Source organism: Nonomuraea cypriaca, from assembly GCF_015645445.1.
In the GTDB taxonomy this organism is placed as follows: domain Bacteria; phylum Actinomycetota; class Actinomycetes; order Streptosporangiales; family Streptosporangiaceae; genus Nonomuraea; species Nonomuraea cypriaca.
In genome coordinates this window covers 1-54,449 of the sequence record NZ_JADOGI010000043.1, presented here as the reverse complement: position 1 = coordinate 54,449, position 54,449 = coordinate 1, and the positions used below count along the sequence as shown (strand labels likewise).

66 protein-coding genes and 1 tRNA gene (1 of these 67 running past the window's edge) are annotated in these 54,449 nt (G+C 68.4%); 33 read left to right on the top strand and 34 right to left on the bottom strand.

Features of this window, described 5'->3' with window-relative positions; genetic code table 11:
• The 14 genes from ITP53_RS16775 to ITP53_RS16710 form a co-directional block, all read right to left on the bottom strand.
• Positions 1-892, bottom strand: the start of a protein-coding gene (locus ITP53_RS16775; protein ID WP_195896322.1) for a UvrD-helicase domain-containing protein. Its footprint begins 986 nt before the window's first position; the window shows 892 of its 1,878 coding nt (coding positions 1-892); its start codon is at positions 890-892; its stop codon lies off the left edge, out of view.
• Positions 892-1,257, bottom strand: coding sequence for a hypothetical protein (locus tag ITP53_RS16770; protein ID WP_195896321.1), 366 nt, complete (start codon positions 1,255-1,257; stop codon positions 892-894). The genes ITP53_RS16775 and ITP53_RS16770 overlap by 1 nt, the downstream gene beginning before the upstream one ends.
• Positions 1,258-1,396: 139 nt before the next feature.
• Positions 1,397-1,726 carry a hypothetical protein gene (locus ITP53_RS16765; protein WP_195896320.1) on the bottom strand — a complete coding sequence of 110 codons (330 nt, stop codon included), beginning with the start codon at positions 1,724-1,726 and terminating at the stop codon, positions 1,397-1,399.
• Between the two features lie 173 nt (positions 1,727-1,899).
• On the bottom strand, positions 1,900-3,012 hold the full coding sequence (gene dnaN, locus ITP53_RS16760; RefSeq protein ID WP_195896319.1) for a DNA polymerase III subunit beta: 1,113 nt from the start codon (positions 3,010-3,012) through the stop codon (positions 1,900-1,902).
• Positions 3,013-3,023: 11 nt separating this feature from the next.
• Positions 3,024-3,380: a hypothetical protein gene (locus ITP53_RS16755; protein ID WP_195896318.1), complete on the bottom strand. Its 357-nt coding sequence runs from the start codon at positions 3,378-3,380 to the stop codon at positions 3,024-3,026.
• Complete coding sequence (locus ITP53_RS16750) at positions 3,377-3,667, bottom strand: helix-turn-helix domain-containing protein (protein ID WP_195896317.1); 291 nt, start codon at positions 3,665-3,667, stop codon at positions 3,377-3,379. Before ITP53_RS16750 ends, ITP53_RS16755 begins: the two co-directional genes overlap by 4 nt.
• Positions 3,664-4,065, bottom strand: coding sequence for a hypothetical protein (locus ITP53_RS16745; RefSeq protein WP_195896316.1), 402 nt, complete (start codon positions 4,063-4,065; stop codon positions 3,664-3,666). The genes ITP53_RS16750 and ITP53_RS16745 overlap by 4 nt, the downstream gene beginning before the upstream one ends.
• The gene (locus tag ITP53_RS16740) at positions 4,062-4,334 is read right to left on the bottom strand and encodes a hypothetical protein (protein WP_195896315.1); all 273 of its coding nucleotides are present in this window, start codon (positions 4,332-4,334) and stop codon (positions 4,062-4,064) included. The genes ITP53_RS16745 and ITP53_RS16740 overlap by 4 nt, the downstream gene beginning before the upstream one ends.
• Entirely contained in the window at positions 4,331-4,714 is a 384-nt protein-coding gene (locus tag ITP53_RS16735) for a hypothetical protein (RefSeq protein WP_195896314.1), read from the bottom strand. The genes ITP53_RS16740 and ITP53_RS16735 overlap by 4 nt, the downstream gene beginning before the upstream one ends.
• Entirely contained in the window at positions 4,699-5,100 is a 402-nt protein-coding gene (locus ITP53_RS16730; protein WP_195896313.1) for a hypothetical protein, read from the bottom strand. Before ITP53_RS16730 ends, ITP53_RS16735 begins: the two co-directional genes overlap by 16 nt.
• Positions 5,101-5,110: 10 nt before the next feature.
• The gene (locus tag ITP53_RS16725; protein ID WP_195896312.1) at positions 5,111-5,338 is read right to left on the bottom strand and encodes a hypothetical protein; all 228 of its coding nucleotides are present in this window, start codon (positions 5,336-5,338) and stop codon (positions 5,111-5,113) included.
• Positions 5,335-5,523 carry a BldC family transcriptional regulator gene (locus ITP53_RS16720; protein WP_195896311.1) on the bottom strand — a complete coding sequence of 63 codons (189 nt, stop codon included), beginning with the start codon at positions 5,521-5,523 and terminating at the stop codon, positions 5,335-5,337. Before ITP53_RS16720 ends, ITP53_RS16725 begins: the two co-directional genes overlap by 4 nt.
• Positions 5,524-5,546: 23 nt before the next feature.
• Positions 5,547-5,843 carry a hypothetical protein gene (locus tag ITP53_RS16715; RefSeq protein ID WP_195896310.1) on the bottom strand — a complete coding sequence of 99 codons (297 nt, stop codon included), beginning with the start codon at positions 5,841-5,843 and terminating at the stop codon, positions 5,547-5,549.
• Positions 5,843-6,037, bottom strand: coding sequence for a helix-turn-helix domain-containing protein (locus ITP53_RS16710; RefSeq protein WP_195896309.1), 195 nt, complete (start codon positions 6,035-6,037; stop codon positions 5,843-5,845). Before ITP53_RS16710 ends, ITP53_RS16715 begins: the two co-directional genes overlap by 1 nt.
• A 159-nt stretch (positions 6,038-6,196) precedes the next feature.
• Between ITP53_RS16710 and ITP53_RS16705 the strand changes: the two genes are divergently transcribed.
• Positions 6,197-6,751: a hypothetical protein gene (locus ITP53_RS16705; protein ID WP_195896308.1), complete on the top strand. Its 555-nt coding sequence runs from the start codon at positions 6,197-6,199 to the stop codon at positions 6,749-6,751.
• Here the strand turns inward: ITP53_RS16705 and ITP53_RS16700 are convergent.
• Entirely contained in the window at positions 6,748-7,278 is a 531-nt protein-coding gene (locus tag ITP53_RS16700) for a hypothetical protein (protein ID WP_195896307.1), read from the bottom strand. The genes ITP53_RS16705 and ITP53_RS16700 overlap by 4 nt on opposite strands.
• 635 nt (positions 7,279-7,913) lie before the next feature.
• The gene (locus ITP53_RS16695; protein ID WP_195896306.1) at positions 7,914-8,936 is read right to left on the bottom strand and encodes a tyrosine-type recombinase/integrase; all 1,023 of its coding nucleotides are present in this window, start codon (positions 8,934-8,936) and stop codon (positions 7,914-7,916) included.
• 189 nt (positions 8,937-9,125) lie between these two features.
• On the opposite strand from ITP53_RS16695, the gene ITP53_RS16690 reads away from it, so the two are divergent.
• Positions 9,126-9,198: transfer RNA gene (locus tag ITP53_RS16690), tRNA-Arg, on the top strand.
• Positions 9,199-9,817: 619 nt separating this feature from the next.
• Here the strand turns inward: ITP53_RS16690 and ITP53_RS16685 are convergent.
• Entirely contained in the window at positions 9,818-10,255 is a 438-nt protein-coding gene (locus ITP53_RS16685; RefSeq protein ID WP_195896305.1) for a pyridoxamine 5'-phosphate oxidase family protein, read from the bottom strand.
• Between the two features lie 144 nt (positions 10,256-10,399).
• Here ITP53_RS16685 and ITP53_RS16680 point away from each other — a divergent pair, with 144 nt between their 5' ends.
• Positions 10,400-10,876: a type II toxin-antitoxin system RelE/ParE family toxin gene (locus tag ITP53_RS16680; RefSeq protein ID WP_195896304.1), complete on the top strand. Its 477-nt coding sequence runs from the start codon at positions 10,400-10,402 to the stop codon at positions 10,874-10,876.
• A 1,448-nt stretch (positions 10,877-12,324) separates the two neighbouring features.
• Here ITP53_RS16680 and ITP53_RS16675 read toward each other — a convergent pair.
• From ITP53_RS16675 to ITP53_RS16665, 3 genes are all read right to left on the bottom strand, one after another.
• Positions 12,325-14,145 (bottom strand): ABC transporter ATP-binding protein/permease, encoded by a 1,821-nt coding sequence (locus ITP53_RS16675; protein ID WP_195896303.1) that lies wholly within the window; start codon positions 14,143-14,145, stop codon positions 12,325-12,327.
• Positions 14,146-14,253: 108 nt separating this feature from the next.
• Positions 14,254-14,664 carry a type II toxin-antitoxin system VapC family toxin gene (locus ITP53_RS16670; RefSeq protein ID WP_195896302.1) on the bottom strand — a complete coding sequence of 137 codons (411 nt, stop codon included), beginning with the start codon at positions 14,662-14,664 and terminating at the stop codon, positions 14,254-14,256.
• Positions 14,661-14,981 (bottom strand): type II toxin-antitoxin system Phd/YefM family antitoxin, encoded by a 321-nt coding sequence (locus ITP53_RS16665; protein WP_195896301.1) that lies wholly within the window; start codon positions 14,979-14,981, stop codon positions 14,661-14,663. Before ITP53_RS16665 ends, ITP53_RS16670 begins: the two co-directional genes overlap by 4 nt.
• Before the next feature lie 107 nt (positions 14,982-15,088).
• Between ITP53_RS16665 and ITP53_RS16660 the strand changes: the two genes are divergently transcribed.
• Positions 15,089-16,006 (top strand): NAD(P)H-binding protein, encoded by a 918-nt coding sequence (locus ITP53_RS16660; RefSeq protein WP_195896300.1) that lies wholly within the window; start codon positions 15,089-15,091, stop codon positions 16,004-16,006.
• A gap of 12 nt (positions 16,007-16,018) precedes the next feature.
• Here the strand turns inward: ITP53_RS16660 and ITP53_RS16655 are convergent, their stop codons facing one another.
• Positions 16,019-17,857 carry a glycoside hydrolase family 35 protein gene (locus ITP53_RS16655; RefSeq protein WP_207756035.1) on the bottom strand — a complete coding sequence of 613 codons (1,839 nt, stop codon included), beginning with the start codon at positions 17,855-17,857 and terminating at the stop codon, positions 16,019-16,021.
• A gap of 92 nt (positions 17,858-17,949) precedes the next feature.
• Here ITP53_RS16655 and ITP53_RS16650 point away from each other — a divergent pair, with 92 nt between their 5' ends.
• From ITP53_RS16650 to ITP53_RS16600, 11 genes are all read left to right on the top strand, one after another.
• Positions 17,950-18,969, top strand: a complete 1,020-nt coding sequence (locus ITP53_RS16650) for a LacI family DNA-binding transcriptional regulator (RefSeq protein ID WP_195896299.1) — start codon at positions 17,950-17,952, stop codon at positions 18,967-18,969.
• A gap of 192 nt (positions 18,970-19,161) precedes the next feature.
• On the top strand, positions 19,162-20,484 hold the full coding sequence (locus ITP53_RS16645; RefSeq protein ID WP_195896298.1) for a carbohydrate ABC transporter substrate-binding protein: 1,323 nt from the start codon (positions 19,162-19,164) through the stop codon (positions 20,482-20,484).
• Between the two features lies 1 nt (position 20,485).
• Complete coding sequence (locus ITP53_RS16640; protein ID WP_328814732.1) at positions 20,486-21,400, top strand: carbohydrate ABC transporter permease; 915 nt, start codon at positions 20,486-20,488, stop codon at positions 21,398-21,400.
• Between the two features lie 10 nt (positions 21,401-21,410).
• Positions 21,411-22,304 carry a carbohydrate ABC transporter permease gene (locus ITP53_RS16635; RefSeq protein ID WP_195896297.1) on the top strand — a complete coding sequence of 298 codons (894 nt, stop codon included), beginning with the start codon at positions 21,411-21,413 and terminating at the stop codon, positions 22,302-22,304.
• 13 nt (positions 22,305-22,317) lie between these two features.
• A complete protein-coding gene (locus ITP53_RS16630; RefSeq protein ID WP_195896296.1) occupies positions 22,318-22,509 on the top strand; it encodes a DUF6903 family protein in 192 nt (63 codons plus the stop codon).
• Positions 22,506-23,912: an alpha-L-fucosidase gene (locus ITP53_RS16625; protein ID WP_195896295.1), complete on the top strand. Its 1,407-nt coding sequence runs from the start codon at positions 22,506-22,508 to the stop codon at positions 23,910-23,912. Before ITP53_RS16630 ends, ITP53_RS16625 begins: the two co-directional genes overlap by 4 nt.
• A complete protein-coding gene (locus tag ITP53_RS16620) occupies positions 23,909-25,030 on the top strand; it encodes a peptidylprolyl isomerase (protein ID WP_195896294.1) in 1,122 nt (373 codons plus the stop codon). Before ITP53_RS16625 ends, ITP53_RS16620 begins: the two co-directional genes overlap by 4 nt.
• 65 nt (positions 25,031-25,095) lie before the next feature.
• Entirely contained in the window at positions 25,096-27,363 is a 2,268-nt protein-coding gene (locus ITP53_RS16615) for a discoidin domain-containing protein (protein WP_195896293.1), read from the top strand.
• Between the two features lie 148 nt (positions 27,364-27,511).
• Positions 27,512-27,904 carry an LppU/SCO3897 family protein gene (locus ITP53_RS16610; protein WP_195896292.1) on the top strand — a complete coding sequence of 131 codons (393 nt, stop codon included), beginning with the start codon at positions 27,512-27,514 and terminating at the stop codon, positions 27,902-27,904.
• Positions 27,905-28,125: 221 nt separating this feature from the next.
• Positions 28,126-29,202, top strand: coding sequence for a DUF6745 domain-containing protein (locus ITP53_RS16605; RefSeq protein ID WP_195896291.1), 1,077 nt, complete (start codon positions 28,126-28,128; stop codon positions 29,200-29,202).
• 9 nt (positions 29,203-29,211) lie between these two features.
• The gene (locus tag ITP53_RS16600; RefSeq protein ID WP_195896290.1) at positions 29,212-29,649 is read left to right on the top strand and encodes a hypothetical protein; all 438 of its coding nucleotides are present in this window, start codon (positions 29,212-29,214) and stop codon (positions 29,647-29,649) included.
• A 25-nt stretch (positions 29,650-29,674) separates the two neighbouring features.
• Here the strand turns inward: ITP53_RS16600 and ITP53_RS16595 are convergent, their stop codons facing one another.
• From ITP53_RS16595 to ITP53_RS16585, 3 genes are all read right to left on the bottom strand, one after another.
• Positions 29,675-30,655, bottom strand: coding sequence for an LLM class flavin-dependent oxidoreductase (locus tag ITP53_RS16595; RefSeq protein WP_195896289.1), 981 nt, complete (start codon positions 30,653-30,655; stop codon positions 29,675-29,677).
• Between the two features lie 110 nt (positions 30,656-30,765).
• Positions 30,766-32,130 carry a glycoside hydrolase family 6 protein gene (locus tag ITP53_RS16590; protein WP_195896288.1) on the bottom strand — a complete coding sequence of 455 codons (1,365 nt, stop codon included), beginning with the start codon at positions 32,128-32,130 and terminating at the stop codon, positions 30,766-30,768.
• Between the two features lie 140 nt (positions 32,131-32,270).
• On the bottom strand, positions 32,271-32,831 hold the full coding sequence (locus ITP53_RS16585; protein ID WP_195896287.1) for a TetR/AcrR family transcriptional regulator: 561 nt from the start codon (positions 32,829-32,831) through the stop codon (positions 32,271-32,273).
• Between the two features lie 93 nt (positions 32,832-32,924).
• Here ITP53_RS16585 and ITP53_RS16580 point away from each other — a divergent pair, with 93 nt between their 5' ends.
• Genes ITP53_RS16580 through ITP53_RS16560 form a run of 5 tightly spaced genes read left to right on the top strand, consistent with a single transcriptional unit; the run spans position 32,925 to position 36,637 of the window.
• The gene (locus ITP53_RS16580) at positions 32,925-34,730 is read left to right on the top strand and encodes an MDR family MFS transporter (protein ID WP_195896286.1); all 1,806 of its coding nucleotides are present in this window, start codon (positions 32,925-32,927) and stop codon (positions 34,728-34,730) included.
• Positions 34,730-35,149 carry a hypothetical protein gene (locus ITP53_RS16575; RefSeq protein ID WP_195896285.1) on the top strand — a complete coding sequence of 140 codons (420 nt, stop codon included), beginning with the start codon at positions 34,730-34,732 and terminating at the stop codon, positions 35,147-35,149. The genes ITP53_RS16580 and ITP53_RS16575 overlap by 1 nt, the downstream gene beginning before the upstream one ends.
• The gene (locus ITP53_RS16570; protein ID WP_195896284.1) at positions 35,146-35,382 is read left to right on the top strand and encodes an SPW repeat protein; all 237 of its coding nucleotides are present in this window, start codon (positions 35,146-35,148) and stop codon (positions 35,380-35,382) included. The genes ITP53_RS16575 and ITP53_RS16570 overlap by 4 nt, the downstream gene beginning before the upstream one ends.
• A gap of 49 nt (positions 35,383-35,431) precedes the next feature.
• A complete protein-coding gene (locus ITP53_RS16565; protein ID WP_195896283.1) occupies positions 35,432-35,872 on the top strand; it encodes a universal stress protein in 441 nt (146 codons plus the stop codon).
• Positions 35,873-35,902: 30 nt separating this feature from the next.
• The gene (locus tag ITP53_RS16560; RefSeq protein ID WP_236050870.1) at positions 35,903-36,637 is read left to right on the top strand and encodes a M15 family metallopeptidase; all 735 of its coding nucleotides are present in this window, start codon (positions 35,903-35,905) and stop codon (positions 36,635-36,637) included.
• Between the two features lie 15 nt (positions 36,638-36,652).
• Here ITP53_RS16560 and ITP53_RS16555 read toward each other — a convergent pair whose 3' ends face one another.
• Together ITP53_RS16555 and ITP53_RS16550 are read right to left on the bottom strand one after the other, a co-directional pair.
• Positions 36,653-37,927, bottom strand: coding sequence for a site-specific integrase (locus ITP53_RS16555; protein ID WP_195896282.1), 1,275 nt, complete (start codon positions 37,925-37,927; stop codon positions 36,653-36,655).
• Between the two features lie 27 nt (positions 37,928-37,954).
• Positions 37,955-38,656, bottom strand: a complete 702-nt coding sequence (locus ITP53_RS16550; protein WP_195896281.1) for a helix-turn-helix domain-containing protein — start codon at positions 38,654-38,656, stop codon at positions 37,955-37,957.
• A 209-nt stretch (positions 38,657-38,865) separates the two neighbouring features.
• On the opposite strand from ITP53_RS16550, the gene ITP53_RS16545 reads away from it, so the two are divergent.
• The 12 genes from ITP53_RS16545 to ITP53_RS16490 all read left to right on the top strand — a co-directional run bounded on the left by ITP53_RS16545 (position 38,866) and on the right by ITP53_RS16490 (position 48,648).
• Positions 38,866-39,120 carry a helix-turn-helix transcriptional regulator gene (locus ITP53_RS16545; protein WP_195896280.1) on the top strand — a complete coding sequence of 85 codons (255 nt, stop codon included), beginning with the start codon at positions 38,866-38,868 and terminating at the stop codon, positions 39,118-39,120.
• Between the two features lie 134 nt (positions 39,121-39,254).
• Positions 39,255-41,723, top strand: a complete 2,469-nt coding sequence (locus ITP53_RS16540) for a phage/plasmid primase, P4 family (RefSeq protein ID WP_195896279.1) — start codon at positions 39,255-39,257, stop codon at positions 41,721-41,723.
• Between the two features lie 175 nt (positions 41,724-41,898).
• Entirely contained in the window at positions 41,899-42,255 is a 357-nt protein-coding gene (locus ITP53_RS16535; RefSeq protein WP_195896278.1) for a zinc finger domain-containing protein, read from the top strand.
• 11 nt (positions 42,256-42,266) lie between these two features.
• Positions 42,267-42,506: a hypothetical protein gene (locus tag ITP53_RS16530; RefSeq protein ID WP_195896277.1), complete on the top strand. Its 240-nt coding sequence runs from the start codon at positions 42,267-42,269 to the stop codon at positions 42,504-42,506.
• Positions 42,503-42,832 carry a helix-turn-helix domain-containing protein gene (locus tag ITP53_RS16525; protein WP_195896276.1) on the top strand — a complete coding sequence of 110 codons (330 nt, stop codon included), beginning with the start codon at positions 42,503-42,505 and terminating at the stop codon, positions 42,830-42,832. Before ITP53_RS16530 ends, ITP53_RS16525 begins: the two co-directional genes overlap by 4 nt.
• Before the next feature lie 123 nt (positions 42,833-42,955).
• Complete coding sequence (locus ITP53_RS16520; protein WP_195896275.1) at positions 42,956-43,615, top strand: helix-turn-helix domain-containing protein; 660 nt, start codon at positions 42,956-42,958, stop codon at positions 43,613-43,615.
• A 4-nt stretch (positions 43,616-43,619) separates the two neighbouring features.
• Positions 43,620-43,805: a hypothetical protein gene (locus ITP53_RS16515; RefSeq protein ID WP_195896274.1), complete on the top strand. Its 186-nt coding sequence runs from the start codon at positions 43,620-43,622 to the stop codon at positions 43,803-43,805.
• Positions 43,806-43,975: 170 nt separating this feature from the next.
• Complete coding sequence (locus ITP53_RS16510) at positions 43,976-44,365, top strand: hypothetical protein (RefSeq protein WP_195896273.1); 390 nt, start codon at positions 43,976-43,978, stop codon at positions 44,363-44,365.
• Between the two features lie 8 nt (positions 44,366-44,373).
• Positions 44,374-45,222 (top strand): hypothetical protein, encoded by an 849-nt coding sequence (locus ITP53_RS16505; RefSeq protein ID WP_195896272.1) that lies wholly within the window; start codon positions 44,374-44,376, stop codon positions 45,220-45,222.
• Between the two features lie 26 nt (positions 45,223-45,248).
• A complete protein-coding gene (locus tag ITP53_RS16500; protein ID WP_195896271.1) occupies positions 45,249-45,533 on the top strand; it encodes a hypothetical protein in 285 nt (94 codons plus the stop codon).
• Positions 45,534-45,631: 98 nt separating this feature from the next.
• Positions 45,632-45,820 carry a hypothetical protein gene (locus tag ITP53_RS16495; RefSeq protein WP_195896270.1) on the top strand — a complete coding sequence of 63 codons (189 nt, stop codon included), beginning with the start codon at positions 45,632-45,634 and terminating at the stop codon, positions 45,818-45,820.
• Positions 45,821-45,918: 98 nt separating this feature from the next.
• Entirely contained in the window at positions 45,919-48,648 is a 2,730-nt protein-coding gene (locus ITP53_RS16490) for a hypothetical protein (protein ID WP_195896269.1), read from the top strand.
• Between the two features lie 57 nt (positions 48,649-48,705).
• On the opposite strand, the gene ITP53_RS16485 is transcribed toward ITP53_RS16490, so the two are convergent.
• Entirely contained in the window at positions 48,706-48,984 is a 279-nt protein-coding gene (locus ITP53_RS16485; protein ID WP_195896268.1) for a hypothetical protein, read from the bottom strand.
• Between the two features lie 32 nt (positions 48,985-49,016).
• Positions 49,017-49,274, bottom strand: coding sequence for a hypothetical protein (locus ITP53_RS16480; protein WP_195896267.1), 258 nt, complete (start codon positions 49,272-49,274; stop codon positions 49,017-49,019).
• Between the two features lie 176 nt (positions 49,275-49,450).
• On the opposite strand from ITP53_RS16480, the gene ITP53_RS16475 reads away from it, so the two are divergent.
• On the top strand, positions 49,451-49,723 hold the full coding sequence (locus ITP53_RS16475; protein WP_328814715.1) for a winged helix-turn-helix domain-containing protein: 273 nt from the start codon (positions 49,451-49,453) through the stop codon (positions 49,721-49,723).
• Positions 49,724-49,886: 163 nt separating this feature from the next.
• Here the strand turns inward: ITP53_RS16475 and ITP53_RS16470 are convergent, their stop codons facing one another.
• The 6 genes from ITP53_RS16470 to ITP53_RS16445 all read right to left on the bottom strand — a co-directional run bounded on the left by ITP53_RS16470 (position 49,887) and on the right by ITP53_RS16445 (position 54,356).
• Positions 49,887-51,896, bottom strand: a complete 2,010-nt coding sequence (locus ITP53_RS16470; protein WP_195896266.1) for a hypothetical protein — start codon at positions 51,894-51,896, stop codon at positions 49,887-49,889.
• Positions 51,896-52,282, bottom strand: a complete 387-nt coding sequence (locus tag ITP53_RS16465; protein WP_195896265.1) for a hypothetical protein — start codon at positions 52,280-52,282, stop codon at positions 51,896-51,898. Before ITP53_RS16465 ends, ITP53_RS16470 begins: the two co-directional genes overlap by 1 nt.
• A complete protein-coding gene (locus ITP53_RS16460; protein WP_195896264.1) occupies positions 52,279-52,509 on the bottom strand; it encodes a hypothetical protein in 231 nt (76 codons plus the stop codon). Before ITP53_RS16460 ends, ITP53_RS16465 begins: the two co-directional genes overlap by 4 nt.
• Positions 52,506-53,570, bottom strand: a complete 1,065-nt coding sequence (locus ITP53_RS16455) for a hypothetical protein (protein ID WP_195896263.1) — start codon at positions 53,568-53,570, stop codon at positions 52,506-52,508. Before ITP53_RS16455 ends, ITP53_RS16460 begins: the two co-directional genes overlap by 4 nt.
• The gene (locus ITP53_RS16450) at positions 53,564-53,905 is read right to left on the bottom strand and encodes a hypothetical protein (protein WP_195896262.1); all 342 of its coding nucleotides are present in this window, start codon (positions 53,903-53,905) and stop codon (positions 53,564-53,566) included. The genes ITP53_RS16455 and ITP53_RS16450 overlap by 7 nt, the downstream gene beginning before the upstream one ends.
• A 79-nt stretch (positions 53,906-53,984) precedes the next feature.
• Positions 53,985-54,356: a DUF6907 domain-containing protein gene (locus ITP53_RS16445; RefSeq protein WP_195896261.1), complete on the bottom strand. Its 372-nt coding sequence runs from the start codon at positions 54,354-54,356 to the stop codon at positions 53,985-53,987.
• Positions 54,357-54,449 lie beyond the last annotated feature (93 nt).

Sequence of the window (54,449 nt, the reverse complement as noted above, 5' to 3'; positions counted from 1 at the left end):
ATTCGTTGGCCTGGTCGGCGATGCGCTGCCCGAACCGGAACGACTGGGAGAGCTGGAAACGCTCCCCCGCGAAATCCTCCATGGCGTCGACGGCGCCTCTCCACCCGTAGATGGCTTGCGCCTGGTCGCCGACCAGGATTTGCTGCGCCTGCTGGGCTTCGACGATGCGGGCGATCACCGGGTTGGCGTCCTGGGCCTCATCGAGCAGCACCGTGCCGTATGGCAGGACCGGCCGAGTGAGCGCCCAAATTTTGAGGTAGTGGTCGTGCTCGAACTTGAGCTTGCCGTCGAGGCTGGTCAGGTCCTCCCACGCGCGGCGGGCGAACGGCACCACGTCGAATCGGAGCGCGCTCGCCGCCTCGGGGGACAGCCCTGGCACGTCAGGGACGTGCGTGGTGTACACCTCAACGTCGTCGGAGTGGCAGAACCTGGCCACGGTGTCCATCACGATCCGGGCCACCTTCACCGAGGTGAGCGCGTGCGCCCCCAGGTCGAGCACCGCCGGGATCTGCAGGAACCTGGCCACCTCCCGGGCCGGGAGGCGCGGCCCGTTCAGCCGGTGCTTGAACTGGTGGCCGACCGCGCGGAAGGCGAGCGAGTGGGCGGTGCGGCAGTCCACGTTCGGCGGGAACGACGCGGCGGCGTCGTTGGCGATCGCCCGGTTGTACGCCAGGTACAGCATGCGATGCTGCGGCCTGGACGCGGCCACCATCTTCAACGTCGACGTTTTGCCGGTCCCGGCGCCGGCCTCGATCACCAACGGGCTGCCGGTGCTGGCGGCGTCGAGGATGGCGGCCTGCTCGACGGTCGGCGCGTGCTCGAACTTGACCGGCGCGGGCGTGGCGGGCGCGTGCACGGGCGGCTCCGTGTAGGTGGCGGGCTGGGTGAACATCAGGCGGCCACCGCCGCCAGCTTGCGGGTCTTCTTCGTGACCGGGACGTTCCCCCACACGCACACCTGGACGCCGTCGATGACGGCCTTCACACGCAGGAAGGGGGAGGTGTTTTCGCGCCGGTTGGGGGTGGCGTCGAAGTGGGCCGCCCAGGCGTCGATCGCCGCCTGGGCGGTTTCCGGCGTCTCGTAGTGCGGTCCGCTGAGCTGCCCCTCCAGCTCCGGCAGGCGGTCGGCGCTGGCCAGGTAGACGGTGCCGATGTGCCAGTCGGGGGTGGGCAGGTCAAGGGCGAGCAGCGTCATGAGTACGGTCACCGCTGCGGTCTGCCGCTCGCGGATGGTGGCCGGGTCGGCCCATTCGGTCATTGGCGTGTCTTTCGGCTCGGCGGTTTGGGGGGGCGGCCCCACCCCCGATCGGGAGGGCCGCCACACCTCAGAACGGTACAAGACGAAGCATAGCGAAGCAAGACGGTACATGCGCCGGTTTGCTTCACCACGCGTCGATCTAGCGGCGGTCGGCCGCCATGTTGGCCCGCTGCAGCAGGTGCACGCGCTGCTCCAAGGCGGTGACGTGCGCCCGCATCGCCGAAAGCTCCTGCGCCGGGGTGCGCGCCGCGGCGGGGTCGAACACGTCGCCCAGGCCCTCCGCTTCGAGAGCTTCCAGGGCGTGCTGGGTGGCCGCGTGCGCCGCCTGCTCCTTGCGCAGCAGGTCCAGGAAGCGGTCCGCCTCGGATGCGATGGCGGCCGTCTTGGAGGCTTCGGCGGCGGCCTGCTCGCGCGCCTCCACCAACTCGCCGATCAGGGTGCTGCGGGTGCGGATCCAGTCGATCAGCATGCGGGCTCCTTCACGGTGGCGGTGTGGCGGGCGGCGGGTTCGCCCAGGAACGAGGCGACGAAGGCGCCCACGCCCGGCGCACGTCGACCATGTGGACGTGGTGACGGTGGAGCTGTCCCGGGTCGTGATGGTGATGGTCGCCCCCGGCCTGTCGGGGGTGTTGTGCTGGTCGGTCACGCCGACAACCTGATGGGGACGACCAGGTATCGGAGGCCCGCATCACCCGAACCGGTGATCATGACCGGCTTCGTGGAGGTCTCCATCTCAAGTTTCGCGACGCCGCCGACCGCCTGGAGGCCGTCGAGCAGGTACTGCGGGGTGAACCCCACCCGGATGTCGTCGCCGTCGAGGGTGCAGTCGACGTGCTCGGCCGCGCGCCCCGCATCGGCGCCGCCCGCCTCCACCAGCACCCCGCCCTGGGTGAACGACAGCCGGACCGAGGCGTGCCGTTCCGCCACCAAAGCGACACGCTTCACCACCTTCACCAGCACGTCGGCGTCCACTTCGGCGGTCACCTTCGCGTCCACCTTCGCGTCCACCTTCATGCGCGCCTTGTAGTCGATGAACTGGTCGTCGAGCAGCCCGATCGTTGTGGTTCGGCCCTCCGAGGTGAACGCGGCCAGCCCGCCGCCGATGCCGACCTGGACCTGGCCGTCAGGGAGGCTGCGCGCGATGTCGTGCAAGGCGCGGGCCGGGATCATCAACCCGTGGCCGCCCGCGTCGAGGGCGGGCTCCCACGGCAGGTTGGTGCGCCACGCGATCCGGTACCGGTCGGTTGCCGCCAGGTCGATGCAGCCGTCGCCGACGTCGACGCGCACACACGTCAGCATCGGCAGCGTGTTGTCCTTACCGGCCGAAGCCACGACGTGGGCGACCGCGTCCGCCAACGCCTTAGAGTCGACGGCGCCCACCAGTTCGGGCACCTTCGGCAGAGTGGGGAAGTCGTCGACCGGCATCAACGGGAGCCCGTACTCGGACCGGCCGCACCGAAGAACAGCCTCCCGGTCGTCGACGGCGACATCGACCAGGCCGTTCTTCGGGAACGCTTTCACCACCTCACACAGGGTGCGTCCGGGCAGCAGCACCCGGCCCGCGACTGCGGGCGCGTCCAGCTCGACGGCGATCCGCCGCGACGTGTCGTAGTCGTAAGCGGACAGCTCGACACCGTCGTCGCCGGCCTCGATGAGGATGCCGCCGAGCACGGGCACGGGCGCCCGCTTGGGGAGGGCGTGGGAGGCCCAGCCGACCGCGTCGGCCAACTCCCCCGCCATGATCGTGAACTTCATCGGATGGTCCTTCACAGGAGAGGAAGCAGGACTTGGCCTGCCGGGGTCTGGGAGGTCTTCGGCCTGGGCGGGGGGATCACATGCACGTCCGGCGGGCACCGGTGCTTGCGCTTCCACCTGTTCGCGTCGGCCTCGCTGAACGGCTCGTCCTCCTGCCACTCCTCCGACATGACGGAGTGGCAGGCGCGGCATTCGGCGTTCCACGGCGGCATGCACGTCGCGCACCTGACGGCCTGGTCTGGGTCGAGCCAGCCGGACCCATCGACCGGCTCCGACACGTGCTTCAAGAGTTCGGGGCAGTCGCGGGAGATGTGGCCGACCAGCCCGGCCGGATACCACGGCCGGATCCATCCGGCGACGGCGCTCAAGATGTCACCGCCTGCCGGGCCTTCAGCCGCTGCTCGTACCGCTGCCCGGAGCGGGCGGTCACCCCGAGCGCGGCGGACGCCCTCCGCACCGACAGGCCGCGCCCGCGCAGTTCGGCGAAGTCTGCGATCCGCGCCAAGGTCTCCAACCACGTGTGGAGCTGCGGGTATTTGTGGAGGGTGCCGTTCTCGTGGTGCCACTGGTAGCAGGCGTGGCAGAGGGCGCGGCCCTGGTGCAGGCCGGTCCCGCCGCAGCACGCGCACTCCACCTCGACTCTGGGCGCCGTCACGTGCCCTCCTTCGGTAGTTCGGTGATGTGGAGCACCAGCTGGCCGCCGGCCGCCACCTGGCCGAGGCGCATGTCGGGGCCGACCAGGTGGGTGTCGTCGTCGTCTTCGAGTACCGCGGCGTCGACCAGGCCGTCGATGGCCGCCTTGAACGACGGGTACAGGTTGGCGACGTCGCGGCGGCGCCGGTCCGGCGGCCGGTACTCGCCCACAATGTGCGCCCGGCCCAGGGTGGGGATCTTCTGCTGGCGTGCCAGCGAGGCGGCCTCGCCGCGGACGAGTTTGGTGCGGGCCGAACGCACCCGCCAGTGCAGCCGCTGGTTGGCGTTCAACAACTCCATGCCGGACGGCAGCTGGACTGTCCACGCGCGCGGCCCCGGGAACACTCCGAGAAGCGTCACCGCGTGTCCTCGCCGGTGCGCGCCTTTTCGACGGCGCGGATGAGCGACCAGCAGGCGAGGCCGAGCAGCACAACCACAAGCCAGGCCACGAACAGCACCAGCCACAGCGGGATGGCGGGCTCGCTGGCTGCGACGGCCAGGAACACGGCGGCCGGGACGGAGCCGCCGCAGATGCCGGCCTCCAGCCAGCGGCGTTTCCGGACAGCCTCGACGCCGAGCAGCACAGCGAGGGCTGCGACGGCGAGCGCGAACAACGCGGCCGCGGTCACGGCCGCCTCCGCTCTACGGTGAAGGCGGCCAGGACGCTGCGCGCGATCTGCTCGGGGTCGAACGCCGGGTCGTGGCACAGGGCCTCGCCGAGCGTCTCGGTCAGCGCGGCCAGCACCTCAGGGGCGGCTTCCGGGTCGGGGTCGGCGGGCGGCTTCGTCCCGGCAACCTCGACCCACGCCTTGATCTCCGGGTCGTCGTCGTAGACGGCGGACGGACCGGTGAGCGCCGTGGCGGCCGCGTGGGCGAGCGTCGCGTGCACCTGCGCCTGCTGCTGGATCATCGCGATGTCCGCGTGGGGCAGTTTGTTGACCACGTCCTGCATGGCCAGAAGTCGTTCGGCCTCGCGGTAGTGTTCGGGCCCGGTCATGATGCCCGCCACTTCTGATCCTCCTTGACGGCCTTCGACGTCTGGCTGTAGGCGTCGTGCTCGGCGCCGATCGTCCCCAGCGCGTTCTCCTGGTTGGGCGGCAGCGTGCTCCCGTCGATCGGCGGCAGCACGCTGGTCGGGTACGGGTCGCGCCCGTGCGGCAGCCCGGACCCGTTGGCGGCCGCGGCGTCGAACAGGGGCGTCGACGACCGCGGCGCCGCCGCGCTGGCGGGCGGGGCCGGCCACGGCTGGTTGACCGGCATGAGCGGGTCGGGCATGACGGTGGCGGCGCGCTCCCCCTGCTCGGCCTGCGACAGGAGGAACCGCCACCCGGCCAGGTCGCGTTCGGCCTGGTCGACCTGGTCGCGCAGGTAGTGGACGTGAATGTTGCGTATCAAGGCGGCCTCCTCAGGCTGCGGGGGTGATGGCGACGACCGCGAAATCCGCCGGCCGGTGGTACGGGTTGAGGTGGCCGGTCTCGATCTCGCGGCCGAAGGTGATCAGGCAGGCGCACAATCCGTCGGTGCACGGGTGCATGTCGGCCTCGACGCGGACGACGGGCGCGAGCTCGCCGGGGCGGGCGTGGATGCGCGGGATGCGTGCGAGCTGGCCGGGCTGGAGGTCTTTGAAGGTCACGCCGGGCTCCCGGCCATCAGGTTGCGCACCTCGGACTCCTTGTAGCGTCGGTGTCCGCCTGCGGTGCGCAGGCTGGTGAGCTTGCCGGCGTTGGCCCAGCGGGTGACGGTGATCGGGTCGACGCCGCACATGGTGGCCACGTCCTTGCGGCTGAGCATCCGGTCAGCGGTCTGCGTCTCGGGCATGGTTCCTCCTCTCGGGTTGGGGGTTACGCGGACGCGGCCAGGCGGGCCGCGTCCTGCTTGGCGGTCTTGTTGCGGCGCCGGGCGTCGGCCGACTTGAGGGCGCGGCGCCGCATCTCCGCGGCTCGCGCGTTGACTGCGGCGGCCGGGATGTCCTCCTCCCGCACCCGCCCCTCCGCACGCAACTTGGCCTCCCAGTAGTCGAGCGACACGGGGGACGCGGCGGTGGCGGCCGCGGTGCGGGCGGCACGGTCGGTGGTGTTCGCCCACGACGTGTGGACGGCGATCAGCGCGGCCTGCCGGCGCCGCTCGGCGGTCGCCATCAGCGCGCCCCCTCGGACGCCTTCACGGAGGCCTCCGAGATCCGCCACTCGCCCTGCTTGCAGGACTTGGGGGCGCTGCAGAGGCTGCCGCAGGCGTGCCTCTTCTCGCCGGCGAGCTGGCCGGTGTGGAGCTTGCGCAGGACGGTGGACCGGCTCACCCGGAGCCGGGCGCACACGTCGGGAATCGTCAGCATGAAACCTCGAACATCGATCAACGCGGAGCATTACGAAGCAAGACGGTACACAGCGAGCGAAGATGATGCAATACGAAGCATGCAAAAGCATGGCGAAGCAGTGAGGGTTTACAACCTCTAACTAGGCGGGTTTTGAAGCACTGTGATTCAATGCGGTACATGACGGACCAGGGCCGATACAGCGGGCCGCCAGGCCGCCCACTCTGGCTAGCCGCTGAGCGGGCGCGCGCCACCAAGTTCGGCGGCGAATCCAAGTACGACTTCGTCCTGAACCGTCTCCGGATCGGCCGAGTGACCTACGACCGTCTTGAGAGGAACACCAAACGGCCGATCGTCCGAACGGTGAAAAAGATCGCCGACGGGATCGGCATGCCGCTCGATGAAGCACTACACCTGGCGGGCTACGAAACCGCCATGGCCGGCCCCCCAGACTCTGGCGTCGACCTTGTCGTGCAAGGACCCGGCGGTGTGATGCTCGTCCAGGTGAAGGACTTTCAACGCCAGCTGACGGAGCAGCAGATCGAAGCGCTCCGCGAGGCCGGCGAGGAGGTCGGCCGGACCCTGGGCGACGTCCTGGTGATTCTCGGCCTGGCCGAACCGGAGGAGCTCAAGCTCACCCGGTACGGCGATCAGGATGATGGCGTGGATTCCTCGACGGCCATCGGCGGGGAAGCCGCCGAAACGGCCCGTAGCCGCCGAGGATCCAGCACCTAAGCCGGCTGATCCTGCTTCTGCCGGGCTTGCCGGGCGGCCACCAGTTCGGCGGCGAGCGTCCGCATCGCAACGATCGCCTGACGGTCCTGGCGTAGGACCTCGACCGCGGTGTGGAACTCGTCGGCGGCCTGGTGGACCGTATCCCGCAGATCCTCCGAGACGCGGGAAATCTGCGCCTCCGCGAACAGCATTTTTAGCAGGGCCATGGTGGCGACCGCCGCTAGGAACGATCCAACAAGAAGCGTGGCATGGAGCCGGTCGGTGCCGAATCCAGTGAGGGCTGATGCGACTGTTGCCGTCCAGAGCAGGATGGTGCTGGAGGTCGCGGTCCAGGTGAGGGTGCGTCGTCGGGCCAAGTTGGGTTTGTCCTTCCCCCATCGGCCCATCAGCGTTGACAGGCCGGTTTGCCGTGTTTCCAGGCAGCGGCCAGGTAACTGTACGTGATTGTCCCGGCGTGTCGGAAGATGGGATTTCGAGCTGCGTTTGACCCGTTTTCGACCTTGAACGCGAACAATCGGGTCGGTCACGCTCCGCGATATATGACCGCCTGTCAGGTTTCGGTTTGTCCCGAAATGACGGATAAGTCTTTCCTGCCTATTTCCTGGCAGTTAGAAGAACGTAACCCGCCGGATAGGGCGGATACCTGCCCGGGTAGCGAGGTTTGCGGGCGTCGACCTCGCGCCACCAAGGTCGAAGCTCCGCAGCCCCGCACGGCAGGAAGGGCACCGCTGCCTGGATGCCAGGTCCCCCTCTCCGCCGTGCGGGTGCTTGAGGGTGCCTGCCAGGAGCTGCAGCTCCATCCGACCCCGAATCGTAACGAAGTAACCCCGTTAAGTCACGCACGATTCGGACACAAGTCAAGATACTTCCCGGCGAGTACGGAACGTCACGCCGCCCCCGCCAACATCGCAGCCACCATGACAGATCCGTCACAGCCAGGAAACACGCCCCCACCTGCACAAACACCGCCTAAGCGATCATGGCTGTGACGGATGACAGTTTCCTTCCCGTTCACCTCATTGCGTGCGCACGTACACGTGCGCGCACACACGCGTAAGGGGGGAACCGGAGAGAAACTGTCATCCGTCACGATCTTGATGCGGTGTAGCCTGTTTTCCCAGCTCAGGCGGCCGATTGGGTCGATGACGGATCCGTCATCGCGCTAGATCCTGTCCGCCGGCGATAGTCGGGCGTGAACTTCCCGCGCGCGCTCGGCCGCCAGGTCGCCGGCGTAGTGGTCGACCATCTCCCTCGTCTTCCAGCCCATGATGCTCTGGACGTCGCTGTCGCTCGCGCCCGCCTTCAGCAGCTCGTGGGCAGCCGTACCGCGGTACCGGTGCGGGTGCACCTTCCCGCGGATCCCGGCCAGCTCGCCCCGCCGCGTCAGCATGTCCCTGAGCCCTTCGGGGCTCATGTGCGCCGTGTTCCTTCCCTGGATGCCCAGCCACAGCCACGGCGACGTGAGAGCGCGGCTGTGTGCGCTCCTGGCCCGGATGTACCGGTCGAGCGCCTGGGCGGCCCGGGAGCCGAGCGGAAGCCAGTGCTGATCGCCGCCCTTCAGCGTGATGCGGAGCCGCCGGCCGCGCAGATCGACCTCGTTCCCGTCCGGATCCCGGGGCGTGTAGCGGACGTTCATGATTCCGGAGGCGCGCGGCCCCGAGTCGTACAAGATCGTCATCAACGCCCGGTCCCGCCGGTCCTCGAAGCTGTTGCTGCCCGCGGTGGCCAGGAGCTGGCGCTGCTCGTCCTCGCCGATGTACTCGCGGACCTTCCTGGCCACCTGGGGCCGGTCGACTTTGAGCACCGGCGAGCTGGTGGTGCGCTCCTGGATCTCGTCGCTACACATCCAGTTGAACCACACCCGCAAATTGCGGAAACACACGTCCGCGGACGCGGGGGATGTGCGGTGTCGTTCCCGTACGAGGAATGCGCGGACGTGTTCCGCTTTCACGCCTTCGGCATCGCACGGCAGGGAATTGTCGTTCAGGTAGGTGATGAACATGGTGGCGACGTCCGTGTAACTGCGGATCGTCTTGGACGCCTTGTTCGCCGATTCAAGGGCGAGCCGCCACGAATCCAGGCAGGCGGGGAGCGCGGCCCCGCGAGGTACGGGGATTGCGCGGGATGCCGCGCTCGTTCGTCGCCGGGTACGGCGTTCCGGGTTGAATTCAACGACGTTGGACACGCGTCAGAACCCTTCGCTGCTGGAGCTTCGGCGCGCACACATTCGCCTTGTACCGCGCTGCTTCATTCTGCTTCATCTTGTGCCAGCGCAGCAACCCGGGACCTGCGATCAGACGGGCTAAAAGCACCGTACGACTCTGGTAGTCTGGTTCCCGTTGCCAAGACCGGCTGGTCAGGGCAGCGATTCAATGCGGCCGTAGCTCAATGGATAGAGCATCTGACTACGGATCAGAAGGTTACGGGTTCGACTCCTGTCGGCCGCGCATCGTCTGACCAGGGAGTTCCTTGATCGCAAGGGACTCCCTGAATCATTTCTAGAGGCCGGCTGTAGCAACGCCCTTTGTTCACTGAGTGCGTGTTTGAGAAGGCTTGATCACGGTCGAGGTGCCGTGGCATCCGGCTGGCGGATGGTCATCGTGGCTTGGTGCGGTGCGGGGCGTGACAGAAAGGCGCTGACTGTTGGTGTGCCAGCCGGGCCAGCTCACGCGCCTTGCTAGTGGCTGTTACGACGTCTTCTGCCAAACCGAGACGTGGTTCCTACTGTCGCTGGTGTAAGACTCGCGCTTCCAACCGGCCCATCGTTCGCGCAAGGTCATTCCGGCGATCCTTGCCATCAGGTCGAGCTCGGACGGCCATACGTAGCGGTGCGGCGATGAACGGGTCTCAAGCCGGCCGTCCACTACCCAGTAGTGATGGGAGACGGCGATCTGCGACGCCACTCTGTGCCAAGCTCAAGTGAGACTGTGGTCAGGTTCGTGATGGTGTTGCGCAACAGGTAGGCGAGGGCGAAGGCGTGACCCACCCTGGTGGTGGCGAAGTCGCCGATGGTCACGCTGATGTTCTGCGAGCCCACCGAGCATGAACGATCTTCTCAAGCGCGCACTAAAGGGCTGTGCGGTAGCTCAGGTCTTTGGCCGTTAGAGACGTGGGCGTCAGTTTCAGCCACGCCGTGCCGCGTTGTCCAGGATCATCATGTAGATAACGCACAAAACGGGGGTCCCAACAGGACTCATCTTCGCCCAGGTATCGAGCCAGCTTGCGCCGACCGCGTGGCACATCGAATGGAACGAGTACACCTCGTCCGCTCACGATGACCTGACGGACAAGACCCGTGCTCAGATCGCAGTCGTCCACCGCAAGAGCGACGTGAGGGTCTCTGCGGATCCGCCGGAAGAGCTTCGTCCATGGCCCCGTCAAGATCCAGAAGGCTCCTTCCTCCCACAGGTACCACACCGGACGCACAGTCGGTCCGCTGGTCGCGATGCGGGCAGTGAGGGGCTGAGCGAGAAATGCATCGAGATCGAAAGAGGAACGCGTCATGGGGGCATCATCCCCGTCTATCGCACCAGCAGAAATACGACATTCGGCCTAGGACCATCCACCTGAAGTCGGCTCCGGAAAGCCGGATCTCGAATCTGCGCTAGGCGATCAACCTCATATGCGCTACTCGGTACGCCCGCTTGGATGCCTCGGGTAGCGCGGTCCCCATGGGCTGGGCTCCCGCATCACTCAGGTCGTCCTGCTTGTCGGCGCCGACGCTCGTCGTCACGCCACCACACCAGACACGGCTGGAACTGGGGGCAACTGCGCCGTCACCTGAAAGACGGCTCCGGCCGGTGGGTGATAGCCGCAGGCGGGAAATCGAGTACACGGCTCGCGGAGAACGGTCCAGCGCTGGGTAGGCCACTCGTGGGCAAGGTGAACGGCTCGTGTATCGCTAACCTGAAGGAACTGCGCCCCCGGTCCACCGGACGTAGCGCGCTTCGACTGCTGTTCGTCTTCGACCCAAGACGCGACGCCATCGTCCTTGTTGCCGCAGACAAGATCAAGGCGAGCCCTCGCGACCCTAACCGCTGGTATGAGGAGGCCATACCGCACGCAGAGCGGCTGTACGAAAATTACCTAAAAGAGCGCGCAGAAGGGGAGGGGCAGAACCAATGACGACGTGCGCGGCCGATCTTCCCGCCCGTCACGTCCAGGCAGACCCAAACAGACCAAGGGCCGGGGCCAAGATTGTTCTTCAGGTGGGGAGCTCCATTCTTGGCCCGCTTGCTCTCCGGGTGGACGAGGCAGACGAGAGATCATGTAGGGGGAGGAGTAAGAGGCAGGGAAGGGGTACCGAGGGAGGACCGCGCGAGGCGGTCTTGAACTAGCCGCTGGCGGTGCGCAGGAATGCGGCGGGCATTCATCGCCCGTTGCAACAGATCAGAATCGAACCCGTGCGTGGCCATGTAGTCGAGGAGCGGGTCATATCGATCAGCCCGGTCTCGCAGGAGCTCCGAAACCAACCGGAGTTCCAGCCGGACTACCGGCACCTGGTGAGAGCCGCAGGTGACCAGGACGTAATGCTGCCATGGCCCGCTGCCCGCACATTCCACCCCGTCCGAATCGACTTGCCTCTCGACGGTGCTGAGCTCCAGTTCGACCCCATTCACCTCGAACCTGGTGAAGTATTGCGAAGATTCGGGGAGCCATGAGGCGGTATATAGGCAGGGGAACGATGAGAGTGCTGCGGCGAACGTGTTTACGTCTTCTCGGCTAGCGAGCAAGATGTCGATGTCCCCAGCAGGGAGTGGGACGCCTTGCAGGAGTGCGGCGCTTGTACCACACACGCGATACGCCGTGTCGATGTCCGCAGCTCCGAGTGCAACGAGCACCATGTCTAATGTCGTAGTTATATCCGTCAGGTTCAGTGATCTTGTCCCGTCGCCCATATAAATCAACGTAGCAATCATGCAAGTGCGCGAGTCAGTCCTCCCGGGCGGTGGGAGCCACCTTGGGAGCCACTCGAACGGACGCGCGTGATCGGTTCCCCGTCGCTCATCGATATGGACCAGTGCACCAATGGCGGTACCGGCAGGAACGGAGCGCAACGGCTGAGGACAGGTAACCCGCATCAGCGAAAAGTCCCCGGACAGGCACGCCGTCTCAGGGGCTCTTCGGTGTCTTGATCCAATGCGTTGCCACCGGCTCCGCGGGCTGAGGTGTGCTGTACAGCAACCGGTACAACAACGCGGACTCACTCAACCGCATGGCGGCCACCCAAGCCTGCTGCTCAGACCCACGTGAAAGTGATCGACAAGCCGTCCGCCCTTCCAAGCCACCCGCACGAGATCGCCGAGCAGATCGCCAGCGTCTTCTACGAACAGCCACCGTCGTAGCCATGCGGTGGGAGGTCCGGGAGACCGCCCGGCGAGCCTGGGTGTCGGTCGCGGGTGTGGACGACGCGTGGCCCGCGTTCGGCCGCTCCGGTGCGGAAGCGGCGTCGAGGTCCCGCATCAGCGGCCACGCGGCTGTGTGTCCGACGCCGGGAGTGCTCGTATCGAGGCGGCGGTTGGGTACGCGGAAGCGCCGCCGGCGTCTCTTGGGTCTGGCGACGGTTCCGCTTGTCAGGTCTCCAGCAGGGGGTTATTCGCGGCCGTGGCGATGTTCCAGCGGCCGGCGCCGAGCAGGTGGAGGTGGTGGGTGTGGAAGGCGTGCAGGGTGCTGCGATGGCCGACGCTGACGAGCATGCACCGCGGTAGGTGCTCGCGGATCAGCCCGTACAGCGCGTGTTCGAGCCCCTCGTCGACGGCGGACGTCGCTTCGTCGAGGAAGGCCAGGCTGGGCCGGGTCAGCAGGATTCTGGCGAACCCGAGCCGTTGCTGCTCGCCCGGCGACAGCGTGCGCGCCCAGTGAGCCTCGTCGTCGAGGCTGTCCTCCAGGTGGCCGAGTTGGACCCCGCGCAACGCCTCGCGTGCCTGTTCCTCACTGATCAGGTGTCCGGGTTCGGGGTAGGCCAGCGCGGTGCGCAGGCTTCCCAGCGGCAGGTACGGCTGCTGCGACAGGAACAACGTGTGGGTCCCCAGTGGGCGGCGGACGATGCCGTGGGCGTGTGGCCACAGGCTCGCCAGGCTGCGGAGCAACGTGGTCTTGCCGCTTCCCGACGGCCCCCTGACGAGCAGCGCCTGCCCCGGGCTCAGGCTCAACGTCAGGCCTTCGATCAGCGGTTGGCTGTTGGGACGCCATACCCGCAGGTCTTCGATCTCCAGCGCGTCGGGCCGGTGGGTGAGGGCGGGACCCGACAGGGCGCGCGACTCCCTGTTGGCGTCCATCAGCGCAGTCAGCCGGTCCAGCGTCGCCCGGTAGGCGGCGAACTGTCCATAGGAGTTCCTGAAGAAGGACAGCGCGTCATGCACCTGGCCGAAGGCGTCGGCGGTCTGGGTGACGTCGCCGAGCGAGATCGTTCTGTTGAAGAAGCGCGGCGCCTGAATGATGTACGGAAACACCACCGAGGCCTGCGACACCGCGCCGTTGAACATCTGGAGTTTCAGCGACCGCTTGGCATAGGCCCACGTGTTGGCGATGGCGGCGGAGAACCTGGCGGACAGTGCCGTCCGTTCCACCTCCTCGCCGCCGTAGAACGCGACGTTCTCGGAATTGTCCATCAGGCGCATCAAGGCGTAGCGGTACGAGGCGGACAGCCTCTCCTGCAGAAAGCTGAGCGGGATCAGTGGGCGGCCGATCCTGAAGGCCATGAACGACGCCGCGATCACGTAGGCGTAGGCGAGGAAGACCATCGCTCTGGGCACCTGGTGCCCGAAGATCGTCATCGCCCCGGACAGTGACCAGAGGACGGCGGTGAACGACACCAGTCGCAAGGCGGCGGCGACCGCGTCGAGCGAGAGGGTGTAGGACTGTTCCGTGAACAGCGCGATGTCCTGCTCGATGCGCTGATCAGGATTGTCGATGGGAGCTTTGACGAACCTGCCCCGATGGTAGGCGCATCCGTCCAGCCAGTCGGCGAGCGCGTGGGCGTTGAGCCCGGTTCGCCAGTGAATGGTCAGCCGCTGGGTGATGAGATAGGCGAGTTGGCTGCTGGAGACATAGATCGCCGCCAGGACCGCGATCACGATGACGTGGAACCAGAACATGCTCGCGTTCATCGCCTGCAACGACGTGAACAGGCCATTGGTCGCGTACGACAGGAGCACCTCGAGACGCACCCCGAGAACCGTCAGCCAGAACAGCAGCAGCAGGGTCACGAGCAGCCGCCAACTCGCCCAGGTGCGGCCAGGCCGGAAATACGGGAACGCCAGCCGCCGGAACTGCCGCCCCCACCGGGTGTAGCGCGTCAGCAGCAGGATCGCCAGAGCACCGCCGAGGACGATGACGCCGGAGTCCTCCGCGGTCGAGGTGAATGACGTGAGCCACTCGTGCCGCCAGTCCATGAATGTCCTAAAAGTCCTATATATGCCCCTATGGTAGGTTATAGGTAGCTTCTAGGCTTCACCGCAGGTCAAAGGCCACTCCCCGTGATCGGGAGCCTCTGGCGTCATTCACTGAGGGCGAGTGACCGGAACCACCGTGACCAGGTTGTCCAGGCCCTTGAAATCCCTGGGATTGCAGGTGTACAGAGGGAGCCGGTTCGCGATCGCCACACAGGCGATCATCAGATCCGCGGTGCGGGGGCGTGGCTTACGACCTGAGGCGATGACGGCCGTCCACAACTGGCCGTATTCGCGGGCCGCGGTGTCGTCGAAGGGGAGTGGGTCGAACTCGGCTTCGGCGGTCTGCAGGATCTTCATTCGCTGGGCGAGTTCCTGCGGCCCTGCCGCCACCAGGACGCCGACCGAAAGTTCCGCGGTGGTGATGGCACTGATCATCATCTCGTCCGGGAGCTCGTCGGGATCGATGCCGGCGCGCAGGATCAGGATGTCGGTGTCGAGCAGCCCCAGGGCGTGGGTCATCCCTCGTCCGCCCCGAATTCGCGTCTGCCGTACGCACGATCGTAAGGGTCGTAGAGATCGTCGTTGACGTGGCGGTCCATGTCCTCGCGATATCTACGGTCGTCCAGTCGGGGCATGCCGCGCGATACAGCCGCGAACTCCGCGCGCGAGACAGCACGGCGCCGACGGCGAAGAGGGACCAGGTCACCGATGTGATGGCCGTTACGGGTGACGGCGTACCGCTCCCCGCGTTCCAGGCCATCCATGATCTCCGCCGACCGGTTACGCAGGTCGCGTTGAGAGATCTCATGGGAGCGGTCAGGCTCAGGAGTGCTCACACCTGAAGCTTACCGCGTGCTGTGCCATAGGGTGCTACGACGTAGCACATCCCGAGGCATCTCGGGCGCCAAGGGCGTTTATCCTGGTCAGAGCTAGGGGGTGGGCTGTGGCGGAGGACGGTCTCGTGTTGGTGACCGGGGCCGGCGGCGGTGTCGGAGGCGTGAGTCGTACCGTCGTCGAGCTGCTGCTTGCGCGTGGTCTCGCCGTACGGGCGATGGTGCACCACGATGACGACCGCGCCGGGGAGCTGCGGGCGATGGGGGCGCAGGTGGTCGTCGGCGATCTCACGCGTCCTTCCGACGTGGCGCGGGCCTTGGCCGGCGCCGGCCGGATGTTCTTCAGCATGAGCGTGTCACCCTCCTATCTGGAGGCCGCCGCCACGGTCGCGAGCGTGGCGCGCGAGATCGGCGAGCTCGAGGCTCTGGTCGGCATGTCCCAGATGACCGTGTCGCAGATGAGCGCGCTGAGCACCGAGGAGTCGCACCAGCAGCGCCTGCACTGGTTGTCCGAGCAGGTGCTCGACTGGTCCGGGCTACCGGTCGTGCACATTCGCCCGACCATTTTCCTGGACAACCCGTTGTTCACGACGCTGGCCGCGCGATCGATCGCCGGCAGCGGGACCATCAGGTTGCCGTTCGGCACCGGCCGTACGTCACCGGTCGCGGCCGTTGACGTCGCCGAGGTCGTCGCCACGGTGTTGCGGGATCCGCGGCCGCACGTCGGCAAGGTGCACGAGCTGACCGGTCCCCGGTCGCAGGACATGACCGGTGTCGCCGAGGAGTACTCCCGAGCGCTGCGCCGGCCGGTGTCCTACGTGGACGTCCCGCTGGACACCTGGGTGGACCAGGTCCTGTCCCGATCCGGGATGGGGGCGCACGCCGAAGAGCACGTCGCCACCATGGCGCGGCTGCATCGGCAGAACCGCTACGACCGCTCCACCAGCACCGTCGAGCTGATCACCGGGCGACCGGCCCAGACGATCGAGGAGTTCGTCGCCCAACGTGCCGATCTGTTCACCCGGTGAAGGGCTCGTGCGTCAGTCGAACTCCTCGACGTACTCCTCCGGTGGTCCCAGCTCGGGCCGGTCGCGTAGCTCCAGGGTTCCGCCGAGGCGTTCCAGTTCGAGGACCGTGACGATGTTCTCGCCCGCGCGCAGCAGCGGCGCCGGGCAGTACAGCGTGACCTGCGGCCCGATCTTCCAGTAGCGGCCGAGGAGGAACCCGTTGACCCAGACGAGGCCGCGGCTCGACCCCGGCAGCGCGAGGAAGGTGTCCGCGGGCGTGTCGACGTGGATCGTCGCGACGGCGAACCCGGCGTGCGTGGTCGCGGAGCCGGCGGCGACCGCGCGGGCCAGGTCCGCGGCCGACCATTCCTGCAGCGCGATCGGCGTGCTGTCCCAGCCCTGCACGATCCGCCGATCCACGAGTACGGGACCCAGCAGGCCCTTGTGCCGCCCGATGCCCGGCCCGTAGTTCACCCGGCCGAGGCTCTCGACCAGGACCTCCAGGCGTACGACCGCACCGGTTCCGCACACGGAGAAGTCGTCCGCGCCGCCGAGGAGGGTGCCGTCGGCGAAGACCAGGGCCTGGTCGCGTACGTCGGTGAGGACGAGCCGGTGCTCCCCCGCCGGGATGCGCGGATGCGCGGTGTGCAGGACCATTCCCGCGTCGAGTCCCAGCTGCTCGAACGAGGCCGGCCGCGGCCCGGTCGAGGTGGGCGCCGGCACGGCGCGGAGGCCGGCGAGCAGGTCGGCGCGGTGGACGAGCGGGACCCGCGCCGGCGGCAGTTTCGGCGTCCGTACGGGCATCCGCACCGGTCCGCGCGCGCCGAGGACCTCCCGTACGGCGAAGAACTTGGCGGTGAGCGTGCCGTCCTCGGCGACCGGCGCGTCGGAGTCGTAGCTGGTCACGGTGGGCTGCAACCGGCCCTGGTCCTCGTTGGCGCCAGCCCAGAGCCCGAAGTTGGTCCCACCGTGGGCCATGTAGACGCTCACGCTGCCGCCGTCGGCGATGATCCCGTCGAGGGTGCGCACGACGCTCTCCACCTCGCGGACGTGGTGCCGCTCGCCCCAGTGGTCGAACCAGCCGTTCCAGAACTCGGCGACGACGAACGGTTCGCCGGGCCGCCGCGCCGCGAGGAGCTTGCGGGCCAGGTCCGGCTTGGAGCCCAGGGTGACGGCCGTCAAGGTGCCGGGCAGGGTGCCGCCGTCGAGCATCAACTCGGTGGGGCCGTCGGCGGTGAACAACAGCTCCATGATGCCCCGCGTGGTCAGGGCCTCGCGGTTCCAGCGCAGGTAGGCGTGGTCGTCGCCGAAGCTGCCGAACTCGTTCTCCACCTGCACCGCCACGACCGGCCCTCCCTCTGCGGCCTGGAGCGCGGCGATGCGCGGGACCAGTTCGTCGAACCAGCGGCCCACCGCGGACGTGAACCCCGGGTCGGAGCTGCGGATCATGACGTCGCGGCCGGTGAGCCAGCTCGGCAGGCCGCCGTTCGACCACTCCGCGCAGATGTACGGCCCGGGCCTGACGACGACGTCGAGACCCTCCTCGCCCACCACGCGGATGAACCGCTCGACGTCCCGCCACCCGTCGAAGCGTGGCGCCTCGTCCTGCCTGGGCTGGTGGAAGTTCCATGGGACGTAGGTGTCGACCGTGTTGAGCCCGAGGTCGGCGAGCCGGCGGATCCGGTCCCGCCAGAGATCGGGGTGGACGCGGAAATAGTGCAGCCCCCCGGACAGGATGCGATGGGGTACGCCGTGCCGGAACAGGCGGCGCCCGCGCCAGGTGAGCGCGCTCGTAACGGCGCCGGCCTCAGTCGCGTCGGTCGTGGTCGTCGTCGGGGCCGGAGGGGTGTCCGGCGCGGGCAGCTCGATCACGGCGGTGAGCCTATGTTATCGATGCCATATGTAACAAGGCGGATATGATCGGGTGTGACGACATCGCGGGCCGGCCGCGAGAGAGGAGCGCCATGACCAAGGCCACCGAGCGGCCCACGAGGCAGCCGAGCATGGCTGACGTGGCCAGGACCGCCGGGGTGTCGGCGCAGACGGTCTCGCGCGCGCTGCGCGACTCGCCGAACGTCAACCCGGAGACCAGGAAACGCGTGCTCTCCGCCGTGGAGCAACTCGGCTACCGCTTCAACAACGCCGCCAGGGTGCTCTCCTCAGGGCGCAGCCACACCATCGGGCTCGTGCTGCTGCAGTCCGGCGGCTACTACTCCCGCTCGGCGGTGACCGCCGGGGTCGAGGCGGCCTCGGGCGAGGCGGGCTACGCGGTGAGCATCGCGACCATCGCCAGGCTCGACACCGGGCTGATGGAGCGATCCCTGTCCAAGCTCGCCGACCAGGGCGTCGACGGCATCGTCATCGCCGTGCCGCTCATCTCCGTGACGCAGAAGATGGAGGACATCACCAGGGACATCCCCACCGTCACGCTCGACGGCTCGCGCACCTCCAGCGCCCGGGTGCTCGGGATCGACCAGAAAGAGGCCGGCCACCTCGCCACCCAGCACCTGCTCGACCTCGGGCATCGCCAGGTCTGGCACGTCTCGGGCCCGGACGAGTGGATCGAGGCGCGCCGTCGGCGGCAGGGCTGGCAGGAGTGCCTGGCCGCGGCCGGGATCGAGGCGCCGCCCCCGCTGGAGGGCGACTGGTCGCCGGACTCGGGCTACCGGCAGGGACAGATCATCGCGCGGATCCCGGACGTCACCGCCGTCTTCGCCGCCAGCGACGAGATGGCCTTCGGGGTGGTCCGCGCCCTGCGTGAGCACGGCCGGTCGGTGCCCGCCGACGTGTCGATCGTGAGCGTCGACGACATCGCCCTGGCGGCCTACTGCTCACCGCCGCTGACCACCGTACGGCAGGACTTCTACCGCTCCGGCGTGGCCGCCGTCGCCCTGTTGCTGCAGGGCGACGACGCCGATGACGCGTCCGTCGCCTCCCCGTCACTGTCGGTACGCGACTCGACGGCGCCCCCGCGCTCCCCATGAACCACAGGCGGCCCTTCCTCAAAAGTGCCACTTGCGTGTTCCATGTTATCGATGCCATCGTAACAAGGTCCGGAATCGGCCAAGTGATCCAGATCCCCGGCCGGTGACGTGGTGTCACGGCGGCGTGACCGGACCGGACTCATTCCGCTCGCACCCAGGTGGGCAGACGTCCACGGGAAGGATCCCAGAATCATGAGGAGATCACTCGTCCTGGCGGGCGCCGTGGCCACGGTGCTCGGGCTGCTCACCGGCTGTTCGTCCGGCGGGGACGGCTCGGACTCCGGCAAGACCACCCTGAGCGTCGCCGCTCTCGAAGGCGGCTACGGCAGGGACATGTACACCCAGGTCATCCAGGCGTACGAGACCGCGCACCCCGACGTCGACGTGCAGTTGCAGATCTCGAAGAGCATCGAGGACGAGATCACCCCGAACATGAAGGCCGGGCGGTATCCGGACGTCGTGGTGCTCGGCCAGGGCCGCAAGGCCGCGCTCACCGAGACCCTCGTCAAGGACAAGGCCCTGGAGGATCTCACGCCCGTGCTCCAAGCGAAGGTCCCCGGCGAGGACAAGACCGTGGGCGACAAGCTCACCGAGGGCATCGTCGGAAACCTCAACACCAACCCGTACGGCACGGACCAGACGTACCTGATGCCGATGTACTACGCGCCGACCGGGCTCTTCTACAACAAGGGCCTGTTCGCCGAGAAGGGCTGGGAGGTCCCGGCCACCTGGGACGAGATGTTCGCGCTCGGCGACAAGGCCAAGGCCGAGGGGATCTCGCTGTTCACGTACCCGACGGCCGGGTATCTCGACTCGTTCTTCTTCGCGCTGCTCGCCGACGTCGGTGGGGAGCAGTTCTACAACGACGTCATGACGTACAAGCAGGGCGTCTGGCAGACGCCGCAGGCCAAGCAGGTGCTCGACATCGCCACCCGGCTGCTGGGCCACGCCGCGCCCACCACGGTCGGGTACGCCAACGAACAGGACTTCACCAAGAACCAGCAGTCGGTGCTGGACGACAAGGCGCTGTTCATGCCGAACGGCACCTGGATCGTCGGCGAGATGGCGGACGCCCCGCGCGCCGACGGCTTCGAGTGGGGTCTGACACCGCTGCCGGCGGCTGCCGAGGGCGGCAAGCGCTACCTCACGACGTCCGTCGAGTCGGTCTGGATCCCCAGCGCGGCCAAGAACAAGGACGCGGCGAAGGAGTTCATCGCCTACCTGTACTCCGACGCGGCGGCGAAGATCTTCGCCAAGTCGAACGCGATCCAGCCCATCAAGGACATCGTGAGCAGCCTGTCCGGGGAGAACGCCGAGTTCTACAAGGTCTACGAGGACCCGACGGTCACCGCGCTCGTCGGCGGGTTCGCCGGCACCGCGCCCGTCGAGGGCGTCGACATCAAGGCCACGCTCTTCGACACCGCCAACAGCATCATCAGCGGCGACAAGACCCAGGAGCAGTGGCAGAGCGCGCTCGACGACGCCAGCGAGAAGCTGCGCCAGGCGGGCAGCTGACGTGCCCGGCGGCGAACCGTCGCGCCCGGCCCGCCGGCGCGGCAACGGCGGCTTCGTGCTCGCCTGCCTCCTGCCGGCGCTCGTGCTCTTCGTGGCGTTCATGGTCGTCCCCACCGTGAACGTGTTCCGGATGTCGTTCTACACCTGGAGCGGCTTCTCCCCTGACATGCGTTTCGTCGGGCTCGACAACTTCACCCGGCTCCTCGACGACCAGCAGTTCGTGCGCGCGTTCCAGAACACCGTCGCGCTGCTGGTCGTCGTGACCGTCGTGACGATGGGCATGGGCCTGTTCCTCGCCGCGATCATGACCAGGCAACGGCTGCGGGGCCGGGGCGTCTACCGGTTCGTCCTCTACATCCCCAACGTGCTGTCCGTGGTCGTCATCGCGGCGATCTTCTCCGCGGTCTTCGACCAGCAGAACGGCCTGCTCAACGGCACGCTGCGGCTGCTGTCGCTCGACGGCCTGCAGCAGGTCTGGCTCGGCGACCAGCAGCTCGTGCTCTGGTCCCTCGCGATCGCGATGGTCTGGCAGTCGCTCGGCTACTACATGGTCCTCTACATGTCGAGCATGGCGAGCATCCCGGAGGAGCTCTACGAGGCCTCCGGGATCGACGGCGCGTCCGCCACCCGGCAGTTCTTCGCCATCACCCTGCCGCTCATCTGGCAGAACCTCCGCACGACGCTGACGTTCTTCGTCATGAGCGCAGTCAACCTCAGCTTCGTCCTGGTCCGCGCGATGACCGGCGGCGGTCCCGACGGCTCCTCCGAGGTCCTGCTGAGCTACATGTACAAGCAGGCGTACACGAACTCGTCGTACGGCTACGGCATGGCCATCGGCGTCGTCATCTTCGCGTTCTCGTTCTTCGTGTCGCTGCTGGTGAGCCGCGCGACGCGGCGCGAGCCCCTCCAGTTCTGAGGACAGCCCCATGACCACGATCAACCCACCCCGCGCCCGCCGCGACCGGCCGAGGATCGGCCGGGCGCTGACCTACGTCCTCGTCGCCGCGATCGCGGTCGTCATCGCGGTGCCGGTCGCCTGGGTGCTGTTCGCCTCGCTCAAGCAGAAGGGCGAGTTCTACGGGAGCCCCTGGGTGCTGCCTGAGGGCCTGCACGTCCAGAACTACGTCGACGCGTTCGTCACCGCGCACATGGGACAGTACTTCTTCACCTCGGTGCTGGTCACGCTGCTCGCGCTGGTGTTCGTCCTGGCGGTCTCCGTGCCCGCGGCCTACGTCATCGCACGGTACGAGTTCCGCGGCCGCGGCGTCGTGGAGGTCGCGCTGCTGGCCGGGCTGTTCGTCAACGTCAACTACATCGTCGTGCCGATCTTCCTCATGCTCGTCGGCTGGGACCGCGCGCTCGTCGACGTGCTCCCCGGCGGCTTCTTCATCGACAACCCCGGGGTCCTCTCCCTCGTGTACGCGGCCACGTCGATCCCGTTCACCATCTACCTGCTCACCGCGTACTTCCGGTCGATACCGGCCTCCTTCGAGGAGGCCGCCGCCCTCGACGGGGCGTCCCGGTTCCAGATCATGACCAGGGTCATGCTGCCGATCGCCCGCCCTGCGGTGATCACCGTGATCCTGTTCAACTTCCTGGCCTACTGGAACGACTTCATCATCGCGCTCACCCTCCTCCCGGGCGAGGGCAAGACGCTGCAGGTCGGCCTGCTCAATCTGATGACCGCGCAGAAGGCGGCGGCCGACTACGGGCGTCTCTACGCCGGCATGGTCATCGTCATCGTCCCCGTGCTCATTCTCTACGCGCTCATCCAGCGCCGACTCATCGAAGGCATGTCATCCGGCGGCGTCAAGGGCTGACAAGGAGAACCTCGTGAAGGACCTCATGAAGGAATCGACGCGCGGCGTGCTGCTCGTCACCGCCAGGACACTGGTCGCGGCCGTCTGCGTCGTGGTCGTCGTCGTCGCCAGGACGACCGTCGGGTGGGGCAGCCTCGCGATCATGCTCTGCGCGCTGGCGGGGCTGCTGGCCGTACTGGCCGCGTACAACCGGAGGTTTCGATGACGGACGGGCGGGCGCCGGCCGCGGTCCGGCCGAGTGAGCGCCAGGTCGCGTGGCAGGCGATGGAGTTCTACGGGTTCGTCCACTTCGGCATGAACACGATGACGGACCGGGAGTGGGGCGAGGGGCACGACGACCCGGCCGCGTTCGACCCGGCCGGACTCGACGCCGACCAGTGGATCAGGTCGCTCAAGAGCGCCGGGATGACCGGTGTGATCCTGACCTGCAAGCACCACGACGGCTTCTGCCTGTGGCCGAGCGACGTCACGACGTACACGGTCGCCTCCTCGCCCTGGCGTGACGGCCGGGGCGACGTCGTCGCGGAGGTGGCCGAGGCGGCCCGGCGGCACGGCCTGCGGTTCGGGATCTACCTGTCGCCCTGGGACCGCACCGAGGCGTCGTACGGGAGCGGAGCCGCGTACGACGACTTCTACATCGCCCAGCTCACCGAGCTGCTCACCCGGTACGGGCCGGTGTTCTCCGTGTGGCTGGACGGCGCGAACGGCGAGGGCCCGAACGGCAGGCGGCAGGTGTACGACTGGGAGCGGTACTACGCCGTGGTCCGCGAGCTGCAGCCGGACGCGGTGATCAGCGTGTGCGGGCCCGACGTCCGCTGGTGCGGCAACGAGGCCGGGGACACCCGCCCCGACGAGTGGAGCGTGGTCCCGCGGGGCCTGCAGGACGCGGAGCGGATCGCGGACCGCTCGCAGCAGGCGGACGACGGCGCCTTCGCCCGGCTCGTCCGCAGCGACGACCGTGACCTCGGCAGCCGCGCCGCTCTGGCGGGGCACGAGGACGACCTGGTCTGGTATCCGGCCGAGGTGAACACCTCGATCCGGCCCGGATGGTTCCACCACCCGGCCGAGGACGGCGCGGTCCGTTCCGTGGACGAGCTGTTCGACATCTACCTGCACGCCGTCGGGGGCAACTCCTGCTTTCTGCTCAACGTCCCGCCGGCCCGTGACGGGCGGCTGCGGGACGCCGACGTGGCCGTGCTGGAGCGGCTCGGGCGGCGCATCGAGGGCTTCCGTGCCCGGCGCGCCGAGGCGACCGCGTCGGTGTCGTCCGGGACCCCGGGCGACGTCGCGACGGCGTGGCCGGGGAGGGGGCGCATGCCGTGGCGGCCGGACGCCGCCGACCTCCGGCCCGGCGTGACGCTCACGTTCACCCGCCCCCACCTGGTCGAGGCGATCGTCGTGGGCGAGGACATCACGTGGGGGCAGCGCATCGAGCACATCGTCGTACGGGGCCGCAGGGACGGCCGGTGGACGACGCTCGCCGAGGCGAACGCGGTGGGCTACCAGCGCATCCTGACGTTCCCGCCGACCGAGGCCGACGCCGTCATGGTCGAGATCACCGAGGCCAGGGACACACCCGTCGTCGCCCGCGTGGCCGCGATCTCATGAAAGTCACCACGAATCGCGCCGCGAAGAGCGCCGGGAAGAGCCCCGCGAAGAGCGCCGGGAAGGGCGCCGGGAAGGGCGCCGCGAGGCGGCCGTCGCGGCGGCGGGCCGTGGTCCTGGTCGCCGGTGTGTGCGTCGCGCTCGCCGCTCTGGTGGCCGCCGTCGTGGTGCTCACCCAGCGCACCGATGAGGTCGCCTCCCTCGACGGGCACGCCGTGACCCACGACGAGCTGCTCTTCCACATGCGGCGGCTCTCGCCGAAGGTCCAGAACGAGCTACGCACCCAGTACGGCCTCCGCGGCGCCATCGACTGGACCGCGAAGGCCGGCGACAGGACCGCGCTCCAGCGGCTCGCGACCCGCGCGCTCGACGAGATCTGGCGGGACAAGAGCACGCTCATCCTGGCGAAGGAGCAGGGACTGATCGGCTCAGCCGACCACGAGGACTTCCTCGCCGAACTGGCCGGCGAGAACGAGCGGCGGGCCGGCGCCATCGCCAGGGGCGAGGTGGTCTACGGCGTCGCGGAGTTCGCGCCCGAGGAGTACTACTCGCACCGGCTCACCGAGCTGACCACGCTGCTGAAGGAGCGGCTCAGCGCGGACGGCCCGCTCCGGGTCACCGACGCCGAGGTCCGGCGGGCGTTCGACGCCGACAGGGACGCCTGGAGCGCCAACGCGACCACGTACACGTACAGGAAGCTCGTGGTGCCGGTGCCCGACGGCGCCTCCGCGGACCACGCGGCCGGCGTCCAGCGGCGGGTCGCCGCCGCGGACGGGCTGGCGCAGGTCGCGGACCGGGAGCTAGGCGCCCGGCTCACGACCGCCACGCACCACGGCGGCGGCTCGGCCGCCCACGACCAGGAGCTCATGACGGTGCTCGGCGAGCTCTCACCTGGCCAGATCTCCGGCCCGGTCCCGGGCACCGGCCAGATCACCTACTACGAGCTCGACAGCAGGACCGTCGACGAGGACGCGGCGTTCGCCGACTACTCACGCCGGATCCGGCAGTCGCTCGTGGAGGAGAAGTTCAACCAGTTCCTCCAGCGCCGGGTGGACGACAGCGACATCGAGGTCGACACGGCGGCGGTGGAAGCCATCAACACAGAGGATGTACAGCAGTGAAACCTGTCGGTTCCGCACCACCCCCCGTCGCGCCGGCACGCCGACCTTTGGCACGGGTGCTCCGCATGGGCCTCACCGCCCTGCTGGCCACGCTGCTCGCGGGGTCGCTCGCTCCCCCGGCGTCCGCCGCAGCGGCCCCCGCTGCCGCGAAGCCGAGCCTGCCGGGCAACTCGCCGAACGCGGCCGGCGGCACGGACTACTTCGTCGACGCCACGAACGGTCACGACGACGCGTCGGGAACCTCGCGGGAGACCGCCTGGAGCAGCCTGGCCAAGGTGAACGCGACGACGTTCAGGCCCGGGGACCGGATCCTGCTCAAGGCCGGCGAGCAGTGGCAGGACGAGCAGCTGTGGCCTAAGGGCTCGGGCGGCGCGGGCAAGCCGATCATCATCTCGGCGTACGGCGACCCGCGCGCCGGCAGGCCGTACATCGCGACGAACGGCAAGATCCCGAGCCCCTTCCGGGCGAACGGCACGAAGAACCCCGAGACGGTCGGTCTGACCGGAGCCATCGTGCTGCGCAACCAGCAGTACTTCGAGATCAACAACGTCGAGCTCTCGAACGACGACGACTTCGCGACCGACATCACCACCGGGACCTACGTCCGCGACGGCATCTCGGTCTCGATCAACGCCGACCTCCTGCCTGCGGGCGCGGACAGCGTCATGGACCACTTCCGCGTCTCCGACGTGTACGTCCACGACCTCGACGGCCCCAGCACCTGGCAGAAGATCCACTACGGCGGGGTCAACTTCCAGGTCTTCGGCGACCACGGCTACAAGGAGTACGGCACCGGCGGCCACTACTTCAAGGACGTCAGGATCGAGGACAACACCTTCGTGAACGTCGAGCTGCACGCCGTTCAGTTCGCGTTCAACTGGTTCGGCGCCGACGGACGGGACGCCGGCGAGTACGACGAGAGCGGGAAGTTCCACGAGGGCTGGGAACAGCTCTGGGTGCGCACCCGCGACCTTTACAGCCGTGACGTCTACATCGGCCACAACTACGCGGAGAGCATCGGCCAGGGCGCGATCCAGCTGGCCAACACCAAGAACATGTTGGTCGAGTACAACGAGGTCAACGGGTTCCTCGAGCGCTACGACGCGGTGTCCTGCGGGCTCTATCTGTGGGCGGGCGCGGACTCGGTCATGCAGTACAACGAGGTGTACGGCGGCCCGGACAACGAGTTCGACGGCACCCCGTGGGACCTGGAGTACACGAACTTCAACGTCACGTACCAGTTCAACTACTCGCACGACAACGCGGCGGGGTGGATGGCGTACATGGGGAACAGCTCCGACTCGGTCGCCCGCTACAACCTCAGCGTCAACGACAACGGCGTACTCGTGAAGAACATGCTGTCGACGAACTACTCGCCGACCTACTTCGCCAACAACACCTTCGTGTACGACGGCGCGGACCTCGACTACGTACACGACGAGACGTTCCTGAGTCCCGTCTACTTCCTGAACAACATCTTCTACAACGCCTCCACGACCAAGCCGACGACCTGGTACCGCAGAACCGGCGCCCTGCGCCAGGCGGTGTTCTCGAACAACGACTACTACGAGGCGGGCGGCACCCCCTCCACCCAGGAACCGGCCGACCCGGCCGCCCTGCGGACCGACCCGAAGTTCGTCGGCGACCCGGCCAAGTACGTCACCGGAGCGGGCGTGGACCGGATCGGTAAGGCCGCGGCGCACTTCAGGCTGCGCGGGAACTCGCCGCTCATCGACGCCGGCCGGTACAACCCGCACCTGGGCGCCGAGGACTTCCTGGGCACCCACCTCTACTACGGCGACGCACCGGACATCGGCATCGCGGAAAGCCGGGTCGGCAAGAAGGTCACCGACCCGGTGGACGACGACCCGATCGAGGACCAGCCGGGCGACGACCGGGACAACCTCGCCCTCGGCAAGCCGGTCACCGCGAGCTCGACCCACCCCGGCGCGAACGGCACGCTCGGCGCCGCGAACCTGACCGACGGCGACCCGGCGACCCGCTGGGCGGCGGCCGACGACGCGGCCTACCCGATCACGCTCGACGTCGACCTCGGCGCGGACACCACCTTCGACGAGGTGTACCTCGACGAGTACACCGACTCGGGCACCAACCCGCGGGTCCAGTCGTTCGAACTCCAGCGATGGGACGCCGGGACCGGCTCCTGGGTGACATTCGCGAGCCGTGCCGACGGCATCGGACACGACCTGTCCGTGACCGGCTTCGGCGACGTCACGACCTCCAGGCTCCGGGTGGCGCTCACCGCGCAACTCCCCACCGAGCAGTACACCCCGACACTGACCGAGATCGCCGTCCACCACACCGGCGCATAGGCATCCTCCCTTTTCAAAGGCCCTCCGGGATCACGACCCGGAGGGCCTTTTGTAACGTCAGACGGTCAAATAGTGAGAAAACCGGTGGGGTCCATAAGTTCCCTGTAAGTTCATGCCTCGAATATCGTCCCTAAGCAGGAAAAGAGACATGACAGAAACCCCCCAGCAGCCCGCCACAGCAGGCCAGAAGGTCGCAGGCGCGGGCAAGGTCTTCGGCAAGCGCGTCGTCGCCTACGCCATCGGCGCCGTCGTCCTCGCCGGCGGCGCCTACGTCTACAACCAGCTCACCGGCGCCCCCACGACCGCCGAGGCCGGCGACTGCATGGCCGGCGCCACGGCCAACGAGCTCAAGGTCGTCGAATGCGCCGACTCCACCGCCACGCTCACGGTCGCGGGACGGATCGAGTCCAAGACGCAGCAGGAGTGGGAGGCGGACGAAGAGGGGGAGATGTGCTCGGCCTTCCCCGACGCGGAGCAGTCGTTCTGGGAAGGCGAAGAGGGCAAGACCGGCTACGTCCTCTGCCTGGCCCCCAAGAAGTAGCCCTTCGGCGTCGTCATGATCGGGAGATTCGCACCTCGGGCCGCCTGACGCCACGGGCGGGCGGCCCGGGCCCGCATCGCGAGCGGCGCCGGGTGCTGCTCGACGGCTGGAACGTCCCGGCCGGTCAGGTCCTCACCGAGCAAAGGTAGTGGACACCGCCCACGCCGACATGTCATTATTTGTCACATGATCGTTGGAAAGGACGAAGCCACCCTTCTCCGGTGAGCTTTCTGGTGCAGCGGGATGCTGCAGAAATCCGCGAACAATGGCTGGGCTGGGCGTTGTCGACGCTGCCCGCCGACCGACCGGCCGCCGAGGCCGCCATCTCCGGGCTGTACGACCTGGTCGGGCTCGCCCCACCGCGTTTCCACTGGGTCTCCTCACCCCTCGCCGCCCTGCTGACCGTCCCCCCGGGCGTTCGGCCGCGCGACGCCGACCGGCCCGTCTCCGAGCGGCCGCTACCGTACCGCCTCCGCTGGTCGGCGAATCGGCTCCACCGCGAGCTCGACAGCCGGATCAGGCCGGCGCAGCAGCCGTTCGACCAGGTGATCCGCTATCAGGTACGCGGCCCGCTGGCCCGATCCGTCACCAGCTCACTCCACCCGCCGCTGCGGGCGGCGCACGAAACACCGTTCAACCCCGCGACGTCCTGGTACACCACCCAGTGCGTCTCCTGGATCGCCCACTACGACGCCCTGCACCGGCTCGCAGGGGTGCGGTTCACCCCCGAGCAGGACAGACACCTCGGTCTGTGGGCCGCTGCGGCCAGGTCCTGCGGCTGGTGGTGGCCCTGGGAAGGCGTGTGCGTCGTCTCGGAGCGGCCCGTCACGCTGCACACCGAGATGGCGGACGACACCGGAGTGGTGCGGCTGCACCACCCAGAAGCTCCCGCGATCTCGTACGGAGACGGATGGGACCTGTACTCCTGGCACGGCACGCAGGTGCCCGACTGGGTGATCAAGGACCCGGCCGCCCAGCGGATCACGGACGAGCCCAACGTCGAGGTCAGGCGGTGCGCGATCGAGCGCATCGGCTGGGACGCCTACATCGAACAAGCCGGGCTGCACCTGGTCGCCACCGCTCCCGACCCCGGCAATCCCGGCTCCGAGCTGCGCCTCTACGACATGCGCAAGGAAACGAAGGTGCTCCTGGCGGTCAACGGGTCCGTCGAACGCGACGGCCGCCGCCGCAGGTACGGGCTCACCGTGCCCGGCTTCCTCACCGATCCGCTCGCCGCCGCCGGCTGGACCTACGGGCTGTCCGCCGAGCAGTACTCCAGACTTCTACGACGAACCTGAGGTGATCCCATGAACGTGACTCTCGCCACCCTTTCCCAGCAAACCGGGCTGACCGTGCTCGACCATCTCGAGCAGTCGGTAAGCATCCCCGTCGTCGACGGCCTCCAGGCCCAGGGCGACCTCATCGTCATCCCGCACCACGTCATCGACGAACTCGTCACGCTGTGGCCGAACGCCCCCTGGAGTGACGTGCCGCCCGAGGGAGTCGAGCTGCTACGCGGCGCGGCCGGGGGCAACCCGCACACCCTCGTCGCCGAACCCGGTGCCTGCCGGTGGACGACCCGGGTGATGGACACCGACCGGCTGGCGATCGGCATGTTCCAGGCGTCGGCGGTCGTCTACCTGCTGCACCCCGAGCACGGCGCCTCGGGCTGCGCGCCGGGCACGTACGTCGTGCGGCGGCAGCGCGAGAGCGAGGGCCGCCGGTCGCGGCTGGTGGCCGACTGAAGCAGCGGCTGAATCGGCGGCTGACTCAAATGCCGTGCACGCCGGCGAGGAGCTCGGCGGAGCGCATCCACGCCTTCCTGTCGGGCGCGGAGAACGCGACCATCAGCTCGTCCGCGCCGGCGTGCTCGGCGAAGTCGTCCACGTACGCCTTGACCTCGCCCGGGTCACCGACCGCCGAGTAGCGGGCCATCTGCAGGATCTGCTGCCCGGCCGGCGACTCGAGGATCATGTCGGCCTCCTCCTGCGTGAACGAACGCCCCCGCCCGAGGAACCTGACCACCCGCTGCCGCTTCATCGCCAGGAACTGCTCCTGCGCCTCCTCCGTCGTCTCCGCCGCGATCACGTTGAGCGCGGCGATCATGTACGGCCGCTCCAGCTGCGCCGACGGCTTGAACTCGCGGCGGTAGATCGCGACGGCCTCCTCGAGCGCGGCGGGCGCGAAGTGGGAGGCGAAGGCGTAAGGGAGGCCGAGCGCGGCGGCGAGCTGCGCCCCGAACAGGGACGAGCCGAGGATGTACAGCGGCACGTTCGTCCCCTTGCCCGGCGTCGCGTTCACCCCGGGGATGCGCGACTCGCCCGACAGGTATCCCTGCAGCTCCAGCACGTCCTGCGGGAAGGCGTCCGCCGACGAGGGCGTACGGCGCAGCGCCCGCATGGTCTGCTGGTCGCTGCCTGGCGCCCGGCCGAGACCCAGGTCGATGCGCCCGGGATGCAGGGTTTCGAGGGTGCCGAACTGCTCGGCGATCGTCAGCGGGGCGTGGTTCGGGAGCATGACGCCACCCGCTCCGAGGCGGATCGTCCGGGTGTGAGCGGCCACATGGGCGATCAGCACGCTCGTGGCCGACGAGGCGATGCTGTCCATGTTGTGGTGCTCGGCGTACCAGATGCGCTGGTATCCGAGCTCCTCCGCCCGCTGGGCCAGGGCCACGCTGGCGGTGAAGCTGTCGCTCGCCGTCTCTCCCTCGCCGATGTGCGCCAGATCAAGGATGGACAGCGGCAGAGCCATGGGTACGCGCCTTTCGCAGAGCGAGCTGATCTGGCTGTGTGCAACAGCCGCGAAGGCGCCCTTATTTCATGACCGGTCCCCCGCGACGCGTCGCGGGGGACCGTGGAACGTCAGGAGGTGGTGCAGGTGAGGGCCGACGGCGCGGTGTTCTGCCCGTTGTGCGCGCCGACGAAGCCGAACGTGGTCGTCGCGCCGGCGCCCAGGGAGCCGTTCCATGCGAGGTTGGTGACGGTGACGGAACCGCCGGTCCCCGTCCGGGTGCCGTTCCAGACCTGCGAGATCGTCTGCCCGTTCTGGTACGTCCAGCCGGCCCGCCAGCCGGCGATCGAGGCGGTGCCCGTGTTCTTCACGGTGACCTCACCCTGGAAGCCGTCCTGCCACTGACTCGCCACCTTGTACGTCGCGGTGCACCCGGCAGGTCCGGTGGTGGGCGTGACAGTCGGCGTCACCGTGGGCGTCACTGTGGGCGTCACTGTGGGGGTGACGGTCGGCGTGACCGTCGGGGTCCCGGTGGCCGGCGGGGCGGCGACGGCCAGGTCGTACGCCCGCTGCGGCACGAACTGCCCGGCCCCCGCGATGCACCCGTCCGCCTCACCCGGCGGCTTGACCCACAGGTAGGCGTCGACCGCCGCGTCGCCGGTGTTCGTGGTGCTCCAGATGCCGGTCGCCCGGCCGGGCGGGTCGCACCACTCGCTGCCCGACGGGCCGTTGCCGTTGCGGCTGGTGTCGACGACCGCCTTCAACCTGGACACGCCGGTCGCCGCGATGACGCTCTTGGCGAACGACACCAGCCCCGGCGTCGCGCGGTAGTTGGAGGTGTTGACCGCGATGCCGTCCGCGCTGTTGGCCACGTCGGCGCCGGTCAGCCTGGAGGCGGCCTCCGAGGGGGACAACCAGGCGTCATGGCCGATGTCGAAGTACACCTTGACCTGTGACGACGTCCCCCTGAACTTCTTGCCCGCATATGCCATGGACGCCTTCACCTCGGCCTGCTCGCTCGCGTTCATGCAGTTCGACATGATGGCCAGCGCGTCCGGCTCCAGGACGATCGTCGCGGGCCGGCCGCCCAGCCCGGACGCGATCTGGTCGATCCAGGCCCGGTAGGCGCTGTGGTCGGGCGCGCCGCCGGCGCTCGGGCCGCCGCAGTCGCGGTTCGGCATGGCGTATACGGCCATGATGGGGATCTTGCCCGCGGCGGCGGCCGCGCCGGCGTACGCGTCGACCTGGCTCCGTACGGCGGCGGGGTTGTACGTGGAGAACCACCGGCCCTGCGGCACGGCCGCGATCCGGTCCCTGATCACCGAGGTACGGCTGTCGCCCGGGTTGGCGGCCACCCACTTGGCCGCGTTGCTCTGCGGATCCACGTAGAAAGCGGAGTCGGCGGCCTGGGCGGTGGAGGACAGGACGACCGCACCCGCCGCGGCCATGGCGGCCGCCGTGAGGAGCACCGCCAACGTGGACCTTCTGCGAGACATGAGGATTCACTCCGTCCGTCGTGTGGGAGCGCTCCCACCGGCACACCGGATGGTAGGTAGCCATCACCGCCCGCTCAAAGACCTCCGATCGCTCCCCAAGCCGTAACCGCAGGTCAGGCCGGATCCAGGAGGTGAAACTTTCACTCGGCCAGGCACGCCTCGAAGACCTTCGTGAGCCGGTCGACGTCGGCCGCGGTGGGCGGCTGCGGGCCGAGGCGGCGGCGGGTGGCGCCGATGCCGAGAAAGACGGCCGCGGCCATGCGCGCCCTGGACTGCGCGTCGGGGCCGCTGAGCTGGGCCTCCAGCGGGTTGAGCACGGCCGTGACCAGGCGCTCGCGCGCCACGCCCTGGACCTCGGGATGCCCCGCCGACCGCTCGAGCGCGCGCAGGATCGGGCTGTCCGGCGGGTGCTGCATGCGTTCTGCGGCGTATTCCGCCAGCCGCCGCGCCAGGCCCTCCGTGCCGCCCTCGAACAACGCGCTGAACGTCGGCTCGCCCTGCAGCACCGCACCGAACAGCCCGGCCTTGGAGCCGAAATAGCGGCCCACCAGAGCGATGTTGGAATCGGCGGCGGCCGCGATCATCCGGACCGTCACCCGCTCGTAGCCCTGCTCTCCGAACAACGTGCGGGCCGCCTGCAGAATCCGCTCGCGGGTGGCCGCCCGGTCACGTGGCCTCGCCCGCGTCACCTCGGCATTCATGCCCCGACTCTACTGAAGGCGCACCCCACTTGCCGCGCGGCTAGTAAACGCGCGTATACTCAACTCGGATAAATGTGAAGGGGGCGTGGTGTCTTGGTAGCCCAGGCACAGACCGCGTCCCCCGCGACACGGCACTACTCTCACCGCGAAATCCTCGAGGTCATGTCCGGGCTGATGCTCGCGATGCTCACGTCGATGATCTCGACCTCGGTGGTGGGCACGGCACTGCCGACGATCGTGGGGGAACTCGGCGGTCAGGATGAGTACCCATGGGTCGCTTCCGCGACCATGCTGACGATGACGGTGTCCACACCGTTGTGGGGCAAGCTGTCCGACGTATTCGGGCGCAAGCTGCTCTTCCAGACCGCTCTGGGATTGTTCGTCGCGGCCTCGCTGGTGGCCGGCCTGTCTCAGGACATGGGCCAGCTCATCGCGGCGCGCGCCGTACAGGGCCTCGGCGTGGGTGGTTTGTCGGCGCTCTCGCAGGTGATCCTCGGGGACATCGTCTCGCCTCGCGAGCGCGGCCGGTACTCCGGCTACATGGGGGCGGTCTTCGGGATCTCCACGGTCGCGGGGCCGTTGCTCGGCGGGTTCATCGTGGACGCCGACTGGCTCGGATGGCGCTGGTGCTTCTATGTCGTGGTGCCGTTCGCGGTGGTCGCCTTCCTGGTGATCCAGAAGGTGCTGAAGCTGCCGAAGATCAAGCGGAGCACCTCGATCGACATCTGGGGCGCGACGACCATTACGGCCAGCGCGAGCGCCCTCATGCTGCTGCTGACGCTGGGCGGCAACCAGTTCGAGTGGAACTCGGTCTGGACCTACCTCCTGGCCGCGACCTGCCTGCTCATGCTGGCCCTCGCGGTGCTGTGCGAGCGGACCACGCGCAACCCGATCCTGCCGCCGCGGCTCTTCCGCAACCGTACGTTCGTACTCACGAGCGTCGCCTCGCTGTTCGTCGGCATGGCGATGTTCGGCGCGATGATCTACCTGCCGCAGTACCTGCAGATCGTCAAGGGGCTCAGTCCGACGGACTCAGGACTGATGACGCTGCCCATGGTGGCTGCGCTGTTCCTGTCCGGCGTGATCTCCGGGAAGATCGTCACCAACACCGGCAGGTGGAAGATCTTCCCGGTCGCGGGCCTGCTGATCGTGGCCCTGGGGCTGTTCATGCTGTCCAGGCTGCACGTGGACTCCAGCCAGTGGCTCATCGGTGCCGACGTGGCGGTGCTCGGCGTGGGCCTGGGCCTGTCCATGCAGATGCTCATCCTGGCCGCCCAGAACGGCTCCGAGCTGCGCGACATGGCGTCCACGACGTCGGGCGTGTCGTTCTTCCGGTCGCTGGGCGGCGCCGTCGGCGTGGCCGCGTTCGGCGCCATCCTGACGAACCGGCTCAAGAGCGAGATCACGGAGATGCTGGCCGCCGCGAACATCTCGCTGCCCGGTGGCTCGGACGTCCAGCTCGGCAGCCCGGACGTCATCCAGCAGATGCCGGAGCCGATCAAGAGCATCGTGCTGGAGTCGTTCACCCGGGGCCTGGAGACCGTGTTCATGGTGGGTGTGCCCATCGCGCTGCTCGGGTTCGTGGCCACGATCTTCCTCAAGGAGTTGCCGCTGCGCGGCACCTCGGCGCCGGCGCCCACGGCCAAGCCGCTCAGCAAGGACGACCTGGTCCTGGCCGGACTGCTGCTCGAGCTCGTCGCGCAGCGTGTCGAGCGGTCGAACGGCCGGCCGTCCGCGCTGCTCAGCGCGGTCGCCAGGATGGCGCCGCCAGAGGACGGCCGCTCCGAGCCCGAGCGTGCCAGATCGGTCGCGCAGAACGTGTTGCGGCCCACCTCCCGGACGCTGATCGCGCAGGCCACGCCACCACGGAAAGATCTTGTAACCGGAGGAATCACCTAATGATCCGCAAGTTTGTGGGCGCCGTCGCGGCGGCCCTGGCCGTGCTGGCCGGGCTGTGGCTGATGGTCGCGCCCTTCGCCCTCGGCACCCAGCCGGAGGACTCCGACTGGACGGACCCGACCACGACCGAGTTCTTCACCGGGCTCGGCGTGGCCGTCGTGGGGCTGGTCGGCGTGGCCGCCTTCGTCATGGCGATCTACCAGGACCTGGTGGCGCGCGGGCTCGTGGAGGTGCGGCAGCGTCAGGCCGAGCCGGAGCCCGCGCCCGAGCCTGTGCCCGCCACGCAGGAGACGTCCTCCGCCGAACTGGCCGCCCTGCTCGCCCCGCTCGTCGAGGCGCTGCGCGAGGACCTGAACAACTCCGGCGAGCACCGCAGGAACGGAAAGTCATCCCTGGTTGGAGTGGAGGAGACCCGATGAAGGCGAAACTGGGCGTATCAGCCCTCGTCCTGTTGTTCCTGGGCGGCCTCTGGCTGGTCGTCGCGCCGTTCGCGGTCGGCTACCAGCCCCGGGGCGCGATCTACGTGGACGCGACGATCAATGACCTGTGGGTCGGCGGCTCGGTCGCCGCGCTCGCGTTCGTGTCGCTCGTGATCTACGCGGCCGACGCCCTGCGCGAGCTGGCCCACCGCGGCAAGCACGCCGACGCCTGACGCGAGACATGCCGTGTCCGGCGGTAGCACAGACCCGAGATGGGAGCCGGTGGCCGGCCGGCTCCCAGCAGGGGAATTCGAGATCGGCAAGGACGGCGCGGGCCTGCTCGTGGTCGGGTTCGACGGCTCCGGCCCGAGCCGCAACGCGCTCGCGTACGCGGCCGGGCTCGCCCGCAGGGACCAGGCCGCGCTGCTCGTCGTCTTCGTGGAGTCGCTCAACACCGCGGCGCTGTGGTTCTTCGCCGGGTCGCCGATCATCCCCGACTCCGCCGCCGACCTCACCGAGGATCTCAAGGAGGAGCTGAGGGACGCGGGTGTGCCCTGGCGGTTCGTCAGCGTGCGGGGAGACGCAGCCCGTCAGCTGGAGACGCTGGCCAGCGCGTACATGGCCGACGCCATCGTGGTGGGGCGCTCGCGCTCGTCCTGGGGAGGCTCGGTGGCGGTCGGGCTGGCCAAGCGGGCGCGGCATACTGTGTTGATAGTGCCCTGACCAGCCTGTACGTCGCATATGGTGACAGACATGAAACGTACAGCAGCCATGGCGTTCGTGGTGCTCGCGTCCGTTTCGTGCGGCGCGCGGGAGCCGGTCGCCTCGCCCGATTCGATGACCGAGACGGCGGCGACATCCTCCGCCGCGCCTGTGTCCGCCACCGTAGCGGCGAGTCCTACACCCAGTCCCACCGCGCCGCCGAAGTTCAGCGCCAAGGTCTCCCGCGTCGCCCGCGACCGCGTGCCGTACTCCTGGCAGTCCGGCTGCCCGGTCCACCTCCGGGACCTGCGGCTGATCACAATGACGTACTGGGGCTTCGACGACAAACCGCACACCGGCGAGCTGGTCGTCCGCGAGACGGTGACCGACGACGTCGTGACGGTCTTCAGGAAGCTGTACGACTGGCGCTGGCCGATCAAGCAGATGAAGCTGGTGGACGCGTACAAGGCGGACGACTTCGACTCGATCGAGGCCGACAACACCTCGGCCTTCAACTGCCGCCGGGCCACCGGATCGAGCAACTGGTCGAACCACGCGTACGGGGAAGCAATCGACATCAACCCCCGCGAAAACCCATATGTCACTGCAAGCGGCAGCACAGCGCACGAAAATGCGAAAAAGTTCACTAAGCGCCCGACGAAGGGCAAAGGTGTCGTGAACCCCGGCGACAAGGTCGTCAAGGCCTTCGCCCAGGTCGGCTGGGAGTGGGGCGGCTACTGGTCGGGCACGAAGGACTTCCAGCACTTCTCCAAGGGCGGCGGGTAAGACCTGCGTAAACGCTCATTCGGCCCCCCTGTGGGCCGTCTGTGGGCCGTCAGCCGCAGAACCGGGCCGCCGCAGCGCGGCGTCGATGGTCTTCCTCATCCGCTGCTCAGACCTCGGCATGAGGTGGGCGTACGTCCGCAGCAGCAGCGCCCCGCCGTCCCCATGGCCCAGCCAGTCGGCGACCGCCTTGGGGTTCTCCCCGTCCGTCAGCAGCACGCTGGCGAAGTAGTGGCGGAGCATGTGCATGCCGTGCTCCCGGTAGCGGTTACCGCGCTTCTCGCCGGTCGCGAGCCTCGGCACGATGCCCGCCCTCTCCAGGCCCTTGTTCCACACCTCCCGAAAGGTGACCGGATGTACGGGACCGCCCAGGGTGTTGGCGAAGAATAAGCGGACCGTGACCGGGTCTCCGTCGACGTCCGCCCACGGCAAGGTCACCTCGATGGGCGGGAACAACCGCATGTGCTCGGCGAGGGTCACCTTGACCCCTTCCGACAGCGGTACCTCGCGCGTCTTCTCCCCCTTCGGCAGGGCGAAGATCAGCGTCCCGTTCAGCAGCTTGATCTGACGGTTGACCGCCACGGTGCCGCGCAACCATTCGACGTCGTCGGGGCTGAATCCGAAGATCTCGCCGTGGCGCATGCCGATGCCGGCGCCCGTGTCCACGACGGCCTGGTATCGGGCCGGTAGCACGTCGGCCATGTCCAGCACCTGATCGGCCGTCCACGGGACGAACTTCTTCTTGACCACCTTCGGCAGCACGACCGTGCTCGACTTTAGCGGGTTCTTGACGATCAGCTCGTCCTCGATCGCCACGGAGAACACCAGGCCGACGTGCGTCATGATGACGTCGATGTACGAGGGCGCGAGCTTGGCCGCTTCGAGCCGCTTCACGAGCTGCTGCAGCATGCTGGGCCGCCGCGAGAGCTGGCCGATCTCCTTCGCCCCGATCACCGGGTAGACGTGCTTGGCGAGGCGCTCCCGCATCTTCCTGCGCGAGCCGGGATCGAGCGTACGGTTGTCGATGACCTCCTCGGCCTGCTTTTTGAAGGTGATCTTCCCGGCGTCGGGGTCGATGTACGTGCCGCGCAACAGGTCGGCCTCGACCACCTTCTTGCGGTTGTCGGCGTCCACCTTCTTGCCGAACGACTCATTGCGCTCGCGGCCGTCCGGCCCGTCGTACCGCAGCCGCCACCGGGAGCCCTTGCCGTACCGGGCCGGATCCCGCTCGAGAACCGGCTTACCGTCGTCGTCGCGCAGGATCTTGCCGTCCGGGCCGCGCGCCTTCCGCATCCATCGGTCCTCAACGTGCGCCATCGATCAGCCCTCCGTCTCCTGCTCACGGCCAACCGGATAGGTGCTGTAGACCTCGCGGGAGGTGTCGTAGATGGCTTTGGCTATCGCGTCGTCTTGGAACAGCTCTCGCCAGTGGAAGAGGGTGTCAGTGATTTCCGGCACGGGCCATGGAGTCGGGCCTTCGGTGTCGACGTAGTCGAACCTGCCACCGATGCGGTCGAGTCCCTGCCACAGGCTCAGCAGTTGCTCGAAGGCGTACAGCGCCTTCATCGCCCACACCATCCCCCAGGCGGCCACCGGGTCTAGGTCTTCCAGGCTTTCCGCATCTGCCGGCACCCGGAGGCCCAGAACGAGGACGAGCACCTCGACGTCTTCAAGCCACTCGCGGAAATGGTCTTCCCGGAGGGCGTTCGCCTGCGTGCTTGACGTGATGCGAAGCTGATCGACCGCATACCGGATCTCGCGCTCCGCGTTGGGCGTCGAGTTGGCCGCCATGGATTGGACGTCCACCCCGAGCACGCGGGCGATCAGGTGCGCCTCGTTGAGCCGTACCGGCCGCTCACCGTTCTCGATGCGCTGCACGGTCGGCTGGTGGAACGGCAGGCCGAACGCCTTCAGCTCACGGGCAAGGTCGGTCTGCGTCATCTTGCGCGCCTCGCGAAGCAGCTTCATCTGCTGGATGAAGTTGTGCTCCCACAGCGCGTGCGGGTTGGGTTCGTCTGCCACAGCCACCGAATATAACGCTTTGCAGATGCTGCGTAAACATGGCATTGCATGGCTGTCGTAGATCCTGTTAGATAAGGAACTGAAGGAACACGATCTTCAAAACCGTATATCCACGCAAGAACGGCCCGGCAGGGCTAGTCGCCAAACATCCCCCTGCCAGGCCGCGAGAACCAATCCGAGCCGTTTGACCAGCACAGGAAGGGTCCACGTTGAAGACTACACACGCGTCCCGGCGTACCCCCAGCACGCGCCCCGCGGACGACAAGCTGATGCTGCTCCCGGAGGTCGCCGAATACGTCCGGCGCACTGAGAACACCCTCCGCTACCTCCGCCACGTCGGCGGCGACGACGCGCCGCCGCTCTGGCGGCAGGGCCGCCGGCTGGTCGCGTGGAAGAGCGAGATCGACGCGTGGCTGGACGATCAGCGCGCCAACGATGAGCTGGCGTTCAGGCGTACCGCCTGACCCTCCTGTGTATCCCGTCCCCGGACAGCCGGACGGGCCCGCGGTGACCATCCGCGGGCCCGTCCCGAACCCAACGCCCCTCAGCGTCTACCCGCCGATGGTACAGCGCTGCAGGGGTCCACATAGGAGCACGCGTGAACCACCTGCACGACGCCGCCCGAACCGCCCACAGCGCCGGACTGTGCCCCATCCCGGCCGGGCCCGGCAAAGCCCCCGCGGTGAAGTGGCGCCAGTACACGGCCGCCGGCGGGAGCGAACCGCGGCCCGACGTCGACCAGCTCGACACCTGGTTCGCCCCGGGCCGGTTCGACGGGCTCGGCGTGGTGTGCGGGGCAGCGTCCGGGAACCTGGAGTTCTTCGAGTTCGAGGGCCGGGCGGTCGCCGAGAACGTCGCCCACGACTTCGGCACGCTCGCGGACGCGTCCGGACTCGGCGACCTGTGGCGGCGCGTCATCGCCGGATACCTCGACCAGAGCCCATCCGGCGGGCTGCGCACCTTCATGCGCATCGACGGCGCGCCGGCCAGGAACACGCGGCTCGCATCCCGGCCAGCCACCCCCGAGGAACTGGCCGAAAACCCCGACCACAAGATCAAGGTGTTGATCGAGACGCGCGCCGAGGGCGGGTTCGTGGTGGTTCCCCCGTCCGGCGGACGCACCCACCCGGACATTCCCGGCGGGGTGTGGACGCTCCTGAAGGGCGGATTCGCGTCGATCGCGGCCGTCACCCCGGCTGAGCGCGACCAGCTGCACCGCCTGGCGGCCACGCTCGACCAGATGCCGACCGCGGGCGAGGCCTCGGCCGCCCCCGTCAGCACCCTGTTCTCGCAGCCTGCGCCCGCGTGGGACGACGAAGACGGGATATCCCCGGGCACCGACTACAACGCCCGCACCACCTGGGACGAGTTCCTGGCCCCGCGCGGCTGGACGCGCCTGCACACCGACTCTGCAGGCATCACCTACTGGCGCAGGCCGGGCAAGAACACCGGCATCTCGGCGACAACCGGGAAAGGCGGCGCCGACAACTTCTACACCTGGTCGACCAGCGTCTACCCCTTGGAGGCTGAGAGGCCGTACGACCGGTTCGGCGCCCTGGCCGTCCTCGAATACGGCGGCGACCACTCCGCGGCGGGCAAGGCCCTGTACGCGGACGGGTACGGCACCAGGCGGGAGACACGCCTACACAGCGTTCCCGGCGTCGACGGCAACCTCGCGCCCGTCCTGCAGCTGCACCCTGAGGAGACGGCCAAGAAGGTCGTTCAGCATCGCGGACATCTCCGTATGGCTGAACGGTTCGTCGCCGAGCACGCCGAGCAGCTGCGCCACGTGCACCGGCTCGGCTGGCACCGATGGGACGGCGCCCGGTGGGCCGCCGACGACCAGCGCGCCGACCTTGAGGCCGCCGTGAAGACCATCAAGAGCGCCCTCGCAGAGGTGTCGAAGCTTCCGGCCGGGCAGGACAGCGACGACCTGTACAAGGACGCCCGCAAGGCGGAGAACGCGTCCGGCACCGAGGGCATGCTCAAGTTCGCCGCCGCCCTCCCGCCCATCACCACATCGGTCAGCGCGCTGGACGCCGACCCGTACCTGTTCAACACCCCGGCCGGCACCCTCAACCTGAGCACAAGCACCATCCACAAGAACAGCCAGGCCGACCTGATCACGAAGGTTGCGGGGGCCGCGCTCACTGACGAACTCAGCGCCGAGTGGGACGCGTTTCTGAAGCGCGTCCTACCCAGCGCGGACGTGCGCGCGTTCGTACAGCGTGTGTTCGGTTACGCCATGCTCGGCAAGGTCACCGAACACGTCATGCTGATCTTCACCGGGACCGGCGCCAACGGTAAGGGCACCCTCCGCGACGCGCTCATGGCCGCGTTCGGCGACTACGCCATAGAGATCGACCCCGCCATGCTCATGGAGTCCAAGCACGAGCAGCACCGCACCTTCAAGATGCGGCTCCGCGGCGCCCGCCTCGTCTTCTGCAGCGAGACGGAGAAGCACCGGCGTTTCGCCGAAGCCACGATGAAGCGCCTCACGGGCGGCGACCCGATCGAGGCGAACCTGATGCATAAGGATCCGATCAGCTTCGACCCCTCGCACACCCTGATCATGCTGACGAACCACCTGCCGGCCGTGTCCGGCGACGACCCCGCCGTCTGGCGCCGTCTCCTGGTGGTCCCATTCGACGTCAGCATCCCGAAGAACGAACAGGACAGCGGCCTGTCCGACCGGCTGAAGGCCGCAGCGTCCACCATCCTCGCCTGGGCCTATCAGGGATGGCTCGACTACCAGCAGCACGGCCTGAACCCGCCCGAGGCCGTACAGGAGCGCACGCAGGCTTACCAGGACGACAGCGACGCCCTGGGCCGCTTCCTGCAGGAAAAGACGGAGAAGAACCCGCAGGGCTTCGTGAAGGCGCACGACCTGTACACCGCCTGGAATCAGTGGCGTTACGCCACGGGCGAAGAGGGCGGGCCGGGATCGGAGAAGGCGTTCGCCGAGTCGATGGGTAAGCGCGGCCAGGAGAAGAAGAAGAGGAGCGCAGGGATGGCTTATCTCGGAATGCAACTCGTAGTTGACAACGAAAGTTGGAAAACGCCCTGACCTGCGGCATGCAGGGTTGTGCAGGGTTTCCCCATAAATCTCCATACGCGCACGTGTAGAGGAAACCGGAAAACCATGCACAACCCTGCACACCCCCACTGACCAGCACAAACACGAACGCGACCCTGCACACCCCCGCTGACCAGCGAAAACCCGCAACCCTCGGAGCGCACACATGACCACGATGGACGCCTGGCCGCCGCCCCTCAATGTCGCCCTCTACGACATCCGCAACGATCTTTCCCGGCAGACCCCGGAACGGCTCGCCCTCGTGGCCGGCCTCGGAGCCCGAGCCGCCTACTTCGCCAACCACCCCGAACCCCGCGTACTCGATTTCACCTGTCCGAAGTGCAAGGCCAACCCCGGCCGCTCCTGTACGTCACGACAGAAGGACCGGGCCGTACCTCACATGGCCCGAGAGGACCGGTACGCGCGCGCCTTCCACAAGCGGCAACGGGACGCCGTGACGGCCGACGAAGCCGTCTACGACGCCGTTTGTGCGGCGGCCACCGCCAACGCAACGACCCCCTGAAAGGACCCATCGTGACCCCCTCAGCGACCATCACCCGCACCACCGAAGCGCCCGCCATCCTCACCCCGCCCCGACGCCGTAACGGCCCCTGGCTGTGGATCATCCCGTCCTGCCCGTTCTGTGGTTCCCGGCACACGCACGGGGCCGGCCGCGACGGCAACCGGTCCGGATCCCGCGTCGCCCACTGCACCACCAGCTCGCCCAAGCCGAGCTACCGGCTCACCCCCATCACGGAGGCCAACGCAGCATGACCACGACCTCCCGTTTCACCGACCCCACCAAGGCCGTGTTCCGGAATGCGCGCCTGCTCCGGCTTCAAAGAGGCTGGACCGCGCAGAAGCTTGCCGACCTCCTCACCGAAGCAGGCCGACCCACCGCCCGTTCAGTGGTCGCCAAGCAGGAGAAGGGCTTCAAGCAGGCCGTCACCGTGGACATGCTGTTCGCCCTGGCCCACGTGTTCGAGGTCCCCATCGACGCCCTCACCGGCGACGGCCCCCTATGCCAGAACTGCAACGACACGCCACCTGCCGGATACCAGTGCAACCTGTGCGGGCTCACCTCGCACCCGAGCCGCTGATGACCACCACTTCGACCGGTCAAACCGCAACCCACGGCGAAGAAACATCGGCCACCCCTGGCCGGCACCCGGGCGGGGGTGTCTGCGGGTGTCTCGCGTGCAGGCGCGCGTTAGGCGGCCGGTATGCGTGATGACCGGTCGAAGTGCGAGAAGTGGACGGGCCACGTGCCCGAGGGTGTCGAGCGCGAGCGCCTGGCCGCCACGCTGGGCGCGGTGCTGCGTTCCCTGCGGGCCGCGTACGGGGTCGGCACGCGTCCGCTCGCGCGCCGGTCGACGGTGGCCAGGTCGACGATCCAACGGTTGGAGGCAGGCCAGCGCCGGCCGCGGCGCTCGGTCCTGGCCGCGCTCGCGTACGGGCTCGACCCCGGCCGCGTCCAGGAGCTCACCGAGGCCCTGTGCGCGGCGGCCGGCCCCTCGTTGCGGGACGACACAGCGGGAGGGCTCAGGAGGCGTGAGCGGCGCCTGGCGGACGCGCGCCGCGCGGTGAAGTGGGAAGCCTGGCGCATCTGGCAGGACGCCGAGAACGCGAAGCAGCAGGCGTTCCACCTCACCACCACCGTGCTCGCCAAGCTGCCCTTGGATCCGATGAAGGAGCGCATGACGCACGCCGACCTTGACCGCGGCTTCGACCAGCTGGCCGCGCTCGAAGCCGTCTCGGCGCGGTCGGATCGGCTATTCGCCTACCGCGACGCCCTCATGCGCGACCTGTCCCGGCCGCGGCATCCGTTGGAGGTGAACATCCTTGACTGGCACACCGCCCGCCGGCGGGCCCGCGGAGGCTGACGACATGGCGCGCAAGCTGGCCAGGGCCCGCCTGGCGTTGCGCATGCTGCAGAAGGGTGAGCGGCTCGCCCGCCTCGCCCGCGGCGAGGGGAAGCCGGGCACCCGGGCGGAGCTCGACATCTGGGCAGAGGGCGTCCGGAAGCGGTTCGGCATCGCCGACGACGACGTGGGCCGGGATGACGATGCGTGACCGCCTGCAGAGCTATACCAGACAGTGCATTCATTCTGTCGGGTGTGGCGACGCGTTGACCTGCGCTCCCGTTGTGAGACGGCGAACGCCACGCCAGAAGCGGACACACGAGGACAGATCGCAGCCCGATTGCATGGTTATGCAGGCACACACAGTCACCTCGGACGATCATGGCCAGCGTTGACGCCCCCTCTTCACGGCCTGGCGGCGTCGCCGTACCCGCCGAGTACGCGATGCCCGTGTGGCGCATCCTGCGCGACCAGCTCGCCCGCCACCGCGCCGCCGGCGCCCAAGTCCCGCCCGGCCTCGCCGTCTGGCTCGACGATCTCAGGGCCGCCGCCCTCGCCCAGGCGCTCACCCCTTCCGGACACGATTCCGCGCGACCTCCGGACATTCCCGCATCCTCCATGTACGTCTCCACAGACCGCGCCGCCGGCCTGCTCGACGTGACCGACAGGCACGCCCGCCGCCTGCTCACCGGCCACGGATACCGGCAGCCGCGGCGCGGCCTGTGGAGAGCCCAGGACGTCGCCGCCCTCATCGCGGCCAGAAGGAGGTAGACCCGCCAATGACCGAGCCCGCACCCGAGCAGCAGCCGGCGCCGTACGACTTCGCCGCGCAAGGCTTCGACTTCATCCCCGCGGCCGACTCCACCGACCCGCTACCGGCCACCAAGCAGGACCCGGCCATCGCCGCCGCGCTCGCCGTCCTCGACATCCTGCCGAAGCAGCTCGACCACATCCGCGACGACGAGACGATCAAGACCGACCTCGAACGCGTCGAGAAGCTGAACGCCACCTACGAGGAGCAGGCCAAGCTTCTGCAGGCGTTGCACGAGAACCTGTATGCCCGCCGTCAGGCCCGTCTCGACCACGTGGAGCAGCAGTTCCCGACCGGGCCCGGCATCGACGCCGGCAGCAGCCCGGCCGACGCCGCGGTGATGCAGACCGCGTTCCGGGCCGCGCTGAAGGACGCCCGCACCGCCACGTTCGACCAGCGCCAGGCGATGCTCGCTGACGCGCTCAAGTTCGGCGACCAGACCACGGTTCGGGCGCTGCTCACCGCAGCCCGCGAAAACCAGGATGAGCGGCTCGTGGACGCATGGGCCATGGCAACGCGTAACCAGGAGCTGGTCTCCGAGTTCCGCAGCCTGCACGCCCAGATGAACGGCGGCCACGAAGGGCTCGGGTGGGAGCTGAAGGCGCGCAACATGCCGCGCCGCCCGCCCGAGGTGGTCGAACTGCACGATCTCCGTGAGCAGGAGGCCAAGGCCCAGGCGCAGCGCGAGTTGGAGCGGGATCAGCGCCTGGCCGCCCGGCTCGGCATCAACGTGTCCCTCCTGCGCGCCCGCCGCGAACGGCAGCGTCAGGAACGCGAGCGAGACGCCCGCCTACAGGCGCAGACCGTCCAGCAGTAACCACCCACCAGGAAGGACACCTCATCGTGACCACCCCGAAGATCGGCACCCCGCCCGGCATCAACCACGGCTACACCATCGAACGGCCGGGCGCCGGCCAGCCCCCCGCCAGCCAGATCCCTTGCACGTGCGAGCTGGTCGAGATGACCGTGAAGCTGCCCGCGTTCGAGATCGCCGCCATGGAGAAGCTCGCCGCCTACGACAACACCACCGTGGAGAGCATCGTGCGCGGCCGGATGTCCGGGTTCGGCGGCAGGTACCCGCTCAACCAGGACCTGGCCTGCCAAGACCCGTGCATCGCGATCAAGTAGAGGAGACCTGAATCATGCAGCTCGCAGTCGGCGCCACTGTCTCGTTCGTCCCGGCCCAGCCGGGATGGAATGTGCGGCTCAATCGCACCCCATCCCACGTGAACAGTGCTATCGACTCGTTGGCCGGGTGGGCGGTCGTCGTCACCGAGGTGAACGAGGACGAGACGGTGATGACGGAGACGACCCCCATGTTCGTCTTCGGCAACCGCCTGCTCACCCTCGCCGACCTCCGAGCCGAGTTGTGGCCCGACGCCGTCCTCCAGGTCCTCCCCCCGGGCGCGGCCTGACCGATGGCTGACGTCGACCAGCCCGCCCGCGCCCTCCTCCCCGTCAAGGGGCGGGCCGACACGCTCGCGTACGCGGCAACACGAAGGAGTGACACCTGATGGCCGACTTGACGGTGGGCGAGCTGGTCGCTTACGCCAGCGTCGACAACAAGAGCTTCGACAGCGGCCTGTCCCACATCGAGCGCGGCCTGAAAGCCGTGACGGGGTCCGCAGCCGCCTCGACCGGGCGGATGGAGAAGGCGGTGGCGTCCGGCTTCGACCGGATGCTGCACGACGTGCAAAGCACCCTCGGTGACGTCGCCCGCGAAGCCGGCCGGTCGGGGCAGGCCAGCGGGACCGCGTTCTCCAGATCACTGGACGCCGCGCTCGACGGGGTCGACCAGGTGGCCGGGCGGGCCGGGCGTGACGCCGGCACCTCGTTCATTGATGAGGCGCGCGAGGCGCTCAGCTATGGCGAGCTGGACGCCGAGATCGACCTCGACATCGCGGCCGCCCTGGCCGCGGCGGAAACGGTCGACCGGGCCCTAGAAGATCTCGACGACAGGCGGGTCCGGGTCGACGTCGACACCGACTCGGCCATGTCGATGATCGGCGACCTCACCGAAGCCGCCGGCGGTCTCGGCGGCAAACTCAACGACGCCATCTCAGTGATTGGTGGTTCCGGGCCCGGGCAGGTCGCCATTCTCTCAGGCGCGCTCATGGCGCTGCCCACGGTGGCCGGGCTGGCGGCGGCCGGGATCGTGACCGCGGTGGGCGGCGCCCTGGCCACGGTCGGAATCAAGGCCGCGGCTAACGCGGATGTGGTGCGTCACGCCTGGTCGGAGCTCGGCTCCGATCTGAAGGCGGAGCTCGGCGACGTCGCCGAACCCCTGGAGGGCAGCCTGGTCCGGGCCGCCGACGTGGCGGAACAAGCCTTCCAGCGGCTCAAGCCGAGCCTGGCCCGCGTCTTCGAAGATCTCGTGCCGGACCTCGACAACTTCATCGCGAAGGTCGGCGACGGGGTCGGATCGCTCGGCCCCACCCTCGAAAAGCTCGGCGACAGTTTCGGGACCGTGCTGTCCGAGCTGGGCGACCGCATGCCGACGATCATCGACAATGTGGGCGACAGTCTCGAAATCGTCGCGCAGATCTTGGACGACGATCCGACCCTGCTCGCGGACGCCCTGGAGGACGCCACCGCGCTGATGAAAATGGGCGGGGAGGTCCTGGCGTGGGCGGACGACATCAGCGCCGCGCTCACGCTGCCGTTCAACGCGGAGGGCGCCTCCAACAAGCTGTGGGAAGCCATGTTCGGCGCCAGCCCCGAGGAGATTATGGAGCAGAAGGACCAGTTCTCCACGATCATCGGCGGCATCCAGGAGGACCTGGCCGCGGGCGCGAAAGCCGTCGCCGAGGCGGGCAGCGCTGGTGATGAGGCCGCGGGCGGGGTCCGCAACTTCAAAGACTCGTTGACGGAGCTGTTCGAACCGGCGCGGGCAGCCCTGGATGCTGAGATCCGGTTGAAGGAAGCGCTCGAAGACGCTGCCCAGGCCGCCCGGGATACGAAGATCTCCGAGGTGGATCGGCTGCGATCCGTGAAGGACCTGACCACCGCCATCGCCGACGCGGCCACGGCTGAGAACGACCGGACCGGCAAGACCGACGCGGCTGGTAAGGCGTTCGCCGACCAGCTTCCCCAGCTGGTGCAGTGGGCGGGCAAGAACGACGCCGCCCGGGACGCTGTGGCCGGGCTCGGCAACAGCCTCGGGGTGACGATCAAGCGGACGGATGACGGCACGATCGCGGTCGACAAGTTCGGCAAGGCGGTGATCACGCTCCCGAACGGCAAAGAGGTCAAGATCGACGCCGACACCGCGGCGGCGTTGGCGGCGCTCGCGACCACGCAGAAGGGGATCGACGGCCTCAAGGACAAGACGGTCACAATATTCGTGAAAACGGAACATCAGTCCGACTTGTCGCGGCAGGCGCTGCGTGACGCCAACGCGAACGCGGCCGGCGACATCGAACGGTACGCGTCCGGCGGCGTCCGCGCGTTCGCCGCGGGCGGGCGCACTTCGCCGGGCCCGCACGTCGCCACCGGGCCCACCATCCTGTACGGCGAGGGCAGCGACGATGAGGCGTTCATCCCGTACGCGTCGCAGCACCGGAGCAGGGCGATCGATCTGCTGTCCGAGGTGGCTTCCGATTTCGGGCTGGAGGTGTACGGGAAGGCCGCCGCTGAACGCGTCTCCAGCGTCGCTCAGGCCGTCGGCGGTGCGTCCACGCAGCTGTCTTCCGGGCTCGACTCTGCGATGACGGTCATGCGCGACACGCTCGGCGACACCGGGTCTCTCACGTCCGCGATCGGAGACGTCGGCAAGGTGGGCGAATCCCTGGTCGACGGGTGGACGGCCGGGTCGGCGGAGATCGGGGCGACCGTCGGCGACATGGGAGCCACCGTGTCCGACGCCGTGATCATGATGGCGGACGAGACCACGGCGTCGACCCACGATCTGATGGTGGCGGTCGAGGAGCTGGGCGCGGTCGTCGCGGCCACGGCCAAGTTGACCATGGCGTCGAAGGGCGCGCCGGGCATGATCGCAGGTCACGGGCCGGAGCTCACCATGGCGCCCCTGCCCAAGCCCAAGGGGCTGGTGGAGGGCCACTACGGCCGGGACGGCGCGGAAGGCTTCGTGTCGCGGGGCGGCATGGGGCTGACCCGGAACGGCGGGGGCGGTTCGGGCGGCGTGACCGTCAACATCGAGAACGCGACCGTCCGCGAAGACGCCGACATCCCGAAGATTGGCAGCACGATCGGGTTCAACGTGCTCGCCCAAGGCATGGCGTAAGGAGGAGGTGTCCCGGCTCCTGCCTCAACGCCTGCTGGTAGGCGGGGGCCGGGCCGCCTAGGTGGGCCTGGCGCGGCTCAGTACGTGCAGGTAGAGGCTGTAGGCGCGGCGTCCCAGCTCGGTGCGGAGCGCCTCCACGGTCATGTGCGACGCCTCGGCCACGGCGCGGAGCTCATCCGTGATCGGCATCGGCCAGGCACCGTTGAGGATGTGGAGCAGGGCCGCGGCCACCAGGCGGTCAACGTCGTCCGTGGGATTCCAGGGCGTCCTACTGCGCCGGACCTCGTTGCGGAGCAGCCACCACGCGCCGTCGTCGTCGCTCGTGAACCTGAACACGGGCTTCGGGGCTGGGACCGGGGCGGACGAACTCACGGCAGGTCGCCCGCCGTGAACGGGATGGCGTCGTCGTCGAAACGCCAGTCGATGTGGATGGGCCGCATGCCGGGCGGCTGTGGTTCCGCGTGCTCGGCGATGATCCGCAACGCCATCCCGACGAGCATCGCGCCGCGCGCCGTACGGCCGGACTCGTGGGTCAGGTGCAACACGCCGGCGTCGTCGCGGGTGACCGCGCATTCCGGGATATGAGGCACGGGATCGGGCGTCTGGTCCGGGCTAGTCTTGGCCACGGGTCGCACCTCCAGAGCGCGGTCAAGGGCCTGGCTTAGCGTTCACCGGCGCTGACCAGGCCCGTTCTACGTCCTCTGTGAAGTCGAGGACCATGGCGTAACCATAGAAGCTCAGTGGAGCTTTGAGAAGCTTTCCAAGTCTTTCCGCAGGTCAGCAGTGGTTTACGGTGCTGAATGTGAGTGATCCATTCGACCCGTACGCCGAGCCGCACAAGCTGATGTATGTGCGCGTCGCGGAGCACCTTGCTGCGCGGATCGAGTCGGGAGACCTCCGCCCCGGGCAGAAGCTCCCGCCGGAACGCGAGCTGGCCACCGAGTACGGCGTCGCCTACCACACCATCCGGAAGGCGATGCAGATCCTCCGCGATCGGCACATGATCGCCAGCGTCCACGGGCGCGGCACGTTCGTCCTCCCGCGCGACGAGTGGAACGCTGGCGACGGCGAGTAGCGTGGCACCCTCGCGTGGGGGCTGGGGTGCCACGCGTGAGGGTGTTACAGGTCGGAAGGGGTGCCACGGCGCGTGGCACCCTTCGTGGCACCCGACCGTGGCACCCCGTGGCAGCTTGATCAACAAGCCGTGCGCGCGCAGCCCACGCGCAGCCGTACGCGCGTCACACCTCGGGCCGCTCCGGCATCAGGTAGCGCTGCGCCTCTTCGTCATAGCCGCCCAGGACGCCCGCCTCGGCGAGCCGCTTGAGCTGCTTCTGTACCCACGCCCGCGACATGTCGGTGGTCTCCCACAGCGGCTTGAGATCGCCTGATGAGAAGTCCCGCGCCCCGTCGTCCCACAACTCCTGTAGACGCTTGATGAGGGCCGCTCCGCGCTCCTCGACGGTCATGCTCTGGGCAGGTGGCGCGAACGTCAGCGGCGGATCGCCCTCGGGCAGATCCTCGATCTCGTCATCGATGCCGCCCGTCACCTCGGGATCGGGGTCGTCGGTCTGCAGGTACTCGCTGGCCACGTTCTTCACCTCTTCATCATCGTCGTCGTCCGCGTCGCGCTCCAGCAGCCCGACCGGCGCCGTAGCGGCCTGGGCGCCACCAGCGAGCCGAGACAGAGCCGCGGTCGCGGCGTCGACCTGCTTGGCCGCGGCCGGCCACTGAGCGGCGTGCGCGCGCATCGCTGCGTTGGCGCGCTCGTCGTCGAACGCGCCCTGGTCGTCGAGTCCCCACGCGTACGTACGGCCAGGCATCGCGAACCGCCCCTCAGCGAGCGTGGGCGCGTCCAGGTAGGCCATGCCGGGCTGGGCGTTGGTCCACAACTCCGGACGGCACTCGGCGTCCTGCTGGCGCTCTGAGAGCCCGAACGAGGCATCCGCCGAGTTCTCCACGCCGAAGCACATCTTCGCGAGCTGGCCGCGCGCCAGCGTCGGCATCTGCGTGTAGTCCGAGCGCTGCAGGGACAGCACGACCGTGCCGCCGGCGGAACGGATGGCCTTGAGCATGCTCAGGAAGTCGTCCTGCTCCTTGTCGCTAAGGCAGTCGAAAATGTCGGGGAACTCCTCCAGCCATATGAGCCAGTAGGTGAGGCCGCAGCCCTTCTTCCACTTCTGCAGGCCCTTCGCGCTGAGCTGGTCGGTGCGCTCCTTCACCTTCGGCTGCAGGTCCTTGAGCATCGCCTTGACGCCGGCCTTGGTCGTCTCGAACCGGTGTAGCGACTCCTCCAGCGGGCCGAGCGTCTGCTTGCCCTTGGTGATGTCCGCAGCGAACACGGCCACGTCGTACCGGGTGACGACCTCACCGAGGACGTTCCACGCCCCGCCGATGCTCTTACCGGCGCCGGTCATGCCCATGAGCTGCACGTGGTGGCCGACGATGACGTAGTCGAGCTCGTCGAGGTCCTGCCACAGGCCGATGCCGAGCGGGTCAGCGATCGACAGGCCAGGCCGGGACGGGCCAGGCCAGATGATGGGGTGCTTCATCACGCGCGGGTCGCTGATCGTCACCTTGGCCTTGGAAGCGTCGTCCGGGTCAATGCCCGCGGTGATCGAGCCGGGCGGCAGCCCGATACCCGACTCCACGTAGGCGACCTTCTTTTGCAGGTCCTCCGCTGTCTGCCGCCCCTGCTCCAGCTGGACGTCACCCTCAACCTTGTGCGCGGTCGCCTTGACCGTCGTGGCCTCGACACCGCGCATACCCGCCTTCTCGGCGCCCTGCCCGAACAGCAGCGCCAGAGGGTCGGAGACGGCGCCGGGCTGATCCCAGCCCTTCAACCTGATGACCGTGCGGATGTTCCACGTCAACGCCATGGTGATGCCGCCGACCACGCCGAGCCGCCACAGCACCGGGTGGCCCGGCCCGGAGATGACAATGGCGACGGTCCACATGCCGGCCAGGAACGTCGACAGGGTGGTGTGCGTCTTGCCCCACGGGCCGCGAGCGTGGCTCTGGCCGTAGGTGACCCCGGTCAGGATCAGGACGCAGATCGTGGTGAAGCTCGACCATCCGGCGATCGTGTCCGGGCTGTAGAGGATGTAGTGCAGCGCCACGGCCAGGCCGTAGGCGAACACTCCCGTGATCCACGGCGTCACCAGCGTGACAAGGCGGGAAACCTCCCTGGCCGTCACCTTGGCCAGGGAGGACTCCTCTTGTACGGGAACGATCTCTTTGCTCCGCGCCATCAGTCGTCTTTCCAGTCGAACGAGCTCTTGCGCTTCTCCGGGTTGGCCTGCGGAAGCACGTCCACGAACTCGCGCCTGAACTGGGCGTGGAACTTGACCAGCTCGACGCCGGCGCCCTTCTGCAGCTCCGCCGCGCGCTTCAACCGCTTCACCACGCGCCGGGCCCGCAGACGCACGTCGGGAGCGCCGAGCAGCGCGAGCACCGGGTGTCCCTTGAACGAGCGGATGAGGACGGCGTACAGCTCGTCACTGCCGATGGCGAACTCTTCACCGAGGTCCCGGCAAAGGTCCCGGCCGGTGCGGGCGTAGTCGGTGATCGCCCTGGGGCCCGCCCACGGGATGTTCGACAGTTCGGGGATGCGGCCCCGGCCTGGCTTGTCGCTCACAGCTCCTCCTCCCACGTCTCGCGAACCACCTGTACGAACCTGCGGGTGCTGGCCGACAGCCGCGGCACGCCGACCCATGCGGTAACGAGCGCGTCGAGCGCGCCGAGCAGCAGCACCACGACGTGACCGATGATGGCGAGCGCCAGGACCAGGCCGACAGCGGCGCGGAAGGTCAGGACGCGAGCCTGTAGCAGCAGGGCGCGACGGTCGATGTAGGTCGTCTTCATCGGGTCACCTCGACGAGCCCGCCGAGGTACGTCCGCAGTTTGCGGGCGTTGTCCGTACCTACGTTCATCGTCGTCTTGATCGTTCGGACGCTCGGCACCTCTCCGCCGGCCACGTCGGAGAGGAACGCGCTCAGCGCGAGCGGGTAGAGCGGGGCGATCGAGTCGGGCTGTACCTGGTCGCTGGTCGGCGGCTCGTCGTCGAGTTGAGTCAGGATGTCGTCGTTAACATCGCGACTCGGCTCTAGCTGCGGAGGTACACCCGCGAACGGGTCAGGTACAGCGGTCAGCGACTGTGGCAGATCTGCCACAGTCCGAGTAGACGGAGTGTGACCGTGTGACTCTTCGCGGGTGTCATTCGTGACACTCTCCGATGCGGCAGGTACAGGCTCAGGTACAGGAGGTGCATGTACCTCGACCGGCTCGGGTGACTGGTGCCGATCGGCACCAGCAGCGACGGCAGGCTCGGAATGATCCTTTTCCACAATTGTGGAATCCGGCATTTCGGACAACGCTTGTCGCAGATCTGCGACAAGCGTCGAGCCGTTGACGTGCGCAGGTACAGCCTCGACCGTTACAGCTGTAACGGTCTCGACCTCCGCAGTTGCAGAGGCAGGTACGGCTACCGCCTCGACCTCATCCCGCGCGGCGACGCTCAGCAGGTGCGCCAGACCACCGAGCGCGACGGGCGGCACGATGCTCACCGCGACGACCAGGACCCAAGCCGTATCGCCCAGGACGATCACGTCCGCCTCGATCAAGTGGAACACGGCGTTGGCCACCACCGACACGGCGACGGCCGCCAGGGCGTGGCCGAACGCTTGCCGGCGCACTTCCGCCGAGTAGGCCCGCTTGTTGGTGGCGATCCGGGTAGCGCCCACCCCGTAGGCGTCGACAGTGAGCGGCAGCAGCCACGACAGGCGCAGCTCGACACCGAACACGTTCACGGCCGCAGTCCAGCCCGCGAGCTCGCCGAGCCCGGACTGTGCGGTGAACGACGCGATGACCGTCGAGGCGGCGACCAGCACAACCGCGACGATCAGAACCCAGTCTCTTTTCACCACTGCGTGCTCCTACGGGTGTGGGGGCCGGCCGCGGCACGGCGCAGACCGGCGGCGAAGTCGGCGACGGTGTTGACGGTGAGCAGGGCGAGCACGTCGCCCAGGGCGACGGCGGCCGTGCGCGGGATGGTGAGGGTGTCCTTGACGGACCAGTCCGGGCCGTAGAACACGAGCACGTACCCGGGCAGGTCAAGGTCGGCCTGGACGAAGCGGAGTTCGACGGTGGCGCCGTCGATGTCCATCTCCGCGATGGTCTGCCAGTGCGGGCCCGGGGTGGCCTGGTGGTCGTTCTGGCACCACGGGACCGGGCATCGGCCGGACGGTAGGTTTCTCTCCACGATCTGTCTCCTGTGTGTTCAGGGGATGTGGTCGAGGCCCACGGCCGGTGCTTTGATCACCTGGCCGTGGGCCGCTCTTCTATCGGGAGCCGGCCGCGCGGGCGGCCAGGGCCTTGTCGATGAGCCCGTACGCGACCGTGAGCGCCTCGTCGGGGGTGAGCGCGACCTCGGCCTCGTCGCGGCCGGTGTGGATCGACAGGTGCACGCGGGCGGCCTGGCCGGGCTGCTGGTAGATGCCGCCGCACACGTCCCCGAACTCGTCGCCGTCGACCAGGGAGGAGCTGGCCAGGTCGAACAGGCCTGACACGTGCTCGACGTCGACGGGGTGGCGGTGCGCGTGCCCGGGGTCGCACCAGGCCGGGCAGGAGGTTCCGGGCTGCGCCGTCTCGGCGTCGGCACAGTCCGGGGTGGTGCTGGTGGCGTCGACGGTGACGCCCGTAAGGTGGGTCACTGGATCTCTTCCTGGTAGTGCAGGTGGAGGTCAAGGGCCCGTTCCGGTGTTGCTGCACCGGGCGGGCCCGCCTTGTCGGGGGGTGGGGAGACG

Excerpts from the sequence above, each read along its gene's own strand:
- ITP53_RS16460 (WP_195896264.1), bottom strand. The coding sequence starts at position 52,509 with ATGAAGACGACCTACATCGACCGTCGCGCCCTGCTGCTACAGGCTCGC.
- ITP53_RS16575 (WP_195896285.1), top strand. The coding sequence starts at position 34,730 with ATGATCCGCAAGTTTGTGGGCGCCGTCGCGGCGGCCCTGGCCGTGCTG.
- ITP53_RS16625 (WP_195896295.1), top strand. The coding sequence starts at position 22,506 with ATGACGGACGGGCGGGCGCCGGCCGCGGTCCGGCCGAGTGAGCGCCAG.
- ITP53_RS16570 (WP_195896284.1), top strand. The coding sequence starts at position 35,146 with ATGAAGGCGAAACTGGGCGTATCAGCCCTCGTCCTGTTGTTCCTGGGC.
- ITP53_RS16595 (WP_195896289.1), bottom strand. The coding sequence starts at position 30,655 with ATGGCTCTGCCGCTGTCCATCCTTGATCTGGCGCACATCGGCGAGGGA.
- ITP53_RS16520 (WP_195896275.1), top strand. The coding sequence starts at position 42,956 with ATGCGTGATGACCGGTCGAAGTGCGAGAAGTGGACGGGCCACGTGCCC.
- ITP53_RS16515 (WP_195896274.1), top strand. The coding sequence starts at position 43,620 with ATGGCGCGCAAGCTGGCCAGGGCCCGCCTGGCGTTGCGCATGCTGCAG.
- ITP53_RS16555 (WP_195896282.1), bottom strand. The coding sequence starts at position 37,927 with ATGCGGAAGGCGCGCGGCCCGGACGGCAAGATCCTGCGCGACGACGAC.
- ITP53_RS16705 (WP_195896308.1), top strand. The coding sequence starts at position 6,197 with ATGACGGACCAGGGCCGATACAGCGGGCCGCCAGGCCGCCCACTCTGG.
- ITP53_RS16610 (WP_195896292.1), top strand. The coding sequence starts at position 27,512 with ATGACAGAAACCCCCCAGCAGCCCGCCACAGCAGGCCAGAAGGTCGCA.
- ITP53_RS16685 (WP_195896305.1), bottom strand. The coding sequence starts at position 10,255 with ATGACGCGTTCCTCTTTCGATCTCGATGCATTTCTCGCTCAGCCCCTC.
- ITP53_RS16650 (WP_195896299.1), top strand. The coding sequence starts at position 17,950 with ATGACCAAGGCCACCGAGCGGCCCACGAGGCAGCCGAGCATGGCTGAC.
- ITP53_RS16510 (WP_195896273.1), top strand. The coding sequence starts at position 43,976 with ATGGCCAGCGTTGACGCCCCCTCTTCACGGCCTGGCGGCGTCGCCGTA.
- ITP53_RS16560 (WP_236050870.1), top strand. The coding sequence starts at position 35,903 with ATGAAACGTACAGCAGCCATGGCGTTCGTGGTGCTCGCGTCCGTTTCG.
- ITP53_RS16720 (WP_195896311.1), bottom strand. The coding sequence starts at position 5,523 with ATGCCCGAGACGCAGACCGCTGACCGGATGCTCAGCCGCAAGGACGTG.
- dnaN (WP_195896319.1), bottom strand. The coding sequence starts at position 3,012 with ATGAAGTTCACGATCATGGCGGGGGAGTTGGCCGACGCGGTCGGCTGG.
- ITP53_RS16470 (WP_195896266.1), bottom strand. The coding sequence starts at position 51,896 with ATGGCGCGGAGCAAAGAGATCGTTCCCGTACAAGAGGAGTCCTCCCTG.
- ITP53_RS16490 (WP_195896269.1), top strand. The coding sequence starts at position 45,919 with ATGGCCGACTTGACGGTGGGCGAGCTGGTCGCTTACGCCAGCGTCGAC.
- ITP53_RS16675 (WP_195896303.1), bottom strand. The coding sequence starts at position 14,145 with ATGGACTGGCGGCACGAGTGGCTCACGTCATTCACCTCGACCGCGGAG.
- ITP53_RS16585 (WP_195896287.1), bottom strand. The coding sequence starts at position 32,831 with ATGAATGCCGAGGTGACGCGGGCGAGGCCACGTGACCGGGCGGCCACC.
- ITP53_RS16525 (WP_195896276.1), top strand. The coding sequence starts at position 42,503 with ATGACCACGACCTCCCGTTTCACCGACCCCACCAAGGCCGTGTTCCGG.
- ITP53_RS16590 (WP_195896288.1), bottom strand. The coding sequence starts at position 32,130 with ATGTCTCGCAGAAGGTCCACGTTGGCGGTGCTCCTCACGGCGGCCGCC.
- ITP53_RS16535 (WP_195896278.1), top strand. The coding sequence starts at position 41,899 with ATGACCACGATGGACGCCTGGCCGCCGCCCCTCAATGTCGCCCTCTAC.
- ITP53_RS16600 (WP_195896290.1), top strand. The coding sequence starts at position 29,212 with ATGAACGTGACTCTCGCCACCCTTTCCCAGCAAACCGGGCTGACCGTG.
- ITP53_RS16505 (WP_195896272.1), top strand. The coding sequence starts at position 44,374 with ATGACCGAGCCCGCACCCGAGCAGCAGCCGGCGCCGTACGACTTCGCC.
- ITP53_RS16715 (WP_195896310.1), bottom strand. The coding sequence starts at position 5,843 with ATGGCGACCGCCGAGCGGCGCCGGCAGGCCGCGCTGATCGCCGTCCAC.
- ITP53_RS16770 (WP_195896321.1), bottom strand. The coding sequence starts at position 1,257 with ATGACCGAATGGGCCGACCCGGCCACCATCCGCGAGCGGCAGACCGCA.
- ITP53_RS16615 (WP_195896293.1), top strand. The coding sequence starts at position 25,096 with ATGGGCCTCACCGCCCTGCTGGCCACGCTGCTCGCGGGGTCGCTCGCT.
- ITP53_RS16620 (WP_195896294.1), top strand. The coding sequence starts at position 23,909 with ATGAAAGTCACCACGAATCGCGCCGCGAAGAGCGCCGGGAAGAGCCCC.
- ITP53_RS16645 (WP_195896298.1), top strand. The coding sequence starts at position 19,162 with ATGAGGAGATCACTCGTCCTGGCGGGCGCCGTGGCCACGGTGCTCGGG.
- ITP53_RS16635 (WP_195896297.1), top strand. The coding sequence starts at position 21,411 with ATGACCACGATCAACCCACCCCGCGCCCGCCGCGACCGGCCGAGGATC.
- ITP53_RS16670 (WP_195896302.1), bottom strand. The coding sequence starts at position 14,664 with ATGACCCACGCCCTGGGGCTGCTCGACACCGACATCCTGATCCTGCGC.
- ITP53_RS16680 (WP_195896304.1), top strand. The coding sequence starts at position 10,400 with ATGCCTCGGGTAGCGCGGTCCCCATGGGCTGGGCTCCCGCATCACTCA.
- ITP53_RS16710 (WP_195896309.1), bottom strand. The coding sequence starts at position 6,037 with ATGCTGACGATTCCCGACGTGTGCGCCCGGCTCCGGGTGAGCCGGTCC.
- ITP53_RS16765 (WP_195896320.1), bottom strand. The coding sequence starts at position 1,726 with ATGCTGATCGACTGGATCCGCACCCGCAGCACCCTGATCGGCGAGTTG.